The following is a 57,671-nucleotide window of genomic DNA, read 5'->3' as shown; positions in this document are numbered from 1 at the left end:
TGGGCACAGGTACGTTAAACGAAAAATCGTCGCCGTTTATCATGCCGTCGGTAATAATCACCTCGCCGGCCGGGGTTAACGCGGTACCGGTAAGTTTGCCACTATCCACTTTAAAATTGTAACCAAGCTGAAAGGGCTTGTTCCCCGGCAATGTAACCGGCCCTGCCCATTTGCCTGTAAGGCTGTTTATTGCAGCAAAACAAACGCTAAATATCAGCACAAATGCTATGGTTACGGGGGCTATTTTTTTCATCGCGAGAAATTTTGTTAACTGGTATACAAATTGGGCGGCAATTAGTTTTATTTTTTGATTTGGGGAGGGGTCTGAACTCGAATTAAACGAATTTTCAGAATTTCTCGAATTGGCTTTTTTAAATTCTGTTAATTCTTTAATTCCGTAAATTCCAGTTCAGACAATTGCGTTAGGGACAAAAGTGGATACCGGCCTGCGCGATGGCCATGAGCGCAGGCAGCGCCTAACGCCCTGTGCGCGTATGAACGGATGGCCCGGCCGCAGGCAACACCCAAAACAACTCAAAAGCGTTTCGTAAATAAAAACAAAGTCCCGGTTTCTTTCAAAAACCGGGACTTTAAATATTTTAATCAAAAGTTCCCCCTTCAGGGGGTTAGGGGGCCGGGCTTACGCTTCAAACTTATACCCTACGCCTTTAACAGTTGCAACTACTTCATCACCAAGTTTTTCGCGCAGTTTGCGGATATGAACGTCGATGGTACGGTTGGTTACTACTACCGAGTCTTCCCAAATGTTTTTCAGGATCACCTCGCGGGTGTATACCTTACCGGGTTTCGAGGCCAGCAGGTATAGCAGTTCAAACTCTTTTTTGGCCAACACCACTTTAACACCTTTTTGGTAAACCAGGTAAGCTTCGCGGTCGATAACCAGGTCGCCAATTTCAAGTTTGTTGTCTGGTGTTTCTTCGGTTGGCGAGTTGCGGCGCAAAATGGCGTTTATACGGCTTACCAGGGCACGGGGCTTAATGGGTTTGGCTATATAATCGTCGGCGCCTACGTTAAAGCCTGCAATTTCTGAATATTCTTCGCTGCGGGCTGTTAAAAACACCATAAAGGTATTTTTAAACTCGGGCATGGTACGCATAATGCGGCAAGCCTCGATGCCATCCATTTTAGGCATCATAATGTCGAGTACAATAAGATCAGGTAGTGATTTCTTGGCTTCGGCTACGGCTTCCTGGCCATTGCGGGCCAAAAACACCTGATAGCCTTCTTTTTTCAGGTTGTATTCAATCAACTCTAAAATATCCGGTTCATCATCAACAATAAGAATTTTCTGTTTTGGAGAGCTGCTCATGATGCGTTAATTTTTTTGTATAAAAGTATACACTTTACAACATCACAAAGTTACCCAAATATTAACAAATTGTTAATGGTTACCTTTTGTTAACGATAAATTGAACCTATTTGAACGTTTTGGTTAAAAAAGCTTCCAAATCGGCGCCGGTAATATTTTTGGCAACGATGTTTCCGGCCGGGTCGATGATGAAATTTGATGGGATAGCCTCGATATTGTACAGCCTTTCTGTTGGCCCTTCAAAGCTGTTTAAATCCGATCCGTGAGCCCATTCCAGCTTATCATCGTTAATAGCTTTTTGCCACGCAGCTTTATCCTTATCTAACGATACGCCTAAAATATTAAAGCCTTTTGAATGGAATGCGGTATATTGTTTTACCACGTTAGGGTTTTCCTGGCGGCAAGGCGCGCACCATGATGCCCAAAAATCAATCATTACATATTTGCCTTTATAATCGGCCAGGCTTACCTGTTTGCCATCTATACCGGTGGTTGTAAAATCGGGTGCTTTATGACCAATGGATACAGGCTTAATTTTGTTCATCTGTTTGACGAACGACTGCACCGCAGGGTTATCTTTAAAATTATCTTTAATATCATCGGCATAGGCCACCAGCTGCGGTTCAAACTTATACACATCTAATGATGTTGCACCATAAAATGCCGCCAGCGACGATTTGTTATCATTAACAAACTTTAAAACAGCAGCGCCATAATCGGCCACGTTTTTTTGGAAGGTAGGCATATAAACTTTCAGCAATGAATCTGATTGTTTGCCCAGGGCCTGTGATTTTTCCTGGTACTCGGCTACAAGCTTTGAATTCTTCTCGCCGTAAAAATTACTGATCTTGTTAAACTCTTTTATCTTGTCCGAATCATCAGAGCCTTTGATGATATACGTGTGCGAGGCATCTTTGCTGTCGGTTTCAAAATCAATATCATCGCCGTTTTTTGCAATCAGGTCGTAAACGTTGTTTGCCGCTGCCGATTGATCGCCTCCGCCCGCGCCGCCTATCCGCAGCTTGTATAAATTGGCATAAGGGGCCACGTGTTTAAATTTGAATTTACCATCTTCGCTCAGCGTGGTTGAGTCTACCACTTTAAGCTGGCTGCTATCGGCCTCAATTAAATAAACCAGCTTTATACTGCCTGGATTTTTAATGGTACCGCTAATGGTAAACTGCGAATTATCTTTACATGAATAAACAAATGCAGTTAAAAACAGCAAACTGTAAACTGCCAGATTTTTTAATTTCATTACTACTTTACTTCTAATTCCTTAATCAATAACTGGTTTGTTTTCTGCGGATCTATTTTGCCTTTCGACAGCTTCATAATCTCGCCCATAAACAAGCCCAACACGCCTTTTTTCCCCTTTTGGTATTCTTTTACCTTATCCGGAAACTTGGCAATGGCGGCCTTAATAAACTGGTTTACATCGTCATTATCCGCGCTGATTAACAGGTTAAGCTCCTGGGCCAGTTCATCGGCTTTTTTGCCTGGTTCTTTAACCATAGCTGGGAATAACTTGTGCGAAGCTACAGAATTATTTATCACGCCCGCGTCAATTAGTTTAATGAGGCCTGCAAGGTTGGCCGGGGTAACAGCAAAGTTACTGATGGCTACGTCATGATCATTCAGGTATGATTTTACAGCGCCCATAATCCAGTTGGCTGCTGCTTTATAATGGTCGGTAGCTTTTATCAGCTCTTCAAAATAATGGGCCACATCCTTATCGGCAGTAATAACCGATGCATCATAGGCCGACAAGCCCAGGTCAAGGTATTTATGATAAAGCTGGCTGGGCAGTGCCGGCAAACTTTTACGGATGTTATCAACGTATTGCTCGGTAAGTGCCAAAGGCATTAAATCCGGCTCGGGGAAATAGCGGTAATCGTTGGCCATTTCCTTGCTACGCAACACCGATGTTTCGCCGGTATCGGCATTAAAATTAAGCGTGTTTTGATCGATATAGCCACCGGCTTCAATAACAGCTACCTGGCGGGCAAACTCGTGCTCAATGGCGCGCTGTACGTTACGGATAGAGTTGAGGTTTTTTACCTCGCAACGGTTACCATATTCGGTAGCACCACGCAAGCGGACGGAGATATTGGCATCGCAGCGCATGCTGCCCTCTTCCATATTGCCATCGCAAATATCAAGGTAACGCAGTATTTTACGGGTTTCGGTCAAAAACTGGCCGGCCTCTTCGGCGCTGCGCATATCGGGCTGGGTAACAATTTCCAGCAGGGGCACACCGGCACGGTTAAGGTCGATAAGCGAATCGGCATGGTGCTGGTCGTGCATACTTTTGCCCGCATCCTCTTCCATGTGGATATGGTGTATGGCAAGTTTTTTTTCGGTACCATCGGCCAGTTTTACAGGTACATAACCACCCAGACATATGGGTGCATGATCCTGCGTTATCTGGTAACCTTTGGGCAAATCGGCGTAGAAATAATTTTTACGGGCGAAACTGTTATTCAGGTTGATACTACAATTACAGGCCAGGCCCATTTTAACGGCATACTCCACCGCGCGTTTATTTAAAAAAGGCAAAGTACCCGGGTGCCCCAACGATATAGCACTGACATGCTGATTAGGCCCGGCACCAAAAGCGGCAGAATCGGCCGAGAAAACCTTACTTAAAGTGGATAGCTGGGCATGTACCTCGAGGCCTACAACCAATTCGTACTTTTCACCTATCCCGTTTGCGAGAACTGTCATAAAAATAAATTCAGCTGTGATTTGCTGATTGTAAGGTCAAATATATAAAAGTTAATACAGTATAGGTAGGTTTTGGGGTTTAATAGGGGCTAAAAAATATTAAGCAGGTGTGATTGGTAGGGTAATTAGTAGTAAGTATCGAGTAGTAAGTATTAAGATTTTGGGGATATGGGTTGGTCTGAATCAGAATTTTCAGAATTTAAGAATTGGCAGAATGTTTTCTGAACCGGGATTTATCAGATTAAAGGATTACATGATTTTAACTACAATTTTTCAAATCCCTCTCGTTTTCCCAAAAATGCCAGCAGAACAGCTTCGGGCGAAACCTGGCAGGGGTGATTAACTCTTTGCTCACTCACTCTTCGACTTCACAAACTTTTTTTTAGATTGCAACTAAACAAATAAAAGCGATGGTAAAAACGAGAGAAATCGTTTATGGGATATTTTATGGAGTATTCATTTTACTCTGTATTTTTTCAGGGCAATTGTTTGGGTACAAAAGCTCTCATACACCACCGTTACCATTTATAGCAGAACTTTTGGTATTGCCTATTGGCTTTTTGCTTTTGCTAATTGATGTAATGAGACACCGATCGTTACAGATCCACGCCTGGGGGTTAGGGGCTAATGCTCTGATATTTACCATGTAATTTTACAAGCCTTGTGATGTCGACATTGTAAATCGTTATCCAAGTAAAAAAGTCCAAATATAGTAGAGGGTACTTGCTTCCCAAAAGTGTCAGCAGGACAGCTTCGGGCGAAAACTGGCAAAACGATGCGAGGTTGTGTGGTGGCAGGGCATAGGGAGTTTTTGCGGCAGGGGCCTTGAGGGTGAGGGCAAAATAATCCCAGCCCAGGTTTTGGCAGTTTTGCAGGGCAAAGGCCAGTGCGGCAGAGAAGCATTTCTGCTGACTTGATTTTTTGGTTACTTTTTTATCAAGAAAAAAGTGACAAGCCCCTTCCCGCGGCGATTGAGCGGGCTAATGTTATTCGCTTATACTAAGTAAAGTTGGGTTGACTTGAGGAAAAAGCAGCATGTTTGGCAAGCCTCGTATTGAAAGACTTACGAAGTTTTGAAAACTTCGTAAGTCTGATTAGGGCATCAGCTACTCTACAAAACTCTTCGCTTTTACCAATACATTATCCAAACCGCTTACATCACTACCACCGGCGGTTGCAAAAAATGGCTGGCCACCGCCGCCGCCTTTTACTTCTTTGGCGAGTTCTTTGACGATGTTGCCGGCGTGCAGGCCTTTTTCTTTTACCAGGTTTTCGGCTATCATAACTGTAAGGCTGGGTTTGCCGTCAAAATCGGCGGCGAGTACCAGGAACAGGTTGGGCACGATATCTTTTAACTGGTAGGCCAGGTTTTTAATGGCCTCAGCATTGGGCAGGGCTACTTTTTGGGCAATAAAGTTGATGCCATTAATAGCCTCGGCTTTTTGCGCCAGTTCGTTTTTTAAGCCCGACGATTTTTCGAGGATGGCTTTTTCAATTTCTTTTTTTAGCTTGCTGTTTTCGTCCAACAGGCTTTCAATGCTTTTTGGCAGGTCTTTAGGGTTTTTAAGCAAATCTTTAAGCTGATCAACCATGCGGCTTTGGTTGGTGATAAACACCTCTGCGGCAACACCGGTTATGGCCTCAATGCGGCGCACGCCTGCGGCTACAGCGCTTTCCGCAATGATCTTAAAGAAGCCTATTTGTCCGGTAGCCTGTACGTGGGTACCACCGCAAAGTTCCTTGCTAAACTCGTCTTCGAAAGTGATGACGCGTACATACTCGCCATATTTTTCGCCAAACAGGGCGGTTACGCCGCTGGTGATGGCTTCGGCGTACAGTACGCTGCGTTCTTCTTTCAGCGGGATATTCTGGCGTACCTTTTGGTTTACGATAGCTTCAATCTGCGCCAGTTCCTCGTCGGTAACTTTGGCGAAGTGCGAAAAATCGAACCTCAAATATTGGTCGTTTACTAACGAACCTTTTTGGTTTACGTGGCTGCCCAATACCTGTTTCATGGCGGCATGCAGCAGGTGCGTAGCCGAATGATTGGCATTGGTTTGTCCGCGCAAAGCAGGATCGACAATGGCGGTTAAAGCATCGTCAATATCTTCGGGCAGGTTATCTACATAATGAACAGTAAGGCCGTTTTCTTTTTTGGTATCGGTAACCAAAACAATGGTGCCATCCGGGAAAACCAACTCACCTTTATCCCCTACCTGGCCACCGCTTTCAGCATAGAAAGGGGTTTTGTCCAATACAATCTGGTATTGCTCTTTCCCTTTTGCCGTTACCTTGCGGTATTTTACCACATGGGCAATGGTTTCGGTTTCATCGTAGCCGGTGAAGATGGAGGTTTCATCGTCTTTTAGGGTGATCCAATCGCCGGTGTCAATTGCACCAGCGGAGCGGGAACGAGTTTTTTGTTCTTGCAGAGCAAGCTCATATCCTTCTATATCAATAGAAAAGCCTAACTCACGCGCCATCAATTCGGTTAAATCAATTGGAAAACCATATGTATCAGACAATTCAAATGCAAAAGCCCCATTTATTTTATTCGGTTCAAAGCTCTCATAAAACCCAGTTGCCTTTTGTCCCGCCTCTAAATGAGTAAGCAATTTTATACGTTCATTAAATCTCGCAATCCCGTTACCAAGGGTTCTTAAAAAAGCTGTCTCTTCCTCCAAAATCACCTTCTGCACAAAATCTTTCTGACTGTAAAGATTATCAAACACACCTTTAAACTGTTCGGCCAACAAAGGCACCAACTGGTTAAAAAATGGTTCTTTAAAACCTAATGTTTGATAACTGTAACGCACAGCACGGCGCAAGATCCTGCGGATCACATAACCGGCTTTATTGCTTGCAGGCAACTGCCCATCGGCAATGGCAAAGCTGATGGCGCGGATATGATCGGCCAATACGCGCATGGCAACGGCTTCGTTCCAGTCGGCATCACCGGGTTTGGCCGCGCTGTTGTAGGCTTTACCGCTTTTCTCCGCAATAAACTGGATCATCGGCTGAAAAACATCGGTATCATAGTTGGATGTTTTGCCTTGCAACACGCGCACCAAACGCTCAAAGCCCATACCGGTATCTACGTGTTTGGCAGGCAATGGCTGCAATGCGCCACCTTTTAAGCGGTTAAACTGCATGAACACATTGTTCCAGATCTCTATCACCTGGTCATGATCTGCATTAACCAGCTTAGCACCGCTTACTTCGGCACGCTCATTATCGGGGCGGCTATCGTAATGAATTTCGGAACATGGACCACACGGACCAGTTTCGCCCATTTCCCAAAAGTTATCTTTTTTGTTGCCGGGCAGTATATGGGCTTCATCAACAAACTGCTTCCATAGGTCGTAAGTTTCGGTATCTTTTTCAAGGCCTTCCTTTTCGTCGCCTTCAAAATAGGTAACATACAGGCGGTCTTTAGGTAGTTTATAAACTTCGGTAAGTAACTCCCAGCTCCAGGCTATGGCTTCTTTTTTAAAATAGTCGCCAAAGCTCCAGTTGCCCAGCATCTCAAACATGGTGTGGTGGTAAGTATCAATACCTACTTCTTCCAGGTCGTTATGCTTGCCGCTTACGCGCAGGCAGCGTTGGGTATCGGCTACACGGGTTGCTTTGGCCGCTGCTTCACCCAAAAATATATCTTTAAACTGGTTCATCCCCGCGTTGGTGAACATCAGGGTTGGATCGTTTTTAATTACAATTGGCGCCGAAGGAACGATAACGTGTCCCTTTGAAACAAAAAAATCAAGAAAAGCCTGGCGTATTTCGGTAGCTGTCATAGTGTGCAAATGTAGTTATTAGTCGGAAAGTCGGAAAGTTTGCAAGTCTGAAAATGAGAAAAAATGAGAAGTGTCACAATTTTAAAACGCCTCGTGTTGCTGAGAAGAGTACCTTTTCAAACAAATGATTTATATGATTTGTTCAAAATGAGGGGGCTTTTACCGGGGCATGCTATAAATGTTATGGGGCCGCCAGAGTTTGCCAATGTTGTAACTAAACACGACGTGTTGGGTTACACAAACATTCAGTTGAACGCTGGCTAAGACTCACCCGGCGAGGCTACGCCCGCCACCCTCTCTTCGGCTTCGCCGGAAAGAGGGGCTCGAAAATTTATTATTTATTCCCTTTCTAATATATTGATATTTAGCGCCAAAGACCCTTTTTCCACGACAGGTGAAGAGAAAATGGTCGGACGTTATTCAACGGGGCGACCGGGAGAGTCTTAGCTCACGTTCAACTAAATGTCTATGTAAATTCCAATACGGCATGGGTGGGCATAAAGCAGCGAGGTTGTGTTTTTTTATTTTTAGACAGCCTCTGATCTATGGATTTCATAGATACGCGCGATCTTTTTTGATATTTGGTAATTTTGGAGAATGGCCAAATAAAGATTAAATTTGATTATGGAGACGCTAACAATTGACATTCAAAATGAACAGGAAAAAAAAGTACTCCTGGCTTTTTTAGATAGCTTAAACTATCAATATCATACCGACGATGATTACCAGTTAACTGATGAGCAGGAAAAAGAGATGGTTAAACGAAAAGAAGATTTTTTAGCTGGTAAAACCACCTCCCGTCCGTGGAGCGAAATCAGGAAAAAGTACGAAGGTGTTTGAAATTGAGTTGCTTTTACAGGCCGAAGACGAACTTTCTGAAACTTACGATTGGTATGAAGAACAACTCCCTGCTTTAGGAAAGAAGTTTTTCAAAGAAATTGATTATTATTTATCCCGGATAGCTAAAGACCCATTCCATTTCCCTATTAAATATAAATCGGAACTGCGAGCTGCTTCCTTAAACAAGTTTCCATCTCTGATAATTTATTGGGTTGACGAAATCGACCATAAAATTTTCATAACTTCTATTTTCCATACAAGCAGGAGGCCTAAATATTTTTGATCATCTGGGTTTTAACTTTTGTGAAAGAAAATCCCAAACTAACGAAGTTTTAAAACTTCGTTAGTCTTTCGCAAACGTACCATTCCCCTTCAGAGTTTTCTCAAATTTTCCTATAATAATACCGTTACATAGCACTGATTATCAGCGCTCTTTTATTGATACAATCTACCGTCATTGCGAGGTACGAAGCAATCCCCTACATGCTAAGTCCCACATAGTTCGGGATTGCTTCGTACCTCGCAATGACGAATATTTAGCATTGACAGTCAACAACTTACAAACACGTCATTATAAGACACGAAGCGATCGCTCGTGACGATTCTTTTTTAAAGTTGGTTCAAGATATTTTATGACTTCATCTAACTAAAACGCTACTTCTTCTCCAGCAAAATCTTCTTAGCGTTATAAGCCGCGGCTGCATCAATCATTTCAACCAGTGCGGGCCAGTCGGCGGCTTTTTCGAAGTTGTGGGCGTAGGCACGGGTTACTACAATATTTAATGTGTTGCCGCTTATATTTGCGGTTGATGAGAATGAGCCTGTTTTGTTCTCTTTTTTAACGTTCAGTTCTTCTACTCCTTTGGCTGAATAGCCCTGCGGGATTGCCAGCGATATGGTATATTTAAAACTGCGGGCGCAGGGCATGTAAACGTCGATAGTGCGCTTGCGTTCGGTATCGTCCAGTTTGTAAAAACCGCCGGTGAGTTTGCCAACATCAACCAGGTAGTTGTTACCTGCCTTTTTCACCAGGTTGTTGAGCACAAATGACGCACTGTATTTAAACGCAGGGTTGGTGTTTTCAATCGCCGGGTCGATTATTTTGCAATCCTTTACTTCGGTTGGCTCCTGATCGTATTTACCCTTAATTTCGGTGGTAAAGGCTTTTAACTGGTCTTTGCGTTGTTGCTCAAAGGCACTCGAGTATTCATCGGCTTTGTGTTTGCCTTTTATCCTTTTTGATAGTTCTTCGCCTTTTATCAGGGCTTGTAAACCTTTGTCAATATCGCCGGCCGGCAACAGGGATTTTTGATCTTCAAGACGCATTGAACCGGTTTCGCTTACCTGCCGGGCAATTTTTAGTTTTTGCATATCCGCTGGCAGCAGGTTTACCTGTAGCTGTTCGTCAATAAAATTTTTATCGCTGGTTGAAACTGACAACGAGTCGTCCTTTTCGGTAAAAGTGTAGTACTTGTTGGTGATTCGGTCGGGGTACAGGGCAATTACTTTTTCGCCTTCAAAACGCTCCGGCACCTCGCCAAAATGGGTAACCGCATTATCAAAACTCATAAAATAGGTTTTGTCTCTTTTTATGCGGATGATGGCATCAAAATCGTTAAAAGTAAACATATTATCGAGGGTATTGCTCATGCGCGACGCTACCATTAATACAGCATGACTAATACCCAATTGGGTAAGCATCATACTCATACTTATGGCAGCCGGCACACTGCGGGCGGTACGGTAATTCATCCCATCGATATTGTCAAGCTCATCGCCCTCGTAATTACAAAACACCTGGAATTTCCATATGTCATACAACACCTTCAGCACACTATCCGCAGCATTATTTTTAAATGGCTTACCGGTGTTAAAATAATCTTTGGTGCGTTTTTCGGCCTCATTAAAGCCGGAGTACTCCTCGAACGAATATTTGAACGCCTTTTTAATGGCCAACGCCCGTGTATCATATGATGCATCGGCACCATTATTAAACGTACTGCCAATTTCGATATAAGGATACTGGCGCAGGGCTGACACCCAGATGTTTGTTTTATACTTAGGCATATTGTGCAGCTTAAGGCTCAGCACGAGGTCGCCATCTGCATTGCGGCCGCCATCAAAATGCGGGGCGCCATTGGCATAAATATATTTTACATCGGTTTTTTTATTGTACTGAAAATCGAGGCTGTAATACAACACAGGGTACTCATCGGCCAGTATAAAAACATCATCGTTGTTTTTATAGGATGCGTTTTTGCTATTTTCGTCAACATCAACGGTGCTCACGTAATAATCTAAAATATCGCCCACCTGCAAACCGGGGATGGCCAGTTTGCCCTTTTGGTCTTTGGTTTCGTTTTTGGTTAATACCTCTTCGCCGGTATTAACAATTACCTCGCTGCCGTTTGGCTTAACAATTTTGGCACCGATAAAAGTGTTATTGGTACTCACAAATTTGGTAAGGAAGAAGGACACCGTTTTATCCAGCTTTTTTTGATACTCCAGGGTTGAGTAATCTTCCAGCGATACTTTGTCGTTAATTTTTACACGCTCGTGAAAGGTTTTTAGTTTAACGGTACGCAGGCTTGCGGCGGCGGTAATAATCAAAAATTTTATTTTGGTGTTTGATGTACGGTTAAGGCTAAACGAGCGAGCCAGCACAACAGCACTCTCTTTGCTCAGGCTATCGGGAACTTTGGTAACTTTAAACTCGGGCGCAGTTGTGCCCCAGATTTCCTTTTGTAACTGGGCGGCCTTTTCGGCATAAGGCACATTGTCCTGCGCGAAGGTTAAAGTAGTGGTGAATAAAAAAAATAGTGACAGGTAAAGTGGTTTCATTTAATATATCAGTTTGTAGGTTTTAGGATCAGGGTTTCGTTGTAAGCTTTGCTCAACTGCTCCACATCATGGTTCCATTGCTCAAACCGTTTTTTGGGCAGGCTGGTATTTTTAATAAGCAGTTTTTTTTTGTACACCAGTTTGTTGGGCAATTGGGTGTAGCTTATATGAAACTCGTAATCGGGGTTCACAATGTTTAAATCTGCAGGTACAGTTGCGGCTTTATAGTTAGCCGGAATATCCAGCTCGGTTTGGCTGTTGATGTTCATTTTATAGGCAAACCAATAATCAAGCTTGCGCACGGCGGGTTTAAAAGTAAAGTCGGCCAGTTCTTTCTGGCTGTCGATATTGATGTAATAATCCTTGCTAAACACGTTTACCGCATTCTTATGCTCCAGGTCAAACGCGGCTGTCAAATCCTTATCGGGGTTGGCGGTGCTGCTTAGTTTCAGGTTGTTAATGGTGTAATCGTTATTATCATCGGCCAGGTATTTCACCATAGCCTTATCCGTATTTTCGTGTTTAATACTGTTTAAGCCGCTTAAAATACTTTCCTTATCCTCGCCCTTCCACGTATAATTTACTTTACCTACCAGGCTGGTGCCACTTACACTTAGCTTGCTTAACTGGTTGGTTGAGTTTTGTAAAGGCGGGGCGTAAGGTATTTTATTCAGGATGTATTTATCGCCGTCTTCCATTAAAACCTGGCGGCCTTGTATGCGCTCGGCATATTCGTTAAGGCTAAGGTAGCTTTCGGTTGCATCAAGGTAATATATTTTCCCTTTGTAGTTTAAGGCGCATATCATGTGGTTATCAACCGCCATTGACGGGGTTTGGTAATCATAGGCAATGTGCTTGGTACCCAGCCAGCATAGCCGGGCATCATAACCCTGCGATACCAGCAGCGCCTTGGTTAAATTGGCCATCCCCTTACAATCGCCATATTTTTTGCGCAGCACTTCGTCGGCCTTTTCGGGCCTAAAGCCTGCCATACCATCTTCAAAGGCAATATACCTGATGTTATCCTGTACATAATAAAATATGGCTTTTATCTTGTCCATATCAGCGGTAAGGCCGGCGGTTAACTCTTTTGCCTTCGCGCTGATTACGGCTTGATCGCCCGCCACATTTTTCACCAGTTCGCGGTACCAGGCGTACTGATCGGCAAGAGAACCGAAATAGGTGATCTGCTTGCCGCCCGGCGCCGCAGATTTACACAACACCAACAGGTGCGGATAAATATAGGTTGGGCCGGGGCTATTGGCCTCGCGTTTCATGGCCGGTATATTCGCAAACGAATAGGTGATAACATCGGCATCTTCGCCAGATACATATTCGGTAGTTTTTTTAATGCCGAAGGAATTAAAGTTCATTTCCTTGATATCCACCTTCATCCAGCGGGGAATTTTAAGGCTTACCTCGCCTTGTTGCACTATTGCCGCATCCGAAAAATAAATAGAGGTAAAATATCGCGGGTCATTCAGGGTTTCTTCAAAAGTGACCGTGCCGATGCTTCCTTTTTTGGGCATATCCATGGGGAAGTAGCAAATTTTTGCATCCGAATAAAAGACATCGTCCTGGCTGTAATAGGTGTAGGTTGGCTTAAACGACCGTAAGTTATGGCCATCAACCTTGCAGGTTACGGCATCAATGCTGGTGTTATCGTTATAAAATTCAGATACCGGGTAGCTTACGCCGTAGCTATTGCTCACGTAGGTATTACTCAGTTTCTCTTTTATTTCGACCCTGCTGGTCTGGCCGTTCCATTTAAACTGGTATTCATTTTTTAAGGCGGTTATGGTTACCAGCGAATCGCCTTCTAAAGCAAACGCCCCCAGGGTAAACAACGTACAGCAAGCGCACGCAATCAATCGTTTAAAAATCATATTATAATCAGAGGATGAAATATAATACTATTATTTGGATTTGGGAATTTGGATGCGTGTAAAAGTAATGGGGGGAATAATTTAATAAAAGGTTAGCTACTTTCTGCCCGGTTTGCGTATATCTTTTGCCTTATCAAAAGTTGCCAGGCAACTATCCAGCGGTTGGCCTTTCTTATAAATGCAGTCGCAAAAAACCTGGCAAGCCTGGGGATTTTTGCTGGAGGCGCATTGATTCCTGCACTCATCTTCGGCATTGCCCGGTACAATATCATATAAATAAAAAGTACCGATGATGATAAAGGCCACCAATACAAAGGAACCTCCAAAAAACATCACCCGAAGGCGCATTCCCAGGGGCTTCTTTACCACATGAGGATCTGTTTTGGGCTGCTGCTTAACTGGCAAAATGTGTTTTAAGCGGTCATAATCCCAAATCAATAAAAACAGGCTTGCCAATAGCATCATCGTGGTGCCCCGCGTACCATCAAAACGGGTGGCATAAGTAAGCACACAAATATTAACGATGATAGGAAAATACATCAATGCACCAAGCAGGGAAGTTCTGGGGATAAGTAACAAGATAGCTGTTATAACCTGGACAATCCCGATAAAAGTATAGTAGTATCCGGTAAGTTGCAAGGCATCGAAATAATGCCCTAAAGGATTATTGTGGGGCAGACCGGCGGCAAATCGTTCGCCCATGATCTTTACGATGCCCGCTATCAAAAATCCGGCTGCCAAAGCAATGCGGCAAAAAACAGCAAAGCGTTTAAACCATTTGTCGGTCTTCGCCTCGTAGTATAGTTCTTCAAGTCTGTTCATATCAGTTATATTATCTGATTTTCGTTGAACTCTTATTACAAATAAAAGTACTTTGAAATATAAAGTTAAATAAGTCAAGCTGTATTTCAAAATATTTTGAGAAATAAAACTGAGACACGTTTTAGAGTGGTTTTTAAAAACGCAGGTTAAGCGCAAGACTTACTGGAGGGTATAGTGTCTGTGTAAGTTCGCAGCCAAAAAGAAAAATTCAATTTTAGACTTACGACTTAGTACTGCTGACTTAACAAGATGTTTTGTTGAAGCGTATCACATGCATCTACATTTTGCTGACAAAAATCCGAAATCGAAATTGCCAATTCCGATTTCAAAAAGATACCTTTGCATATATGGCTTACAAAGAACGTGAAATAAGCAAAATGTATTACACCATGGGCGAGGTATCGGCCATGTTTGATGTAAACCAATCGCTTATCCGTTTTTATGAAAAGGAATTTGATGTATTGCAGCCTAAAAAGAACAAAAAAGGCAACCGCTATTTTACTCCCGAGGACATCGAGAATTTTAAGATAATCTTCCACCTCATTCGCGACAAAGGCTATACACTGAACGGCGCCAAAGAACACCTGAAAAGCAACCTCGGCGACCACAAAGAAAACCAGCGGGTAATCGATTCGCTCGAAAATATCAAAAAATTCCTGCTGGAAGTAAGGGATCAGTTGTAGTCGTATTATGTCGGTTGATATAATAATTGTCATTTCGAACGAACCGGGGTGGATTTGGGCGTTGGAGTGAGGAGAAACCTTATACGCCCTGTATTCCGATAAACTGGTGAAATGTAGGGCGTCTAAGATCTCTCTGTCGCACCTCGCTCTTCCCGCCCAGGCTCCATCGAGATGACATTTTCTTTTTATCAAGATTTGTATACTTTTTGCAGTATCGTTTTAGGGGATTAAAAATTCCCCGGACACCTATATAAATATCCCCCTAAAACATATCTTTATTGCTTTCACCATATCATAAATGATCGCGAACCATAAAGGCGAGATCCCTTTTGTTGTATTGCTCCTGCCCTTTTTACTGGGGATAGCCTCAGGTATCGGCTTTATTACGGCCGCATACCTGCCTTTACTTTGGAGCATTTTCGGCGGTCTGGGTATTGCCTTTATCCTGCTGAATTTAAGCTACCAGCGGCTGGCCATTTATAAAACCAGGTGGCTTGGCGGGTTACTAATCACAATCATCCTGTTTTCGGCAGGCTGTATCTGCGCCGTGAATAATAACGAACTGAACGATGCAAGGCATTTTTCCAGGTCACCGGCGCAATATCTTTCCATAAAAATCAATACCGAACCGCAGCTCAAAAACGGGTTGATAAGGTTTACGGCAACGGTTGGGCAAAGCGTCAACAATAAACAATCAATGCCTGTTACCGGCACAATCTTGGTGACCATTAAAGACAGTGCAACCATATCCCTGCAATATGGCGATGAGTTGGTTATCCCGGCGAAGTACACTCCTATCGATCCCCCCTTTACCCCCGGCGAATTCAACTATAAACAATACCTGGCGCATCAAAATATTTACTACCAGGCCTTTTTATACCCGGGTATGTATCGGGTTATAAAACATGGCACAGGCAACCCGCTCATCGCCTTTTCGCTGCGGCTACGACAGCAAATGATTAATCGCTTTAAACAGCAAATGCACGATCCCGGCGCCATAGCAGTAGCATCAACCTTGATACTGGGTTACAAAGCCGATTTGAGCAGCGATATTTTGCAGGCCTATTCCAAAACGGGCACCATTCATGTATTATCCGTTTCGGGCGCGCATGTGGCCATCATTTATATTTTGCTGCAATTTACCCTTGGTTTTTTGAATGGCTACCGGCATGGCCGGGTAATAAAAGCGGTTATCATTATCGCACTCATCTGGTATTATTCGCTACTCAGCGGCTTCTCGCCTGCCGTGTGCCGGGCGGCGGCGATGATCAGCATGGTTATCATCGGCAAAACCTATGCCCGGTATATCAATTTGCTTAATATCCTGGCCGTATCGGCATTCGCGCTGTTATTGTATAATCCGCTTTTAATTACCGATGTTGGTTTCCAGCTATCGTACCTGGCTGTGGCCGGACTGGTGGTTTTACAGCCGGTTGTTTACAAATGGCTGACGTTTAAAAATAAATGGGCAGATAAAGTTTGGATGGCCTGTTCGGTATCTATAGCCGCGCAGGTTATTACGTTTCCGCTAAGCGCATTGTATTTTCACCAGTTCCCGGTTTATTTTTCACTGAGCAACCTGCTCATTATTATACCTACATCGGTTATTATGTACAGCGGGGTTGCTTACCTGGCGCTTTCATCGGTGCCCCTGCTATCAACTTTACTGGCGCGGTTATTGGAATATGCCATATTGTTCATGAACAAAGCGCTGGCAATTATTGAATATGCGCCTTTCGCCAGCATTGGTAAAATATGGCTTACAGTGCCAGAGTATTTATTGCTTTACATAATTATTATAAGTGGGTTTTATTATTTGTACAACAAAAAAACATGGCTTTTAAAACTTAGCCTGACCAGCCTGTTGCTTTTTGCCACAAGCATCAGCCTGAAAAGATACCTGGCCGAAAATGCTCATTCTATCGCGTTTTTAAACCTGCGCAAAAACACAGGCATTGTATTTAAAAATGGCAACAGTGCGGTTGTACTTACCAACCTTGCAGATACCAATAAAAATTACAAATATTCGGTGCAGCCGTATTTAGATAGTTCGCAGGTGGCGCATACTACCATTATAGGTTTAAACCAAAACATCAGTTTAACATGGTTTAAAAAACAGGGAGCATTAATGCAGTTTTATAATAAAAGGATAATTATATTTGATAAGCAATTACAAAACCAACGGCAACCGGGTAAACTGATAGCCAGTTATTTATATATTACCGGCAATCCGCACGTCAGTTTACAAGCGGTAAATAGTAACTTTGACTACCAAACATTGATTATTGATGGCAGCAACAGCAACCAAACTGTCGAAAGGTTTTCTGCCGGTGCAAAGGCACTGAATGTAAACTTTAAAATTTTAAAACGTAACAATTCGCTTATTATAGTATCTAATTAACAACATTAAACTAACTACCAATAAATTTGTCTTTATGTTGAAAACAGGTAAATTGGTATAATCAAATTAAAACAATGAGGATAAAATTTTTAAGTGTTGCCTTAGGCCTTGCCCTTACCGCAACTGTAATGAGTGCAAGCGCACAAAAAAAATACACCGAAGGTGTAGTAAACTTTACTACAGCCATGATGGGGCAGCAAATAAATGCTAAAAGTTATTTCCGGGCAGATTCAAACGCCTTCGCTTTTTCAAACGGCCCCGCCAACATCAAAATTTTGACTGATGCCGGTGCTAAGTCTATGGTAATTTTGGTTGATGTTCCTGTTGCCAATATCAAAAAGGCAGCCGTTGCAACACCAGATGATATTGACCAGGCAATGGCTGGTTTACCTCAGTTTACTTTTGCACCAGGTACCGAAACTAAGGTTATCAATGGCTTTAACTGCAAAAAAGTTGTTGCTACTGATAAAAAAACAAGCAAAACTTACGATATCTGGATCACCAATGATATTGAAATACCATTGGCTGGTGTAGCTAAATACTACCAGGGCATTGGCGGTTTCCCGGTTCAATATACATCATTCAGCCAGGGCCAATCAACCGAGGTAACTGTTACCGGTGTAACCGAGCAAAAAGTTCCTGCAGGTACATTTGGCATCCCTGCCGATTTTGAAAAGATAACCCTTGACGATTTGAAAGCCATGCGCGGCGGCAGGTAAGCCATTGCTTTAACAATTAACTAAAGGTTTCTTAACATTGCAGTAAAGTACTACTTTTGTACCCCTGTATGTTAAGAAACCTTTTCAGTTTAGTGCGCTTCTTTTTATTCTGGTTATTGTTCTTCGCAATAACCCGGCTGGCGTTCGAACTATATTTTCTGCCTAAACTTAAAGATGCCGACCTAAGCGACATCATACAAACCTATTTTTATGGCCTTCGGCTTGATGCGTCGGCAGCAGCCTACATCAGCGCCATACCCCTGTTGGTTTTCCTGGTTAACTGGTGCATACCAAATACACACATCAAACCTATCTGGCTAAAAATATATGTTTGGGTTTGCCTGTTTTTTATCTCGTTAAATACGGGGCTTAATTTCAACATTTTTCGCGAATGGGGCACCAAGGTGGTGTTCAGGGTGTTTAAATCGTTGTACGATGCGCCATCCGAAGCATTTGCCTCAACAGGTTCATCGCCGGTGGGCAGGAGTGTTTTTATATGTATTATATTATTGGCATCGGGGGTTTTCCTGTCATTAAAAATCATCGATTTTAAGTTTAAAAAGCCCGCCGTTGAACCACGGTTGAAAGCGGTGCTGATCGCCTTACTCCTTTTCGTCAATTTTTTGCTGATGAGGGGCGGTTTGCAACCGGTACCTGTCGATCAAAATTCGGCTTATTTTTCTGACCATGAATTTTTGAACCAGGCAGCGCTTAATACCGAATGGAACCTGTTTAACAATGTGGTTGAAAACCTTGGTCGCCCTTATAACCCCTTCGTGTTTATGCAGCCAGGCAGTGCTACCCGGATTGTGCAGGAGGCCTACAGCTATAATACCGACAGCACACGAAACGTACTTACCACCAACAGGCCCAACATTGTCATTATCCAGATAGAAAGCTATACTGCCGATGTGATTGAGTCATTAGGCGGCGATAAAGGCGTGGCCCCCAATTTTGAAAAATTTATTAAAAACGGCATCCTGTTCAACAATATTTATTCATCTGCCGACAGGACCGATAAAGGCATTGTATCTATCATGAGCGGCTTCCCTTCGCAGGCCATTCGTACTATTGTTGCCGATACTTTAAAAAACAAAAAGCTGCCGGCCATAGCGTCATCGCTTAAAACCGCGGGGTACCCAACATCCTATTTTTATGGCGGCAAAAGCAATTACATGCATTTTGACCTGTTTATGAAAAACCACCAGGTTGATCATATTACCGACGAACTGGCCTTCGACAAAAGCCAGGTTAAAACCCAATGGGGGGTTTATGACGATGTGCTTTTTGCTAAACACCTGGATTTTGCCCAACAACAAAAGCAGCCTTTTTTTACTTACCTGCAAACATCTACTAATCATGAGCCTTTTGTGTTGCCCGTAAAAGGTCATTTTCCGGAAGACGACGATGCGGGTGATGCCAGCAACAAGTTCAGGAGTACAGCCTACTTTACCGACTCGTGCCTCAACGCATATTTTGAACAAGCCAAAAAGCAGGCCTGGTATAAAAATACGCTGTTTATTTTAGTAGCCGACCACGGCCACCGCCTGCCGCGCAATGTATCTGAAGCTTATAATCCTGTAAAATACCATATCCCGCTGCTGTTTTTGGGCGAAGTGATAAAACCCGAATACCGGGGCAAAAAGATTAACAAACTGGGCGGGCAAACAGATATTGCCGCTACCCTGCTTACCCAGCTTGGACTACCCCATCAGCAGTTCAAATGGTCGAAAGATTTGCTTAACCCCACCACCAAAGATTTCGCTTTTTTTGATTGGGACAACGGCTTTTGTTTTATGACACCCCGGCAGGTGGTATCATACGATAACTCGGGCCGCAGGGTAGTTTACACCCGCAATAAAAACGCGGATGCGAAGACTACCGATAACGTGCTTTTATACGGCAAGGCCTTTTTGCAGGAGGTGTATACGGAGTATATGGGTTTTTAATTGTCTGAATCAGAATTTACAAAATTTTAGAATAAGGAGAATGAAAAAAAATTCTAGAAATTTTCTAATTCTGTAAGTTCTGATTCTGACAGTTTTAACTGATCGCCGCTCCCAACTGTTCCACCCACATTTCAAACAACCTGGTTTCAAAAGCGACAGCTTTATTGGCGTATTTTTCCCAATCGGGCGAGAATTTGTGCAACTGGTTAAGCATTTCTTCCAGGTGGCCTTCTTCTTCCAGTATAATTGATTTTACGTTTACCTTGCTGCCCGCTTCGTCAAGGGCTGCCTGGTAAATGGGGTAAAGTTCATCGGCACGTACTTCAATGGCATAGGTTACCAGCAGGTAGGCGGCAAAGCGAAGTTCGGCACCTGTAAGGCTTAATTCGCTTTTAAGGTAGCGGCAAACATCAATATCCAGTTGGTTTAAATAGTATTTACTTGAGCCGGGGGCCAGCAGGTATTCGGCGGCATAGGTTGGCAGCTCCACTCCTGTTTTTTCCAGTTGTTTTTTGAGATAAAAGGCATGACGGTGCTCTTCGGCAGCATGCTTCAATATAATATAGGTCACCGTAAGCGGATCTTCACTGGCCGAAATTTTGCGGGCTCCGGTGTTTTCCATCAGCGACAGCGTATTCAGCCAGCGCGAGTGTAACTGATTATCGGCTATTATTTGCGGTAGAAGTTTGTTTAATAACATGTTATATTTCTTGTAATGCCTGCTCTATTTTGCTGTAAACATACTGTAGTTCATCATCAGTAATGCAATACGGCGGTAAAATGTAAATTACGTTACCCAGGGGGCGTAATATAACACCGGCAGCTAAAAAGTAATGGTATAATTTATCGCGAAGGGAGCTGAAATAAGAGGTGTTGTCCCCCGTTTCCCACTCCATGGCCAGTATGGTACCGGTTTGCCTCACGGTTTTTATTTTAGGGTGATGTTTAATTTTCCCCGCAAATGCCGCATGCGCGTTGACGATCCGCTGGATATTTGCCGCTGTTTGGGGCTGTTCAAACAAATCCAGGCTTGCCAGTGCCGACGCGCAGGCTATAGGGTTGGCCGTGAAAGAATGGCCGTGAAAAAGCGTTTTCAGGCGGTCATCAGATAAAAAAGCATCGTAGATGTGTTGGGTACAGGTTGTTAAACCTAATGCCATAGTACCGCCCGTCAGGCCTTTTGAAAAGCACATAATATCGGGCTGTACATTAAGATAATCGCACGCAAATGATTTTCCTGTGCGGCCAAACCCGGTGAAAATCTCGTCGTCAATCATCAGCACACCTTCCTGCTTGCAGTGGGCCATTAGTTCGTTCAAATAGTCGGCCCCGTACATCAGCATGCCCGCAGATCCCTGCACCAAGGGCTCGAAGATGAAACAAGCCAGGTCGGATTTGAGATTTGAGATTTGAGATCTGAGACTTTGGATGTTTTCTTTGTTGGGGGTATCAATAAACTCTACTTCGAACAATAAACTATCAAATGCCCTGGTAAATGCGCTGCGGCCGCTTACAGCCATGGCACCAAAGGTATCGCCGTGGTAGGCATTGTTAAAAGCCAATATTTTGGTACGCTGCTGCCCCTGGTTATTCCAGTATTGCAGGCACATTTTTATAGCTACCTCGATGGCTGTTGAGCCATTGTCGGAGTAAAATGCTTTTTGCTGGTTATCGGGCAAATGGATCAATAACCGCTCGGCTAATTCAACAGCACCTTCATGGGTAAACCCCGCGAAGATCACATGCTCCAGTTTTTGCAGTTGCTCTGCTACTTTTTGCGCGATATACGGATGCGCGTGCCCATGGATATTTACCCACCAGGATGATACCGCATCAATATATTGCTTACCCTCTTCATCAAACAATAAAGCGCCCGCTCCCCTTACTATGGGCACGGGGGGCGCCGCGGTTTTCATTTGAGTATAGGGGTGCCATATTACTTTTAGGTCGCGTTCGGTAAGGCTCATAACTCATCCTGTAAAAGTTCAACTACCCGTTTATCTGTAGGGAATGCAAAATCCGCAATACTCAACGCAGTTAAGTTTATCCACCTAAACGACTGTAGCACTTCACCTTCCCCGTCAAAATCAAATGCTACGGTTTTGGCAACTAAATTTACCGGGCTTACGCTACGTACCAGGTAATAAACGCTGATGACCTGCGAATTGTTAAAGGCCGATTTTACAAAAAAATCAGTTGTATAAAAATGTCCTACAATTTCAATTTCCAGGTTGCACTCCTCCATAAATTCGCGCTTCAGCCCATCAACCAGGCCTTCGCCCAATTCAAGGCCGCCGCCAGGAAATTTGGTAAATTGCATGCCGTATTCCTGCTCATCGCTTACCAGCAATTCGTCGTTATCATTAAGCAACAGGCCGTAAACTCTTACATTAAAATACGCTGCCATTATTCAAAGTGTTTTTTATTTCGCACTACAATATCCATCGTCCATTCAATTGTTTCTGTTTTAGCCTCGCTCCTGATGGGGCAATTGGGCATGCTGCAATAGTGGCAGCAATTGGGCAAACATGGGTCGGTATGGATAAATAATTCGGTTTTTATACCTACCTCCTGGTTAATCATTTTATCAACCAGCGATACCTCGTTATGCACCGTAGTCAAATCAAAATAACTGGGTAGCGTAAGGTGACAGTCGATATGCAACTCATGACCATATTTTTGGGCGCGCAGGTTATGCACATCTATCCAGGCATCGCGGCGCTTATCGCTTAATACCTTTATTACTTCGTTAACTACATCAATATCGGCTTCGTCCATAAGGCCGCCTACAGAACGCCTTACCAATTTGTAGGCGCTATAAATTAAATACAAGGCTACCAATATAGATAAAGCACTGTCGAGCCATACCAGGCCCACAAAGTGGATCAATAATAAACCCGCCACCAGGCCAATGCTGGTTACCATATCGGCAATCAGGTGATGCCCGTCTGCATCAAGCGTTATCGATCGTAACACTTTTCCCTTATGGATCATATAATACCCCAAAGCACCGTTAATAGCACCCGTGGCGCCAATAATAACCGCACCGGTAAGCAAATCATGAATATTTTCGGGATGAATTAAACTATAAATAGATTTTCCGATAATGATGAGCCCGGCAATGCCAATAAGTGATCCTTCAATAAATACCGAAAAGTACTCTACCTTGCCATGCCCATAAGGGTGATTTTCATCGCGTGGCTGTGCTGCAAGGTATATACTGAAGAAAGCGAAGGAACTGGCTATTACATTAACAATACTTTCGGCCGCATCACTTAATACAAAATTGGAACCTGTTAAGAAGTAAGCCCCGAATTTCGCCATCATCAACACTATACCCGTAATCAGCGAAATTAATATGATCCTTTTTTGTTCCTTCAAAACAATCTTTATTAGGCCGCAAATTTATAAATAACAAGCGTAAGTAGCAGTAAAGTTATTTTCTATATTTGCCGCGATAACATAATTTATATGAGCGCATTAAGTAACCGGATAAATAATCTGTCCGAATCAGCAACAATTAAAATGGCCAAATTAGGCCGTGAACTTGCCGCAAAAGGCGTGGATGTGATCAGTTTGAGCTTTGGCGAGCCTGATTTTCATACACCAGAACACATCAAAGAAGCTGCCAAGCAGGCCATGGATAAAAACTTTACCTACTACACTCCTGTAGCGGGCTATCCTGAACTGCGCAAGGCTGTTGTTGCCAAGCTAAAGAATGAGAACAACCTTGATTATGATTTTAGCCAGATTGTAGTTTCGACAGGAGCTAAACAAGCGATCGCCAACGCGGTGCTGTGTTTGGTTAACCCGGGCGAAGAAGTAATTATCCCTACCCCTTACTGGGTATCATACAGCGAGGTGGTTAAACTTGCCGAAGGTGTAAGCGTTTTTATAAACACTACCGTTGAGCAAAACTTTAAAATTACCCCTGAGCAATTAGAAGCTGCCATCACCCCTAAAACCAAATTGTTTATGTTTTCGTCGCCTTGTAACCCTACAGGCAGCGTTTACAGTAAAGATGAACTGGAAGGCTTGGCAAAGGTGTTTGAAAAACACCCGCATGTATACATTTTAAGCGATGAGATTTATGAGCACATCAACTATGTTGATAAACATGAATCAATAGCCCAGTTTGATTACATTAAAGATCGTGTGATTATTATTAATGGCTGGTCGAAAGCGTTTGCTATGACGGGTTGGAGAATTGGTTACACTGCATCAAATAAAGAGATAGCCATTGCCTGCGATAAAATGCAGGGACAAATAACCTCTGGTACCTGTTCAATCACACAGCGTGCCGGTGTTGCCGCTTACGAAGGTGGTTTAGAAACAGTACTGGAAATGCGCGCCGCATTTAAAAAACGCCGCGATATAGTTTATAAGTTATTGAGCGAAATTGATGGGTTAAAAGTTAACCTGCCCGATGGTGCTTTCTATTTCTTCCCCGAAGTAACTTCATTCTTTGGTAAAAGCTATAATGGCAAAACCATTAAAGATGCTGATGAACTAAGCATTTATCTTTTAGAAGAAGCCCACGTTGCCACCGTTGGCGGCGATTCATTCGGCGATCCTACCGCTATCCGGTTATCATATGCCGCAGCTGAAGATAAGCTGATTGAAGCGGTAAGAAGGATTAAAGAAGCGTTGGGAAAACTGGCGTAAATTCTGAATCAGAATTCACAGAATTAAAGAATTTTCAGAATCTGAAATAATATAATAATGCAAAAGGGATCGTCACGACGATCCCTTTTGCATTCTCCCTTTTTTACTGAACAGGGTAAACAGCTTATTAAAAGCGAATTGTGGATTCTGTTCATTCTCAAATTCTGAAAATTCTGATTCAGACAATGTTACAATCCAAACCCGTAAGCTAAACGTAAACCTACCAGACCGTAGTTATTACCCTGGCCAGAGAAGTTTTCATAACGAGCGCCTATATCCCATGATTTGGTTGCATAACCTAAACCTGGTGAAAGAATAAGTTTGGTATTTTTATCACCACCTGCAACTGTTGGGTGAACCTCAAAGCCTGCGCCAGCCTCGCCCGAAAGATAGAAACCATCAGATACGAATGCTTTAACACCGGCTTTAACAGGGATCATCCCCAGCGACCGGGCTTTAAATGTAGATGTGGCTGTACCCGTTGGTGTAGTTACCGACGAAGTGTAAGTTTTACCAAAGAAATTATAGTAACCCGAAGTCAGCGTTAAGGCTACGTTGTTATTTACTCCATATTGTAAACGTCCTGTACCACCTAATTCAAATTTTGAATAATCATGAATGTCGCCGGTTGGTATACCAGCTTCTAAACCAATACCAAAACGTAATTTATTGGCTGGAGTAGTTTGAGCATTAACATTTGATCCGATAAAAATAGCTGCTGCTGTAAAAGCACCGGCTATAATTTTTGTCATTGTTTTCATAGTTGTATTTTTTAGTAAATAGTCTGCGGTTAAAATTTTGGCCGCGTTGATAGCCCTTTTACAAATACTTTGCCATTGTAGCCATTTTTGGCGCTTGTGAGATTGGCATGACGAATGAAAACCGGGAGATTCATAACAAGTATGTTACAAAAAATAGATGCTTAAACATTGATTATCAATGCCCTATTTTATCTTTAAACAACAATTTTACACCAATTTTAACAATTAAATTAACATCAAATTAATGTACAGAAAAAAGGAACACTACTGTTCACGATAGTGTATTCAAATGAAGAAATTCTGTTTGGTTTAAACTAAAATGGTGTAAAATGCGCCGGACAATAATTAATTGGGCAGCTTGCCAAAAACCAAAAAGAGAGGTTTTTCGGCCTCTCTTTTTGGTTTTATTACAATTTAATTAAAAATTAAGCTTGTGGTTAGTGCCCTTTTTCGGGTTTGTAATTTTTTTCCATTTCTGCAAGCTTCTCTTTTCCGTAAGCAAATTTGGTAATCAGGTAGTATAAAACCGGCACAATAAATATAGCCAGCGATGTAGCGGTTAGCATGCCGCCAAATACCGTCCAACCGATGGTTTTCCTGGCTTCGGCACCGGCACCGGAAGCTATCATCAGTGGCACAACGCCCAATATAAAGGCCATTGATGTCATGATGATTGGCCTTAACCTTAGCCTTACAGCCTCAAGAGTTGCTTTTTCAAGGTTCATCCCCTTATCTACCCGCTCTTTGGCAAACTCCACAATCAAAATGGCGTTTTTGGCGGCCAGCCCTATCAAGGTTATCAAACCAATCTGGGCGTAAACGTTGTTGGTAAGATCGGGCCAGAAACTTAGGAAAAGGATAGCCCCAAACGCGCCTAATGGTACCGATAGCAATACCGAGAATGGAACCGACCAACTTTCATACAAAGCAGCAAGGAACAGGAATACAAACCCGATTGACAGCGCAAATATGTAAACCGTTTTTGATCCGGATAGTAATTCCTCGCGGCTTAAGCCCGAAAACTCGTACCCAAAACCCTGGGGTAATGATTTGGCCGCAACTTCTTTTAAGGCAGTTATAGCATCACCACTACTGTAACCCGGTTTGGTACTACCATTTATCTCGGCCGAACGGAATAGGTTATAATGCGCAATTAACGGCGAATTTTCAATAACCTTATAAGATGTAAGGGTACTTAAGGGTACCATAGTACCAAACTGGTTACGCACAAAGTACTGGCCAATATTACTTACATTGCTCCTAAATGCGGTATCGGCCTGCGCAAGCACCCTGAAGTTTCGCCCGTAAATGGTAAAATCGTTTATGTAGGTACTGCCCAGGTACGTTTGCAGGGCACTGTTAACATCGGCTATTGATACTCCAAGTTTCTTGGCCTTTTCTCTATCGATAGTTAGTTGATAAGCAGGTGTACTTGCCGTAAAAAAGGTAAAGGCCCTGGCAATTTCCGGCCGTTTGTTAACTTCACCAACAAAGGTTTTCAGTGTTTTTTCAAACACTTTGATATCTCCCCCGGCTTGTTTTTCTTCCAGGATAAATGAAAAACCACCGGTGCTGCCCAAACCTGGTATAGCAGGCGGTTGAATAACAATTACGTTGGCTTCTTTAAACCGGGCCAGTTTTTTGGTTAGCTTACCAACAAGGGCCGTAATTTGCTGCGATTTATCTTTACGCTCGTCCCAGGGTTTAAGCTGCACAAACATGGTTGCACTGTTGGCCTTACTGGCAAAACTAATGGCGTTTAAGCCTCCCAAAGCAGCGTAATGTGCAATTTCAGGCACGCTGTCAAGTGTTTTCATCATCTGGTGCAGTACATCAACGGTACGTACGGTTGATGAAGCTTCGGGCAGGTCATAAGTAATGTAAACACGACCGTCATCCTCCAGCGGAATAAAGCCCGATGGTTTATTATGAAAGAGCAAAACCGCGCCAACAATGATACATGCCAGTATAATAATAACAAATTTGGAGTTTTTTATACCCTTATCAACCGTATTGCGGTACCTGCCTGTTACGCGGGTAAACCATTCATTAAATACAAAGAAGAACTTATTAAGCCCTTTTGATTTATTATCTATTTTATGCGGACGAAGCAGCAGAGTACATAAAGCCGGTGTTAACGAAAGCGCCACAAAAGCCGAGATCAGTACCGATATAGCTATCGTGATGGCAAATTGCTGGTAAAGCCGCCCTACAATGCCGGGTACAAAGCCCACCGGCACAAATACCGCCGCAAGGATTAACGCTATGGCAATTACCGGTGCCGATATATCGGCCATGGCGTGTTTGGTAGCTTCAACCGGCGTCATCCCCTCCTCGTCCATATAATGCTGCACAGCCTCAACCACCACAATGGCATCATCAACCACAATACCAATAGCCAGTACAAAACCAAACAAGGTTAAGGTGTTGATAGTAAAATGCAGGGGTATAAAGAAAATGAACGTACCTATAATAGATACCGGTATAGCCAAAACAGGAATTAATGTTGAGCGCCAGTTTTGAAGGAATAAAAATACGACCACAATAACCAACCCTAAAGCAATAAGCAAGGTATCAACCACTTCGCTTACCGATACCTTTACTACGGTAACCGCCTCAAACGGCACCACATAGTCAATATCGGCAGGAAAGCTTTTCTTAAGCTCGTTCATGGTGGCATAAACGTTCTCGGCAGTTTCCAGCGAGTTGCTGTTTGGCGCCTGGTAAACCAGCAGGTACGATGCCCTTTTACCATCAACAAACGAATTACCCGAGTAGTTAAACTTGCCCAGTTCAATACGTGCTACATCTTTTAAATGTACAATGGCGCCGGTACTGGGTACAGTTTTAATGATTACATTCCCAAATTCTTCGGGTTTGCTTAAACGGCCTTTAACCAGCACCGAGTATTCAAAGGTTTGTGCTTTTTGTTGCGGCGTAGCACCAACGGTACCGGGGGCAACCTGGGCATTTTGTTCGGCCAGGGCAGTGGTAACATCAGCGGCTGTCATCCCAAGGGCTGCAAGCTTATCGGGGTTGAGCCAGATACGCATACTAAAATCATCTGCGCGGCTTACCACGTCGCCGACACCTTTGGTACGCAATATGGCATCCTTTATAAAAACGTTGGTATAGTTATCTGTAAAAGTAACATCATGGCTTCCCTTTGGCGAAAACATAGCCACCAGCATTAATATACTGGGATTACGTTTACGCACCACAAGGCCAAGGCGCTGTACCTCCTGCGGCAAAGTAGGCGTGGCAATGCCTACACGATTTTGCACGTCAAGCGCGGCAATATTAATATCGGTACCTACATCAAAGTTTACAGTCATGCTCATCTGGCCGTTGCTACTGCTATTACTTTGCAGGTAGGTCATGCCGGGCACACCATTTACCTGCACCTCTACAGGGGTTGCCACGGTTTGCTCAACCGTAAGCGCGTCGGCACCGGTATAAGTACCGGTAACAGAAACCGTGGGCGGGGTTATATCAGGATATTGCCCGATAGGCAGGCTGCTCATTGACAGTAAACCTACAATAACAATCACCAATGAGATCACTATCGCGGTAACCGGTCGTTTTATAAAAGTATCTGCAATCATTCTTTTTATTATTAAGTTTTGCAGGGATTTATCCTGCCAATCGCTTAAATGTTTCCTTATCTATTCATACTATTTTTTGGGAGCCGCGCCAGCTGGAGGGCCACCTGCGCCAAGGGTAATCCGGCCACCATCGCGCAAACGCTGGAAACCATCTGTTACCACTTTATCCCCGGCTTTAATACCATCCATTACAACAATACTGGTATTTACACGTGGGCCAAGCTTTACTTTTATTTGTTTGGCAATAGTATCGCGCCTGTCTTTTACTGTTTTATCAGGGCCGGTGTCTTTTACCGTAGTATCCCTGGTTACAAAAACAAAAAACTCGCCCATTTGCTCGGTAACCGCTTTATTAGGTATTTGCACCCGCTTGCCCGACTGGCTGTTGAGCACCTGCAAAACACAGCTCATACCATCCTTCAGCACATCATCTTCGTTCGGGAACTGGATTCTTACTTTTATACTTCCGGTACCACTGCTTACTCCCCTGTCAATAGCTAAAACTTTACCTGTTTTATTATAAGTTGTGCCATCGGGCAGCTGCAATTTAAATGTGGTATCGCTGCTTGATTTTTGCAGGCCATAAAAGCGGTTAATATCCTGCTCGTTAATTACCACATCAACACCAATTGGGTGCTCGGCAGATATGGTGTTCATCAGCGTGGTACCAACGGCAACCTGTGCTCCTAACCTTACCTGCGATATGCCTATACGGCCTGTAAATGGTGCACGTATGGTAGCGTACGAAAGGTCGGTAGCTGCCGATGCAAGGCCTGCTTTGGCCACCGCAACCGAACTTTTATTGGTTTCATAAGCGGCGACGGCCTGGTCTACAGTCTGGCGTGCAATAGCATCGTTTTTCAACAACATGTTATAACGGTCAACATCTTTTTGTGCTTTGGTAAGGTTGGCCTGCGCGCTCAAAACATTGGCAGCAGCCTGCTGGTAAGCTGCTTCGTATTTGCGCTTATCAATTTCATAAAGCACTTTACCTTTTTCAACAATATCGCCTTCTTTAAAAAATATACCGGTTACAAATCCTGGTACCTGGCTTCGTAGCTCAACCGTATTAATGGATATTACCGTTCCCTGGTAACTATCATAATAGGTAGCGTTACCAACGGTGGCATCGGCAATTAAAACCGGGGTTGGCGGTGGGGCGGCCGCGCCTTTTTTATCCTGTTTGCCACATGATGCCCATACCAATAATGCTGCAGGGGCCAACCAATATATATATCTGTTCTTCATTATAGTGATTTGTTCGTTTGAGTGTCTTTCTAAAAAAAATATCCTGAGTGTTAATCTTATTTATTGCAGGGGCAATGTACCCAATGCTTTTTGCAGGTCAATTTTACTGGCCAGCAGTTGGAACAGCGCGTTATAATAATTCAGTTCGGCCGTCCGCAGGTCCGATTGTGCCACAATAACATCAAGGTAAGTTTTAACACCTTCGCGGTATTGCAGGCTTACTATTTTATATACATCCTTGGCAAGGTCAACATTTTCGCGCACCAGTTTATAGCTGGTAAAATTACTTTTGTAACCCGCAAGCGCTTGTACATACTCGGTATTAAGGCTGTTTTTGGTATTTACAATGTCAAGGTCGGTACGTTCAACCTGTAAACGCGCCTTGCTTAAATTTTGAAGTCGCTTACCACCCTGAAAAATGGGCAGGTTTAATGTCAGGCCTACATAACCTGTAGGGTAGGCATTACTATACAGCGGGCTAAAATTGTGGTTAAAGTAGGCATAATTATAACTACCCACTGCCGATAACGAAGGCAGGAAGCCATAATGGTAATAATCAACATTTAAAATCTTTAGCGCTTTGCTGGCTTGCAGCAGCCGGTACTCAATACGGTTATTTACATCAAGCACCTGGTTGGTATCAATAGCAACCTCCTGCTCATAGCGCGATGAATCATAAGCCAGCGTGAGTGTATTAGGCCCCGCAACACCCATAATTTGTTTTAAATAAGCAGTTTTACTCTTGATAGATTCCTCGGTTGATTTACGGGTGGCTATCGAATTATTGAGGGCGATGGTTGCCTGCTTAAAATCGGTTTTATCAGATACGCCTGCCTGGTACCGGTTGGTGGCATCCTTTAAACTCCGTTGCAGCCTGGTAATATCCTCATTAGTAATATCCAGCTGCTTTTGCGATAACAACACATCAAAAAAAGCTTTGCTTACATCCGTTACCACGTTTATCTGGCTGCTTATCGTATTATCCTTATAGTATTCCCGCGAATATTTTGAAGCCTTTGAAGCCAGTAACACATCATTATTGTAAATTACCTGCGATGCTGTAACACCCAGGGTTGACAGGTTACGGATACTACCCGCGTTTGACGGAATGTTGGCTCCTGACGAACCAGCCTGCGGCTGTCCTTTAAAATAGTAGTTATAAAGGCCCGATGAATTTACCTGGGGCAGCCATCCCGATAAGCCGATCCTGATATCACGCTCGTTTATCTGCTCATCAATAGAAGCCTGCCTTACAGCGGGCTGATTGCGCAACGCGTAATCAACAGCCTGCTTTAGCGTAACTGGCCCGGTAATTGTATCGGCACCTGTTTGCGCGAAAGATTGCGAATGTAAAATTAATGTTAAATGAACTATCGTTAAGAGGGATAAGTACTTTAGTTTTTTCATACAGAGGAAATAGATGTCAATGGTCGCCGACCTAAACTACAAATGCAGCAGCACTTAGTTTTAGCTAAATTATAAAGGGAATGTGCGAATATGTGGTTAATATTAGCAAATTAGCATCAACCACAAAAATTTTACGTAAACTTTATAAAAATGCTACAAAAAACGTGTTTTGGCCGTTTTTACAAAAAAATGAAAATAAGGGATAGCAAATAAATAAAAATTTTAATTAATTTGCCATGTGGTTTAATACGGCTTTGTCAGAACTTACACGTTTGGGAAGGCTTATTTAAAAAAAATTACATTTACCGTATAAGTTATACACTTATTCATGGTATTTTTACGCAAAATTAAAGCAGAGTTAATACATGGTTAAAAAACTACATGGGAAGATCGCCGAGTTCCAGGTTGCAAATATGCTCCGGGAGAAGGGATTGTATCCTTATTTCAGGCCTATTGAGTCTGCTCAGGACACTGAAGTATTAATTGACAACAAAAGGGTATTAATGTTTGGATCTAACTCATACTTAGGCCTTACCAACCACCCTAAAATTAAAGAAGCTTCAAAAAAAGCGATTGATAAATATGGCACAGGCTGTGCCGGATCGCGTTTCTTAAATGGTACACTGGATATTCATATTGAGTTAGAAAACAGGCTTGCCAATTTAGTTGGCAAAGAAGCCGCCGTTTTATTTAGCACAGGCTACCAGGTAAACCTTGGCGTACTATCCTGCATTACCGGACGCAATGATTACATTATTTTAGACGAATACGATCATGCCTGCATCATTGACGGTAGCCGCCTTTCGTTTTCAAAAGTGTTAAAATACGCTCACAATGACATGAACGACCTGCAGCGCAAACTGGCATTATTGCCCGAAGAAGCTGTAAAGGTTATTGCCGTTGATGGTATTTTCAGCATGGAAGGTGATATTGTTAAGTTACCTGAAATAGTTCAGCTTGCCGACCAATATGGTGCAAACATCATGGTTGATGATGCACATAGCCTTGGGGTTATCGGTCATAATGGAGCAGGTACTGCATCGCACTTTGGCCTTACCAAAGATGTTGATCTTATTATGGGTACCTTTAGTAAGTCATTAGCTTCGTTAGGTGGTTTCATAGCTGCCGATAAGGACACTGTTGACTTTATTAAACACCGCGGCCGTTCATTAATGTTCAGCGCGAGTATGACACCAGGATCTGTTGGCAGCGTAATTGCAGCATTGGATATCATGGAATCAGAACCTGAAAGGATTCAGAAACTTTGGGATAACACCAATTATGCCATGAAACTGTTGCTTGACGAAGGCTTTGACCTCGGCCCAACCGAAAGTCCGATATTGCCTATCTACGTACGCGATAACGAGAAAACTTTCCTGGTAACAAAACAGCTGCAAGCGGCCGGTATATTTGTTAACCCTGTTGTTTCGCCGGCTGTACCTTCAGATTCATCGTTATTACGTTTCTCATTAATGGCTACCCATACATTTGAGCAAATTGAAGAAGCCGTTGAAAAGCTGGCTAAAGTATTTAAGGATGTAGGCGTTACTTCTGTTAAAGAAAAAATATAATCATATATAAAGTGTCCGTGTGTATAACTGGCTGCTGTTTTATTAAAAGCAAGCCTGTACACACGGACTTTTACGTTCATATAGCCTCAGGGCAACCAATTAGTGCAAACCACTCATGATAAAAATTGTAACAGTTAGTTCTAAAAAGGAACTGGCTTCATTTATTGATTTTCCGCATGATTTGTATGAGGGCGACCCAAACTATGTTCCCGAACTGTTTATAGCCCAGCGCGACCTGCTAACTATTCACCCTTTTCATAAGCATAACAAAGTACAGCCATTTTTAGCTTATGATGGCGATAAAATTGTAGGCCGTATTGCCGCCATATTGAATAACGCCCACAACCAATACAATCATAAAAACGATGGTTTTTTTGGCTTTTTTGATTGCATAGATAGCACCGAGGTTTCAAACCTGCTGTTTGATGTAGTTACCGGCTGGCTTAAAAACAAAGGTATAACCGGCCAGCTTTTAGGCCCGGTAAACTTTAGCACCAATGAGCCTTGCGGGTTACTAATTAAAGGCTTTGATAGCCCGGCGTTTTTAATGAACACCTACAATAAGCCTTATTACGCCAGCCTTATTGAAAGTTATGGCTTTGGTAAAGATGTTGACCTGATAGCATGGCATTGGGACGGGCAGGAATATGATGATAAATCGGTAAGGTTATTAAACTCTTTAGAGGAGCGTTTAAAACGGAGCAATATCATTATCCGTAAAGTAAATTTAAAAAAATTCAAAGAAGAAGCAGCCAAGCTTCGCGAAGTGTATAACTCGGCCTGGGATAGCAATACCGGCTTTGTGCCCTTAACCGATGAGGAATTTGATTACCTGGCCAAAGATCTTAAACTTATCCTCGATCCTGATTTTGCCTTGGTTGCCGAACAAAATGGCAAAATAGTAGCCTTTGGCCTGGCCCTGCCAAACTATAACGAAATTTTTCAGAAAATAAAACGTGGCCGTTTGTTGCCAACCGGCATTTTTAAACTGCTGTTTGGTAAAAAAAACATACAAAGCATCCGCATTTATGCGTTAGGGGTAATAGATGGTTACCGCAAAATGGGTATTGAAGCCTGTTTATACGGCACTATTATAAGGGAATACAAAGCCAAGGGCTTTAAACATGCCGAGGCCGGCTGGACTTTAGAGCATAACGACATGGTAAACCGGGCTATAGAAGCCATCAAAGGCGATCCGTATAAAACATACAGGTTGTACCAAAAAGCAATATGAGGGAAAAGGTTTTAATAACCGGGGCAAGCGGTTTTGCGGGGTTTCATATTATTGAAGAGGCATTACACAACAACTTTGAAGTGTATGCTGCTGTTCGCAAAAGCAGTAAAACAGAGCACCTTAAAAATCTCGATATCAAATTTGTTAACCTCAATTACCGCGACCTTACAGCGCTGAAACAACAGCTTGCCGATATTAAGCCCGATTATATCATCCACGCGGCCGGTGTTACGGCAGCCAAATCACAGGCCACCTATAACTATGTTAATGCAACCCATACATTCAACCTGGCTTCTGCCGCGATAGAGGCGGGCATTAACCTAAAAAAGTTTGTGCTCATCAGCAGCCTTGCAGCGCTTGGGCCGCTTAAAACATTATCGGGCACAATCAACGAAACTATCAACCCCAACCCGGTTACAGCCTATGGCCGCAGCAAGCTATTGGCCGAAGAACAGTTAAGGACGGTTGAAAATTTAAACTATACTATATTGCGGCCAACGGCCATTTATGGCCCAAGGGATACAGGGATATTTATATTTTTTAAGCAGCTTACCCGCGGCCTTGAGCCGTATATGGGCAAGGCCAATCAAAAACTAACCTTTATATATGTAAAGGATGTAGCCAAAGCTTCTATAAAATCGTTGTACGACGGAAACAATACAGATTATAATTTAAGCGACGGAAATTTTTACAGCAAATATGAGTTGGCTAACTTAGCCAAGGAAGCATTAAGTTTAAAAACCTTTAAATTTCATTTACCTGTAATATTTGTAAAAATAATAGCTTTTGTATCAGAAAAAGTGAGTTCTTTGAGCAATAAAGCCGCCATTATAAATATGGAGAAGCTTGACGAACTCATGGCCGTTAACTGGTCGGTTGATATCGAGAAAGCAAAATCGCAGCTGGGGTTTTATCCGGCCTACAATTTACAAACCGGCTTAATTGAAACCCTAAAGTGGTATAGGGCCAACGACTGGTTGTAACGCCCGGCAAAAAGCATGATTACATATAACATTAAAATTGACTAAAACATAAATCACAGCAATTTACTTAAACGTTTAAGTAAATTGATAATCAATAAGTTAACAATAAAACAACAAAAAGGTAAAACGGCTAAAAATCATCTAAGCAGCCCTTTTCCTCCAACAATTAAACAATAAATAAGTATAATGAAAATCAAAATTTCTCCAGCCGAAGGTAAACTGGGTATCCTTATCCCTGGTTTGGGCGCAGTAGCCACCACGCTGATTGCCGGCGTTGAAGCTGTAAAAAAAGGCATTTCGCAACCAATCGGCTCTCTTACACAAATGGGGCACATCCGTTTAGGCAAACGTACCGAAAACCGTAACCCTAAAATCAATGAATTTGTGCCGCTTGCCCAGCTAAACGATATTGTGTTTGGCGGATGGGATGTTTATGAAGATAATGTTTACCAGGCTGCATCAAACGCCAAGGTATTGGAATCGTCGTTATTGGATGCTGTAAAACCGGCCCTGGAAGCGATAGTGCCGATGAAAGCTGCCTTTGATCAAAACTACGCTAAAAACCTAAGAGGAACCCACGTTAAAACCGGAACACGGTATGAACTGGCACAGCAGGTAATGGAGGATATCCAAAACTTTAAAGAGCAAAACGGTTTAGACCGTGTTGTATTGGTATGGTGCGGATCAACAGAGATATATTACGAAGCATCGGCCATTCACCAGTCGCTTGCAGCTTTTGAACAGGCTTTAAAAGATGACGACAAGCTGATAGCACCAAGCATGATATATGCTTACGCGGCCTTGAAGTTAGGTGTGCCTTTCTCAAACGGTGCCCCTAACCTAACCGTTGATATCCCTGCTTTAATTGAGTTATCAAAATTAACCAAAACACCTATTGCAGGTAAAGATTTTAAAACCGGCCAAACTTTAATGAAAACAGTTCTGGCACCGGGCCTTGCTGCACGTTCATTAGGCGTACACGGATGGTTCTCTACCAATATATTAGGTAACCGCGACGGCTTGGTATTGGATGATCCGGATAATTTTAAAACCAAAGAAGTATCAAAATTAGGCGTTCTGGAAGATATCTTTAAACCAGAAGATAACCAGGAGCTTTATGGTAACATTTACCACAAAATCCGCATCAACTACTACCCTCCCCATGGCGATAACAAAGAAAGCTGGGATAACATTGATATTTTTGGCTGGTTGGGTTACAAAATGCAAATCAAAATTAACTTCCTTTGCCGCGACTCTATCCTTGCCGCCCCTATCGCGCTTGACCTGGCTTTATTTAGCGATATGGCCAAACGCGCAGGCATGAGCGGAATACAGGAATGGTTGTCATTTTATCTTAAATCCCCTCAAACTGCAGAGGGCTTACATCCCGAGAATGATATATTTAAACAATTGATCAAGTTAGAGAACACACTTCGTTATTTAATGGGCGAAGATTTGATAACCCACCTTGGTTTAGATTATTATGACGATATGTTTGCACAGGAAGCATAATAAATTGTAATAAAATAAAAATCAGCCGTATAAAGTCCCATCTTTATGCGGCTGATTTGTTTATAAAGTATCTCTTAAACCTAAGGTTTATTAATTGCTAAGCTGCCAAATATCAATTAAGCTGTTAATAAATGTTAAATACTTATAGCGGCTGTACAGCGGGCTGGCATTTTTTAGTACTCTTGTAACAGAATTTTTTGTTTAAGCCTGTAATTCTACAGGTTATGTGTATGCAAATACTGATTAGTATGCCCTGCTATGTATTATTATCATTATTTAGCTATTAGTATAATTTCAAGGTAATTTATTTCAACGATTTCCGTTGTTGTAAATGCCACAGGCAATATTTGACTTTTTGACCACATTAGTCTGTAGGGATTTTTTTTACCTTTGGAACGCAGTTACAAGCGTGATATAGAAGTTATAAAAGGTGCATTAAACCCGTTTAAAACAGGTTTACCGCCTAAAACAAGCCGAAAAGTGGGATCAGGGAGTATGATTGATCGGCGTGATAATTTAAACCGATAATTAATAATATCGGTAACCAAAAGGTTAGCTAAATAGCGGGGCGGGATTATATTATCAATCAAAAAAAGGTTTGTATTTGCATAATTGCATAAAGTACATGAAGTTTAAAAAAATTTACAAAAGTCTATTCTTTTCAATATTCTTTTTTTCCGTTACATCAATATTTGCCCAAACCACTATTATTACTGGCAAAGTTACTGATGCGGGCAATAAACAAACCCTTCCTTATGTAGTAGTTGGCTTTACCGGAACCACAACCGGAGTTACTACCGATAACAATGGAAATTATCGCCTGTCAACTACCAACCAAACTTACAAGCAAATAAAAATTTCCTTTTTAGGGTATAAAGACGCTTTTTTGGCAGTGGTACCGGGTAAAGAGCAGGTTATTAATGTGAAGCTTTTTCCATCGGCGCAGCAACTGGCCCAGGTTACTATTAAAGCCGGTAAAAAACCCAAATACCGTAATAAAGATAACCCCGCTGTTGAGCTGATACGTAAGGTTATTGAAAACAAAGAAAAAAACCGCCCTGAAGCCTATGATTACGTTGAGTACCGCGAGTATGATAAAATGATGTTTGGGGCAGCCAATGTTTCGGCAAAGTTTTCGGATCGTAAATTTTTCAGGAAATACAAGTTCATCCTTGATAACAGGGATTCAACCACAGTCCCCGGAAAATCCATATTACCTATTTTCCTGAACGAGAAAATATCGCAAAACTACTATCGTAAAAACCCCGAAAAAAACAGGGAAATTGTATTGGGCGAAAAAAATGTAAACTTTGGCCCTGCTGTTGATAATGCAGGCCTGAACCAATATTTTAAACACCTGTATACCAAGGTTAATATTTACGATAACAATGTACTTTTAATAACCAGCCAGTTTTTAAGCCCGATATCAGACAACTCGCCCAACTACTATAAATTTTTCATTACGGATACCATTACCGACGATCATAATAACAAGTTGGTTGAGTTGAGCTTTACCCCAAGAAACACCACAGATGTGTTGTTTGAGGGACGGATTTATATTACCCTTGATGGTAATTATGCCGTTCAAAAGGCCAACCTTATTGTAAATAAGAATATCAATATCAACTTCATCCGGTCGATACAGGTAGATTTAACATTTGAACAAAATCCGGACGGGCGTTACCACATGAGTAAGAGTACCACTACGGCCGACTTTGGTGCATCTAAAAAAGATGCAAAAAGCAGTTTGTTTGGTACACGTACCATTACCCTGGGCAACTATGTAGTAAACAAACCCCGGCCCGATACGGCTTACAATAAACAATCGGAAGAGGCATCTGATGAAGCAAAAAACAGATCGGACGCTTTCTGGCAAAAAAACAGGCTTGATACGCTTACCACTGCCGAATCAAAGGTTTATAAAAACATCGATAGCTTAAAAGATATGCCATCTTATAAGCGTACGGTTGATATTGCTACGCTGTTACTGGCGGGTTACAAAGGCTTTGGCAAATTTGAAATTGGCCCGGCAAACACTTTTTATAGTTTTAACCCTGTAGAAGGTTTCAAACTTAGGTTTGGTGGCCGTACCACACCGGCATTAAGCAAGCGTTACTATTTTGAAACTTACGCGGCTTACGGGTTTAAAGACGAACGCTGGAAATACTTCCTGAGCGCAACTTATTCGCTTAATAATAAATCGATCTATAAATTTCCGCAAAACTATTTGAGGGCCAGCTTTCAGCGTGATACTAAAATCCCGGGCGCTAACCTTCAGTTTGTGCAGGAGGATAACTTCCTGTTATCATTTAAGCGTGGGGTAAATGACAAATACCTGTACAACGATAATTACAGAATTGATTATGTACACGAGTTTGAAAGCCATTTTTCATACAGCGCCGGTTTTAACAACTGGAAACAGGAGCCAGCCGGATCGTTATATTTCAGGCCGATGGATGATCTTACACACCCTGTTCATGATTTAACGTCGACCGAAATAACTGCGGGTTTAAGATACGCGCCAAACGAAGAGTTTTACCAGGGTAAAATTTATCGTACTCCGCTCCCTAATAAGTATCCTATTTACCAGGTACAATTTACCGCTGGTTTGAAAAACGTTTTTGGCGGCGAATACAATTACCAAAAAATTGATGCCCGTATTGATAAACGTGTATACGAATCGCAGTTGGGTTATGCCGATGTAGCTGTATACGGCGGCAAGGTGTTCGGCACAGTACCATATCCGCTGCTATCAATTCCGCGTGCCAACCAAACTTATGCTTATGATATCGATTCCTATAACCTGATGAACTTTTTAGAGTTTGTTTATGATCATTATGAAGGTGTAAGGATTGATCAGCACTTTATGGGTTTCTTCTTTAATAAAGTGCCGTTGTTCAAAAAATTAAAATGGCGCGAAACAGCATCTCTTAAAGTATTATGGGGCGGCTTAAGCGACGGTAATAATCCATCTATACACCCATCATTATACCAGTTACCGGTTGATGATAATGGGGTACCGCTAACTTATTCATTAGGCCGCACTCCTTATGTTGAGGGAAGCGTTGGTATCGAAAACATATTTAAACTAATTCGTGTTGATTTTGTGGAAAGGTTTAACTACCTTAATCATCCGAACGTAGCAAATTGGGGTATACGCACCAGAATTAAATTTGATTTTTAATTTTGTACATCAAACTATTACAAAAATGGAACAAAAAATATCGCTTAGAACAAACCTGCAATTAGGTATTTACCGGGTGATTGATCCCGTTGTAAAAATTCTGATCAAGGTTGGATTAACGCCAAACGCAGTTACATCAATTGGTTTTGTACTGAACGTTGGTGTTGCGGCCATTTTTATTTTAGGTGCCGAAGAAGGTAACCGCGGCGATTTGCGATATGTAGGCTGGGCAGGTGGTTTGATACTGTTTGCCGGCTTGTTTGATATGCTTGACGGCCAGGTAGCCCGCTTAGGCAACATGAAATCAACCTTCGGCGCTTTGTATGATTCTGTTCTTGACCGTTACAGCGAGTTAATTATGTTCCTGGGTATTTGTTATTACCTGGTTGGGCATCACTATTTTATAAGTTCGATAGCAGCGTTTATAGCCCTTATAGGCTCTATGATGGTAAGTTATGTAAGGGCACGTGCCGAAGGCTTGGGTGTTGAGGTAAAAGGCGGTTTAATGCAACGGCCCGAGCGTGTGGTTACTATTGGCGTATGCGCGTTAATAAGCGGTATAGTTGCGCAATATATCGGCGGTAATTATAAATTATTTGTACCGGGTATTAAATTTCACATATTTGAACCGATATCAATATTTACCTTTCCTTTGGTGTTGCTGGCGGTGCTAACCAATATTACCGCGTTTAACCGGTTAAGAGAAGCAAAAAAGGCCTTGATAAAACAAGAGGAAGAAGGTTTATAAGTTCTAAGTCAGTAGTCTTTAGCCACAAGTTCAATTTCAGCACTGGTGATGAAAAATTAAGATTTCTCCAATTTAAGGCTTTGAACTTACAACTTGAGACCCCGGTTAAAATATCGTACCTTCGCTCAGCGGTTGAATTATGCTCCGGGTGTTGTGCCAATGGTAAAATGACAGTTGGTTTTAAGCCGAACAAAGGCAAATTCCGACTTATGGCTTCCAACTAAAGACTGTAGACTTAACACTGTAATAAATTATATCAAAACAAAACATTAAATAACAGGCGAAGAAATCCTTAAAAATTTTAAACCTGATATATTATGGCAAAAAAGAATTATGTATCTAACTCGCAGGAGTCTGTGAGGATGTTTAAAAGCAACTTTTTAGAGAGTTTATCAAAGGTGCATTATACCGTGCCCCTGTATATTTTTGTACCGGTTATCATTTACTCAACCTACCTGGCCTTTAACGCTGGTATCGGTTTTATAAAATACACGGAATTGTTTATCCTGGGCTTATTTATCTGGACAATTACCGAGTATATTATGCACCGCTTTGTTTTTCACCTTAAACCCAACGAAAATTGGGAGTGGGCGAAAAGGCTACATTTTATTATGCACGGCGTACACCACGATTATCCGAGTGATGCCAAACGTTTGGTATTGCCACCATCATTGAGCATTCCGCTGGCTACCGGCTTCTTCTTTTTGTTTAAATGGATACTGCCTGCTGATAATGTTTTTGGCTTTTTTCCGGGCTTTATATTAGGCTACCTGTTTTATGATATATCGCACTATGCTATGCATCATTTTAACTTTAAAAGCGGCCTGTTTAAAAAAATAAAGCAACACCATATGCTGCACCACTACCAGGATCCCGACAGGGGCTACGGAGTGAGTTCACCATTGTGGGACAAAATATTCCGTTCCGGCTTCTTAAAAAAATAAGGTGAATACTACCGCGCATAACAGTGTAACAATTAATACCAAAACGGTACTTATTGTTTCGCTCATCTCGATAGGGTATTTAGTGCTCTCCTACTTTTTAATCGGTTACAAAAGCGATGAGTTAACGCTTGTACTGATATTTAATTCTCTTTTTTACGCTTCGGCGGTTACCCGCAAATTTATCCTCGGCTTCAGCATCTTCATTGTATACTGGATCATATTTGATTACATGAAGGCCTTCCCCAACTACAATTTCAATACCGTACACATAGCCGATATCTATAATTTCGAAAAACGCTTGTTCGGCATCCATTACAAAGGCAGCCTGCTTACCCCAAATGAATACTGGCGGGCAAACGGCAACACTGTTATTGATGTTATGGCAGGTATATTTTACCTGTGCTGGATTCCGGTACCGCTTGCTTTTGCAACTTTTTTGTTTTTTAAAAACAAAAAGCAGTTCCTTAAATTTTCACTCACCTTCGTACTGGTTAATTTATTGGGTTTTGTAGTTTATTACGCTTTCCCGGCGGCCCCGCCCTGGTATGTACAGTACCATGGCCTGCAATTTCATCCGTTAACCCAGGGTAATACCGCAGGACTGGCCAAGTTTGACGAATTTTTTCACGCGGGCGTTTTCAAATCTATTTACGCCAAGGGCTCAAACGTGTTTGCGGCCATGCCGTCATTACATTCATCATACCCGGTTATTGTTTTATATTACGGTATTAAAAACCGGCTTGGTAAGGCAAACTTGTTTTTTGCCGTGGTAATGCTGGGCATCTGGTTTACTGCGGTATATGCCAGCCACCACTATGTGCTTGATGTATTGGCAGGCATCAGTTGCGCGTCTATCGGCATCTTGCTTTTCAATTTTTTGCTAAAGCGATCAAAGGCACTGCAACATTTTATCGCCAGGTACGAACAGACTATTGTTTAGTACATAATAGCTGTAACCGGTAAAAATCCTGTCCAGTTTTGTGTACCAAATAAAATGTGCAAAAAAAAACCGGGCCCTGTTAAAAAAAAACAACACTTAGGTTTAGCCTCAAAAAGGCCATCGCAGCGCAAAAAACAACATTTCACATCTATGTTATTCCTTCAGGCGCATGGCCCGCCTAATCAGGCACATTATTTGATTACGTTTATTAAAATATATTGCTATATTCGGTAACCCCTATATGAAGAAACTGCTTACTTGCCTCATCTTTACGTTATTAGCCGGATCAAAATTATCAGCTTACACTGGTGACCTGGATAGTCTTAAGCAAAAATTACAGCTCACAAGCGATTCTTTAAAAGGCCCCATTTACAACGCTATAGCCGAAGAATACATGCACTATGATACGGTTAGCAACAGGAACTTAAGACACTATTACAAAAACGAAGCGTTAAATTACTCGATGCTGGCGCTACATGTTTACTCAAGCATGAATGATTCTTTAGGTTTACGTACCTGTTACAACAACCTGTCAAAAATTTACCGCTCGCAGCATAATTACAGCCAGGCCAAATGGTTCATATTGCAATCAAACAATATATCCCGTTTAAAACATGATGTTCCTAATATCATTGCATCGTTAATTGAGCTATCGGCTATAAAAAGCGACATTAAGGATTACACACTTGCCATGGGCGATTTAAACGAAGCTTTAAAAATTGCTGTAAAAAACAAGGATTCAAGGAATGAATCGGCAGTGCAGGTAGGTTATGCTGATTTGTACCGGCACATGAAGAATTACGACAAAGCCGCCGTTGCCATAAAACGACATGAATTTTTAGACGATAGCATTCGAAAAGCAGAGGAAACCAAATTGGCAATGATTGCTAAAAAAGACTCCGTTCAGCTTAAAAAGCAAGACTCAATCATCGTCAAAAAAAAAGTATATACCTCCAGCTTCAAACGCGGCTCCAAACTCGCCTCGGCACGGCATACAGTCTCGTTGTAACGCTTATCATTGCGCTTGCAGTTATGGCAATAGCAGTAATGATTTATTACCTGCGACGTAGAAAGCGAAGCCGTTGGCGTATAAGGCTCCGGAAACCCCGGCAATAGTTTATGTTCAGTAATCTAATAAGGACTATTCCAATAATCAATAACACCGCCTCAACTATTTAAAAAATTTCTTAGATACACCATACTAAACCCCATTCCGTTTTGTTTGTCTGATAAGTATATGAGTAAATCATTTTTAAGCACTATATATTTAGTTGCCATATTATTAATATGCGGCAAAGCCTTTGGGCAAACACAGGAATTTAAAAGCGAGTTTTTATCCCGGATAAACCAAACCCGGGCCAGGGGCTGCAATTGTGGAGATAAGTATTTCCCGCCCGCTCCTCCCTTAACCTGGAACGATAAACTGTTTGATGCAGCAACCGGCCATGCAAAGGATATGGCCAAACGCAATTATTTTAGCCATACCAGTAAAGATGGCCGCAGTATGGAAGACAGGATAGTTTTTGCCGGTTATAAGTTTAAAGGTTATAAAAGCTTTGCCATAGGCGAAAACATTGCACAGGGCCAGCAAAGCATAGCCGAAGTAATGGATGGCTGGTTCAAAAGCGAAGGCCATTGCCAAAACCTGATGAATCCCGACTTTAAAGAAGTTGGCGTAGCAGAATATAAAAGCTACTGGGTACAGGATTTTGGCGGCCGTACCTCCTTTTCGGCCGATCAGCAAAAGCTAATTAAATCAGGAAAGTATAAGCTGATACAGAATTAAAACTAATTTGAAAATTTGATGATTTGAAAATTTGAAAATGGAATTAAAACAAATAATTCAATAATTCAATAATTCAATAATTCAATAATTCAATAATTCAATAATTCAATAATTCAATAATTCAATAATTCAATAATTAATCTATCCCCGCCTTCACCCTTCTTTCCATTACCTCGCGCCAGGTGGTTAGTATAAATCCTTTCTCTTTTAAGAATGCTTTTAACCGTGGATCGAGCATGGCCAGCAAATCGCCTTTACGTTTTTTTCCGGTATCCGATATCTGATCGAAATTTGGCGAGGGATTAGTACAATGCATAATTACCATGGTTAATCCCGGCGAAAGGCGACCAATGCTTTCGATATAGTGATCGGTGTACCATTTTTGAATTTGGGCGTCGGTCATTTTATCGATATCGGGCATCTGCCAATCGTAACTTGAGTTATGCAGATCGTCGAGAACGGGCAGCCCGGCCTTCCAGATCATAGCTCCGGTTTCTTTCACATTGGCCAAAACTGCGGGATCAGGTATCGTCATGCCTTCGGTATATTTACCCTGTTTTTTTAATTCGGCTATGGTAGCGGCACGGGCTTCGGCACGGTAAAACAGGTCATCGCCGCCGGGGAACATCACCGGAATTTGCTTTTCAATTCCAAGCTTAATATACTTTTCGGTATATGCCGGCTTGGCAAATAGGGTGCCCATGTGCGAATCAAGATGCGTAGGCTTAAAACCCATTTTTAAAGCCCTGTCCAGTTGCGCCCTTATTTCCTTGTCAACTTCATCTGCCGATGCATTAAAATAAACAGCCACAACACTGGGGTACAAACATCCCTGTTTATCTGTAAGGCCGGGTACCACACTTTTACCCGCCAACGGCCCCCAGCGGTAATTATCCCATTCGGATGTTAAGGTTAAATGCAGCCCGGCATCGGTATTGGGGTGCTTATCCAGGTATTTTACAAATTCGGGTACCCAGGGGCAGGGCATCATGACACTGGTTGAGGTGGCCACGCCCTTTTCTATGGCTGTTTGCACGCCATCGTTTGATTCATGCGACATCCCGGCGTCGTCAACATGCAAAATAATTACACGTGCGCCTTTGGGCCAGCCCAGCTTTTCGGCATAGGTTTTTGTTTGCTGTGCAAAAGCAACAGCACCGCAAATTAGGCAAACAACAAAAAATACAATTTTTTTCATGATGGTGCAGGATTATAAATGGCTTATAAATATAATCATACAAGCTATTTAAACCAAAGGCATGCATATCCAAAAATGAACCTGTAATTACACTTAATTTACTAATTTTGAAATAATGCTTCCCGCTACCAACCATACACTCGAAAAATTAGAAATGCTGCTCAAAACAGCAGGCTACAAGGTGCGGTACGAGAAAGGCAACTTTAAAACCGGGGCATGCCTGCTATTAAACAGCCGTATGGTGATTGTAAACCGGTTTTCGAACCTGGAAAGTAAAATTCTGGCCCTGGTTGAACTCCTCCGCGAACTGGAAGTAGATTTTAGATTGCTTGACGAGAAACAGGTTGCATTTTTACAGGAAATAAAACAAACAAAATTGCAGCTGTGACCATAACATTTTTAGGTACCGGAACATCGCAGGGCGTACCTGTTATTGCCTGCGGGTGCGAAGTGTGCACGTCTGCCGATGCATACGATAAGCGTTTGCGCACGTCTATTTTAATTGAAGCCGAAGATAAAACCATCGTAATTGATTCGGGCCCCGATTTCAGATACCAGATGCTGCGTGCAGGCGTAAAACGTTTGGATGCCATTGTATACACCCACGAGCATAAAGATCATATAGCCGGGATGGATGACATCCGGGCATTCAACTATTTTCAACAAGGTCCTGTAGATGTTTACGCCGATTTTAGGGTACAACGCGCGCTTGCCCGCGAATTCCCTTATGTGTTTGATGGTACAGGCTATCCGGGTATTCCGCAGGTTACCGTACATCCCATCGGTTTAGATCCATTTAATATTGGCAGTGTAAAATTTATCCCAATCGAGGTTTTGCACTACCGGCTACCGGTACTGGGCTTCAGGATAAATGATTTCACCTATATCACCGATGCCAAAACCGTATCGGAGGCCGAAAAAGAAAAAATAAAAGGCTCAAAAATATTGGTGATCAATGCCCTGCAAAAGCAAACCCATATCTCGCACTTTACACTCGATGAGGCTATTGATTTCGCCATCGAAATTGGTGCCGAAACTACTTATCTTACCCATATAAGTCACCGCCTGGGCAAACACCAGGATATATCTGCCGAGTTGCCACCTAATATCCGGCTGGCTTACGATGGTTTAAAACTGGAGATTTAAAAAAGAGCCTATTTATAACTTGATATAACTAATTCTTTCAATAGCCCCTTTATATTGGTTTAAGTGCCCGGTATCGTGGGCATCAACCCGCCCCTTTATAGTTACATGTTTATCATTTATTTGTGTAAACTGGCCATTATTATATTGAAAAAGACCTGTTCGCGTTCCCTCCAGGTAAAGCGGGCAATCGGGGTTAAAATTTATCCAGATAGCGTGCTCTGCCGAGCGATCGGCAAAAAGGCTATCATTAAACAAAGCGGATTGCTCCGGCGCTTCTATATATTTACCGGTAACCTTTACATATTGCCCGTCGTATTTTTTAAGATTTTTTACCAGCTCGGTAAAAGGAACACGTTTATAAACGGGCGAGTAATCGTCATTGCAATCACTTTTAAATACCTGTTTACCATGGCTACAGCCCAGCAAACCTGCCATTAAAATGACCGGAGATACTATTTTGATCAGGCATTTTAACATCATCCGGAAACAATTATGTTTTTTAACATGAAGTTACCTAAAATTAACGATGCCTGCATTGTGTAATGGGATTTATACAGATATAGTGCCGCTGCCCTTTTGCTGCTACTATCGTTTAGGTGAAGTACCGTTTTGCTGTATTGGCAAACCTGTTTCGATATTGGTAATAACGTTAAACCGCATCCAAATTAAAATATATTTTTTATAACCTGTCGAAAGCTTATATTAGATTCAGGGTTACATTAATAACCCGGAAAAGATCATCAATATATACCATGAAAAAAATCATAATTTACCTATTCGCCATTGCTATTTTGCCATTAAACGTATTAGCCCAGGATACAACTGCGGTAAAACAACAAGCTAATATTTTGGCACAGGCCATGATAGCCGGCGATTACGCAACTATTATAAACCATACTTATCCTAAAGCAGTACAAATGGCGGGCGGTAAGCAAAAAATGATATCGATAGTTAACCAGGGTATGGTACAAATGAAAACCCAGGGAGTGATTTTTGAAAGAGCCACAATAGGCTCTCCCGGAAAATTTTACAAAGCAGGTGCCGAAACCCATTGCATTGTGCCCGAGAACTTAACCATCAAACTCCCAAATGCTCATATAATCAGCCACAGTTATCTATTGGCAATAAGTAAGGATGGTGGCAAAACATGGTCCTTTTTAGATTTAAATAACTCTACGAGCGATAAGGTAAAACAGCTAATCCCTAATTTTAACCCGGCTTTGCAAATCCCCAAATCTACTACCGAGCAAATACTTTAACAGGGCTTAACTGCTATACCCACAGATTTAACCTGTGAAGGAACGAATAATGACCAACATTTACATACCCCAGGCTACCGAAAACCAACGGCGCATAACCGCAGGTGACATTTCATTTGTACATTATGCCGAAAAGGATAGCCTGCAACACAGCAGGGTTGTATTTAATTGTTATGCTATCAGCTTTGTAATTAATGGCGAGAAAGCAATTTTTCGCCCGGCCAATAATACCATTGTGGGCACAGGCGAAGGGATTGTGATTCCCGAAGGAAACTCCATTATGGCCGAGCATACTTTAAACAATCGTCAATACAGCAGTATACTGATATTCTTTTCATCAGCTTTCGCCCAGGATTTTTTAAACCGGCATAAACTGACCTCGCGGCCAAACACGGTAACACCAGACTATATTAAGTTCAGGCAAACTAATTACATTGCCGGCTATGTTAAAAGCATACAAACGCTGATACAGGAAGGGCAAAATTTGCCGTATTTATTGGCCGCCAACAAAGTAGAAGAACTACTTTTAGTTTTACTGCATAGTTATGGCAGCCAATTGACCAGCCTGTTGCGAAGTAATACCCCATTGCCCGAATTGCTGTTAAAAAACGTAGTGGAGAACAACCTGTTCAATAACCTTACGCTTGATGAGCTGGCCTTTTTGGCCAACAAGAGCCTGGCATCATTTAAACGCGACTTTGAAAAGGTTTATCACATGCCCCCCGGCAAATACATCCGCGAGAGAAAGCTTGAGGTAGCCCGGCAGCAGCTTGAACAAGGTAAAAACGCCACATCGCTTTACATCGATTTCGGGTACGATAACCTTTCGAACTTTTCATCTGCATTTAAAAGAAAATTTGGCGTAAGCCCAAAACAGTACCAAATGAGCGCACAAGAAATATGAGCTTTTTTCAATAGTTTTTGAGCCGCCGGCATTAACGCCTGGCCGCGAAAACAAACCACATTTGGGTATTATTTATATCCAATATCATGAAAAAGTTCATCTTATTTTTATTTGCAGTTATAAGCTGCTTAAGCGCCAAAGCGCAAACCTTTACATTAAAAAGCGCCGATCTGGGCGGGCAATTCACCAATGAATTTGCATCAAATACATTTGGCTGCACGGGGCTCAACAAATCGCCCCAACTGGAATGGCAAAATGCACCACAAGGCACCAAAAGTTTCGCCATTACCATGTACGATCCCAACGCCCCTACCGGCAGCGGCTGGTGGCATTGGGTGGTTTTAGATATCCCTGCCAGCGTTCACCAACTTAAACAAGGCGCGGGCAGCCAACGGGCAAATGAGTTGCCCGCCGGTGCCACACAAGGCAACACCGATTTTGGTGTTCCGGGTTATGGCGGCCCCTGCCCGCCGGTAAATGATGCTGCCCATGGTTATGTCATTACCATTTTTGCCTTAAAAACAGACAAGCTTGGTGTTGGCGATAAGGCATCGCCTGCATTAGTTGGCTTTATGCTAAACCAAAATGTTATCGCGAAAGCATCGTTAATTATATATGCCAAACGTTAACTGCTAAACGTCTGTGCATAAACCGGCTGTACATAAATACATGTTGTAACATTTTAGGTTGATAATTTTTTATCCGGCAAATATTTTGTTATTTGTAGATGCTTTTCAACAACCGGTTATGCACAGACGAAATTTTCTTAAAACAGGGTCATTAGCTGGCCTTACGTTATCAACATTGGTTGCTGCATCATGCAGCCAGCCAGCAACAGATGATAAAAAACCAGATACCACCGCCACGGATAGTAAGGATGATCTGTTTGAACTTTCGGAAGCCACTATAACCGATTTGCAGGAAAAAATGAAGGCTAAGCAATATACATCGCACCTGCTTACCGAGCTTTACCTGAAACGTATTGATGAGATTGACAAGAATGGCCCAAAGTTAAACTCCGTTATTGAATTAAATAAGGATGCTTTAAACATGGCCGATGCTATGGATAAAGAGCGGGAGAAAGGCAAAGTACGCGGCCCCTTACATGGCATACCAGTGCTGATAAAGGATAATATAAACACCGGCGATAATATGCATACCACGGCCGGTTCGCTGGCCCTGAGTGACAATTTTGCCAAACAAGACGCCTTTATTATCCACAAGCTACGCGAGGCCGGGGCCGTTTTATTGGGCAAGACCAATTTAAGTGAGTGGGCCAACTTCCGTTCAACACACTCTACCAGCGCGTGGAGCAGCCGGGGCGGCCAAACCAAATGCCCCTATATTCTCGATCGTAACCCCAGCGGCTCAAGCGCAGGATCGGGCAGTGCTGTAGCGGCCAATTTATGCACCATAGCCATTGGTACCGAAACGGATGGCTCAATCGTATCACCATCATCAGTAAACGGGTTGGTGGGTATTAAACCTACTGTAGGGTTGTGGAGCAGATCGGGCATTATTCCTATCTCCAAAACACAGGACACTGCCGGGCCTATGGCCCGCACCGTTAAAGATGCGGCCATTTTTTTAGGAGCCCTGGCCGGCGTTGATCCACAAGACAGTTTTACCCTGGCGGGCAAGGGCAAGGCAGAGGCTGATTACACCAGGTTTTTAGATGTAGATGGTTTAAAAGGCAAACGCCTCGGGGTCGAAAAATCAGCAATGGATGGCAACCCAGGTATGGTAGCTTTACTGAAAGACGCCATTAAAACCATGCAAAGTAAAGGCGCTACCGTGATTGAAGTTGAGTTGAATAAAGAGCTTAAAGATATCGGCAAAAGTGAATTCCCGGTTTTATTATATGAATTTAAAGATGGGCTGAACCTGTATTTAAGCAATGCTAACAGCAAAGTAAAAACCCTGGCCGATGTAATTGCCTATAACAAGCAAAACGAAGCCAAAGCTATGCCCTTTTTTAAACAGGAAACCCTTGAACTGGCCCAGGCCAAAGGCGACTTAAACACCGAAGAGTATCTAAAAGCTGTAAAGCAAACCAATACGGGCACCCGCAAGGCTATAGATAAAATTTTAACCGATAACAAACTGGATGCCATCATAGGCCCCACTAACGGCCCGGCAGTGTGCATCGACCTTGTAAATGGCGATTACGACAACGGTTTCGGCTTCTCGAGCCCGGCAGCTATGGCGGGCTACCCGCACATTACTGTACCCATGGGATTGCTACATGGTTTGCCTATCGGCCTGTCGTTTTTCAGCACAGCCTGGAAAGAAGGCGATATTATTAAGCTGGGGTATGCATATGAGCAGGCGAGCAAAAAACGAGTGAAGCCGTTGTTTAAAGTGGATTTGTTGGGGTAATTTTGTCAGAATCAGAATTTACAGAATTATTTAATTAGCAGAATAGAAAACTTTCTATCAATATTGCTATTTTTAAAATTCTTAAATTCTGAAAATTCTGATTCAGATACTTAATCAACTAACCATGGAATTTGGCAAAGTAGCACCCGAAGAATTACCCTTAATAGATTTTACACTTCCGCCTGATACAGAACTCACTACTTCGGTATTAGCAACGGCTAAAAACAACGAGCCAATACAGGTTCACGTTGGTTGTGCAAAGTGGGGACGCAAGGAGTGGATTGGGCAAATCTATCCGCCTAAAACCAAGGAAGCTAATTTTTTGGATGAATATGTAAGACACTTTGATTGCATTGAACTGAATGCCACATTTTATAACGTTTATGGCCCCGATACCATTGCCAAATGGAAAGCCAAAGCCGAAAGCAACCCCGGTTTTAAATTTTGCCCCAAATTTTCGCAAAGCATCAGCCACATACGCAGGCTAAAAAATGCCGACGATATTACTACAACTTACTATGAAGGCATCATGGCATTCGGCGAAAAGCTGGGACCGTTATTTTTGCAATTGAGCGATAACTACACCCCCAAAAGCTTCCCCGAACTGAAAGCATACCTGGAGGCTTTGCCCAAAGATGTACCCGTTTTTGTAGAACTAAGGCATAAAGAATGGTTTGCCCAACAGGAAAACGCCGACAAAGTATTCAGTCTTTTTCGCGATCTTAATATTGGCGCCGTAATAACCGACGCCTCCGGACGCCGCGACGTAATACACATGAGTTTGCCCACGCCTCACGCCTTTATCCGGTTTGTGGGCTGTACTGATAAAATGGGCGAATACAGCATTGATGAGGCCCGTTTGGATATGTGGGTAGAAAGGATAAAAAAATGGCAGCAGGAAGGTTTAAAATCGGTTTGGTTCTTTATGCACCAGCATGATGAAAGGTTTTCGCCCATACTGTCAGATTATGTAACCAAAAAATTAAATGCGGCCCTTGGCACAAATTTACTTCGCCCCAAATTCATTGATCAGCAGGGCGGTTTGTTTTAATGCCTTGCCAACTTAAATTAAAGGATAGTCTTGAGTAGGAAGCCGCAAGTTCTAAGTCAAAAAGAAAATATGACTCGAGACTGCCAACTAAAGACTGCCGACTTTGTATCAGTTTGATACCAGTCCCGAAATTACATTAATGCTTAATGCCACAATAGCAGTATTAAAAGCAAAAGATATCATACCGTGGATCCATGCCAGCCGGCGGATTTGCCGGGACGAGATCTCGATATCCGATACCTGGAAAGTCATCCCCAACACAAAGGAGAAGTATACAAAATCAAGATAATCGGGCTCAAAACCCTTTTCATCGCCGGGAAATTCCAGCCCGCCCAAAGGTTTGGTCTTGTTATCGCCATCGGTATCTGTAGCGTAATACATATGTGCGTAACGCAGGGTAAATATGGTATGCACCAATATCCAGGAGATAATTACCGATGTCATCCCCAATAATACATGGCCGGTAACTACGGCAGGAGACAGCTGTTTAGATGATTTGAGCAGGAAAAAAATTGCCAGGAGACTTATGATTGATGCTACAATTACAAAAGCAAATATCAATACCCGGCTGGAATCCTCAATTTTGGCTATGTGCCTAACCTCCATTGGATGCGATGACAGGATGATAATCCAATCCATCACTATAACACTTAACCCAAATGCCGACCACGTAACCAACGTTGTTGCCGGTATGCTAAATCGGCCCCATATGAAAATAAGTGTAGCTGTAGCAACAAGTAAGGATACTAACAATCGGTGATGCGTATCTAACCGTAACCATAATTTCGATTTTCGTTGAGGGCTTGCAGGCATATTGGATTGCACTATGGTAAGTACAAGGTAAATATGGTAAACAATTGTGTAGAAATCATGAATTAATCTTCTTCATCAACAATCCAGGCCACCCGGCCAACCTGGCCGTCGTCCAGCTGCACTTTTATACCACGGGAATGGTATGATGCGCTGGTTAACAGCCTTTTCACAATCCCGCGGGTAAGCGTGCCCGTGCGCTGGTCTTTTTTAAGGATAATATCCACTTCCAGGCCTGGGTAAATATCGCTTCTGTTTTGTCCGTTCATTTTTAAGGATTACACTGGTTTATAGATAATTTCACCGATTAGTTAAAAGAATATCCAGGGCCTTTTGTTTGGCCTCAATATCAATTCCAATATGGGGTTTGATGGTAACCCACTTTTGTTTTATAGCCTCAGGCAGGTTATTTATTGACAAGTCATCGTCTATAATAACGTAGTTCACTTCGCCGTTTTTATGTATCCACTCCTGAATTTCGTTACCACGATCCTGCATATCCGTTAGGGATTTCTTATCATTAAGTTTAGATAATTTATTAATAGTTACCCCCCTGATTTTGAAGATGTCCAGCCAACGTTCAATAGCAAAGTTAATTCTATGTGTACTGGCTAAAACCACCTCGGCGCCTGTTAGCAACAAAATATCAGCCAGGTTTTGTGCCGATAGTTTGTTAAACAGCATGAAGCCATCGGCACCAATTTCTACCTTTTTCCAGGACGGTTCGGTTACTAATACTCCATCTATATCCAGCAGGATTACCATTTTGCTAAGCCACCAGCCCCTTTATTGCCGTTTCAACTTTCCCGAAATCAAAGTTGATGAGCAGCTTATCAAAGGCGGCAGTTATATGCTGGTTACCCAGGTTGCCTATACTGCCTTCGTGGGTGTGGTTTACCGTTTTATCAGGGTTAAACTCGCCTTGTTCTATAGCTAAGCCTACTTGTTTGTAGGCATCCCTGAAAGGGGTTCCGCTTAAAACCATGCGATTAACTTCCTCAACGCTAAACAGGTATGCATATTTGGGATCTTTCAGTATATCAGCATTCACTGTTATATTCTGGAGCATGAAAGTGGCCATATGCAGGCATTTCTTCAGGTCGGCAAAGGCCGGGAACAGGAGTTCTTTGAGCAGCTGCAGTTCGCGGTGATAGCCTGATGGCAGGTTGGTGGTCATCATAGCTACATCCGTTGGGAGGGCTTGCAGGCGATTACATTTGCCGCGCATAATCTCCCAAACATCCGGATTTTTTTTGTGAGGCATAATGCTGCTACCGGTAGTTAATGTATCGGGGTAGCTTACAAAGGCAAAGTTCTGGCTCAGGTAAAGCGCCTGGTCCATAGCCATTTTGGCAAGGGTGGCAGCTATACTCGATAGCGCCTGGGCAATGATTCGCTCGGTTTTACCGCGACCCATCTGGGCGTATACTACGTTATAATTCAGGCTTTCAAACCCCAATAATTGGGTAGTTAGCGTACGGTTAAGCGGGAACGACGAGCCATAACCAGCTGCCGAACCCAGAGGATTTTTATTGGTGATTTTATAAGCAGCCAACACCAGTTCCAGATCATCGGCAAGGCTTTCGGCATAGGCGCCAAACCAAAGGCCGAACGAGGATGGCATGGCAACCTGCAAGTGGGTATAGCCAGGCAGCAGCACATCTTTATGCTGCTCGCTTAGTGTAATCAACTGGCGAAAAAGGGTTTCGGTTTCCTCAACTACCTGTTGCAACTGGTGACGGAAGAATAATTTGAGGTCGACCAACACCTGGTCGTTACGGGAGCGGCCGGAATGGATCTTTTTGCCGGCATCGCCAATGCGTTGGGTTAGCAGCATTTCTACCTGCGAGTGTACATCCTCTACCCCATCTTCGATGTTGAAATTACCGGCCTCAATATCAGCATAAATAGCTTTTAGCTCACGCTGAACAAGTTCAAGATCAGCACCATCCATCAGTCCAATACTTTCAAGCATACGGGTGTGGGCCAACGAGCCCAGCACATCAAACGCGGCCATTTCCTGGTCAAACTCCCTGTCTTTACCTACGGTAAAATCTTCAACCAGCTGATTTACATTAGTGGTTTTTTGCCATAACTTACTCATGCTGCAAATGTAAAACTTAACAGCAAGATTTTAGTATCAAGTAGCAAGTATCAGGTAGCAAGATTTTTGGCAGGGTGGTTATAACTCAGGTCTTGATATTACCGCCTGGCGTTCGGTTTTTTACGGAGATAAGCAGGTGTTCGGGAGTCGAACACTTAAAGTATTAGATATCAGACAATTAAATGTTCGGACAATTTTAGAGCGAGGTAAATTGGCCCAGTTTTGCCAGAGGTAGATGGCCTGTGGATTTTTGTACCCGTGAACACCCTGCCAGACTCGGTAAAGCACTCGTTGGGCACCGTAAAATTCTGCTCATTCTCAAATTCTGAAAATTCCGATTTACGAAATTACTTTGTAGAAGCTACAACATCGGCCCGCTCATTCGCCGCGGGAGGGCTGTTACTTTGTCTTGATACAAAGTAACCAAAAATCAAGTCAGCAGAAATGCTTCTTTGCCGCACGGGCCTTTGCCCTGCAAAACCGCCAAAACCTGGGCTGGATTTATTTTGCCCCGGCTCGGCAGGCCCCACCCACCTGCAAAAACATCCTATGCCCTGCCATCGCACCGCCCGCCATCGTTTTGGCCGCTTTCGTCCGAAGCTCCCTCTGCTGACAATTTTGGGGATGACAAGATGTTTTTTCTGTAACGAAATTTGCAGCTAAAATTCTGTTAACTGGCACATAACATTTCCGGATATCAAAAACATCATCAAACAAAAATCACAAAAACAAACAGGGGCAGGCTAAATTAATTTAGCGGTACCAGTAAATACCATTCACCATCGCTACGCCAGGCGTGGTTTCAAATGCGTTCAGGATGGTGCCGTCGGGGGTGCGGGTGGCCCATTTGCCCCACATTTGTCCGCTGTTGTTGCGTATAGACCAAGCCTGCGTGGCGTTGGCATCCAGCCAGTTGCCATAAGTGCTTTGTAAACCTGCCGAGTGCACGTAAATACAGGCCCAGCGGGCAAATATGCCCTTAAAGCCCTGTGTATCGGCGGTGTCGTACTCATCCAGCAATATGCCGCCAGGGGTTTGGCACATGTTGTTTTTGCTGTAGTTCATTACGTTGTTGGCCATTGCGGCGTAGTTTACGGCAGGGTATTGCAGGCGCAGGGCATCGCAGGCGCCAATGAACGTGCCTTGCGTGTATGAGCGGCTGCCTTCGGTAATGGTGCCGGCCGCGTTTATAGCGCCTTTAACCTCGCCGCTGCTGGTATACAGGGTGGCCACCATCCAATCCATCAGCAGCTTGGCCTTGGTTTGGTAACTGGCATCGCCGGTGGCAGCGTACAATTTCATGGCACAAATAATGGCCGGCGCGTTTACGCAGGCGTTTTTGGTTTGCTTGGCGGTAGTCCACCACAAACCTCCGCCCAGGGAGGTATCATAGGCGCGGTTCCATACAATGGCGAAGTTGTTTTTGGCCATATCCAACATGCCGCCATCATTGGTAATGGCATAGGCGCGCACGCACATCAGGCTGCCCCAAATAATATCATCGTTATAAATATTGCTTTCCCAGGTAAGGCCGTAACCATCGCGCATACCGTTGTACAGGTAGCTGATTTTGTTCTTCAAATCCACATTGGGGTTTATATTGTAAGCGTCAATGAGGGTTTCAATAGCCTCGGCCTGTGTCCAGAAATCCATGCGGGTGGTGTGGTTCTGGTCTTTCCAGTAATAGGCCTTAAAGCTGGGGCCGTAGGTGCCGTACTGGTTGTAAAAAGTATTATTGTAAACCTGCATGGCCACCAGCGCCTCGGCACGGGTAGGCAGGGTTGCATTGGTTACCAGCTTACGGCCGGCCACCGCTGCCGAAGCCGTCGGCGCCCCGGCCGCCAACCGCCCCTCCTTTTTACAGCCCGATGCCACCGCCATACAGCCCAGTACCGCCAGCAGCAGGCCATACCCCGCCCGGCCCATCAATTTAAAAGCACGCAGCACGCCCAATGTGCCGCAGGTTTGTTTAACATTGTTTTTCATAATTTTCATAGAAATTGATTTTGTTTAATTGGTTTATATAAAGCCTGCCCCTGTTTGTTGCAATATTAAAAACCCCTTGAAATTGCGAAGACTCACCCGACGAGGCTGCGCCCGCCACCCTCTCTTCGGCTTCGCCGGAAAGAGGGGCTTGAAGTGCTGAATCAATTTAGTATGCCGGGTTTGGCCCCCGTTCAAGCCCCTCTTTCCACCGCAGGTGAAGAGAGAGGGTGGCGGGCGCAGCCTGGCCGGGTGAG

Annotated in this window: 47 protein-coding genes (1 of these 47 running past the window's edge); 24 read left to right on the top strand and 23 right to left on the bottom strand. The window is 42.9% G+C overall.

What is annotated here, in order from left to right; genetic code table 11:
* From FSB76_RS21570 to alaS, 5 genes are all read right to left on the bottom strand, one after another.
* On the bottom strand, nucleotides 1-253 hold the 5' portion of the coding sequence (locus FSB76_RS21570) for a glycoside hydrolase (RefSeq protein ID WP_147057006.1). Its footprint begins 104 nt before the window's first position; the window shows 253 of its 357 coding nt (coding positions 1-253); the start codon lies at nucleotides 251-253; the stop codon falls past the left edge of the window.
* Between the two features lie 387 nt (nucleotides 254-640).
* Nucleotides 641-1,330 carry a response regulator transcription factor gene (locus FSB76_RS21565; protein ID WP_147057003.1) on the bottom strand — a complete coding sequence of 230 codons (690 nt, stop codon included), beginning with the start codon at nucleotides 1,328-1,330 and terminating at the stop codon, nucleotides 641-643.
* A 106-nt stretch (nucleotides 1,331-1,436) separates the two neighbouring features.
* Nucleotides 1,437-2,588 carry a redoxin domain-containing protein gene (locus FSB76_RS21560; protein ID WP_147057001.1) on the bottom strand — a complete coding sequence of 384 codons (1,152 nt, stop codon included), beginning with the start codon at nucleotides 2,586-2,588 and terminating at the stop codon, nucleotides 1,437-1,439.
* 2 nt (nucleotides 2,589-2,590) lie between these two features.
* Nucleotides 2,591-4,057, bottom strand: a complete 1,467-nt coding sequence (gene gatB / locus FSB76_RS21555) for an Asp-tRNA(Asn)/Glu-tRNA(Gln) amidotransferase subunit GatB (protein ID WP_147056999.1) — start codon at nucleotides 4,055-4,057, stop codon at nucleotides 2,591-2,593.
* Nucleotides 4,058-5,163: 1,106 nt separating this feature from the next.
* The gene (gene alaS, locus FSB76_RS21550) at nucleotides 5,164-7,851 is read right to left on the bottom strand and encodes an alanine--tRNA ligase (protein WP_147056997.1); all 2,688 of its coding nucleotides are present in this window, start codon (nucleotides 7,849-7,851) and stop codon (nucleotides 5,164-5,166) included.
* A gap of 624 nt (nucleotides 7,852-8,475) precedes the next feature.
* On the opposite strand from alaS, the gene FSB76_RS21545 reads away from it, so the two are divergent.
* Nucleotides 8,476-8,691, top strand: coding sequence for an addiction module protein (locus FSB76_RS21545; protein ID WP_147056996.1), 216 nt, complete (start codon nucleotides 8,476-8,478; stop codon nucleotides 8,689-8,691).
* 654 nt (nucleotides 8,692-9,345) lie between these two features.
* Here the strand turns inward: FSB76_RS21545 and FSB76_RS21540 are convergent.
* The 3 genes from FSB76_RS21540 to FSB76_RS21530 all read right to left on the bottom strand — a co-directional run bounded on the left by FSB76_RS21540 (nucleotide 9,346) and on the right by FSB76_RS21530 (nucleotide 14,240).
* Complete coding sequence (locus tag FSB76_RS21540) at nucleotides 9,346-11,532, bottom strand: DUF3857 domain-containing protein (protein WP_147056994.1); 2,187 nt, start codon at nucleotides 11,530-11,532, stop codon at nucleotides 9,346-9,348.
* An 8-nt stretch (nucleotides 11,533-11,540) separates the two neighbouring features.
* Nucleotides 11,541-13,403 carry a transglutaminase-like domain-containing protein gene (locus tag FSB76_RS21535; protein WP_225976267.1) on the bottom strand — a complete coding sequence of 621 codons (1,863 nt, stop codon included), beginning with the start codon at nucleotides 13,401-13,403 and terminating at the stop codon, nucleotides 11,541-11,543.
* A gap of 111 nt (nucleotides 13,404-13,514) precedes the next feature.
* Nucleotides 13,515-14,240, bottom strand: a complete 726-nt coding sequence (locus FSB76_RS21530; protein WP_225976266.1) for a hypothetical protein — start codon at nucleotides 14,238-14,240, stop codon at nucleotides 13,515-13,517.
* A gap of 347 nt (nucleotides 14,241-14,587) precedes the next feature.
* Here FSB76_RS21530 and FSB76_RS21525 point away from each other — a divergent pair, with 347 nt between their 5' ends.
* The 4 genes from FSB76_RS21525 to FSB76_RS21510 all read left to right on the top strand — a co-directional run bounded on the left by FSB76_RS21525 (nucleotide 14,588) and on the right by FSB76_RS21510 (nucleotide 19,992).
* A complete protein-coding gene (locus tag FSB76_RS21525) occupies nucleotides 14,588-14,923 on the top strand; it encodes a MerR family transcriptional regulator (protein ID WP_090653238.1) in 336 nt (111 codons plus the stop codon).
* 298 nt (nucleotides 14,924-15,221) lie between these two features.
* Nucleotides 15,222-17,324 carry a ComEC/Rec2 family competence protein gene (locus FSB76_RS21520; protein ID WP_147056990.1) on the top strand — a complete coding sequence of 701 codons (2,103 nt, stop codon included), beginning with the start codon at nucleotides 15,222-15,224 and terminating at the stop codon, nucleotides 17,322-17,324.
* A 74-nt stretch (nucleotides 17,325-17,398) separates the two neighbouring features.
* Nucleotides 17,399-18,043 (top strand): hypothetical protein, encoded by a 645-nt coding sequence (locus tag FSB76_RS21515; RefSeq protein ID WP_147056988.1) that lies wholly within the window; start codon nucleotides 17,399-17,401, stop codon nucleotides 18,041-18,043.
* Between the two features lie 68 nt (nucleotides 18,044-18,111).
* A complete protein-coding gene (locus tag FSB76_RS21510; protein WP_147056986.1) occupies nucleotides 18,112-19,992 on the top strand; it encodes an LTA synthase family protein in 1,881 nt (626 codons plus the stop codon).
* Nucleotides 19,993-20,086: 94 nt separating this feature from the next.
* Here FSB76_RS21510 and FSB76_RS21505 read toward each other — a convergent pair whose 3' ends face one another.
* Genes FSB76_RS21505 through FSB76_RS21490 form a run of 4 tightly spaced genes read right to left on the bottom strand, consistent with a single transcriptional unit; the run spans nucleotide 20,087 to nucleotide 23,373 of the window.
* On the bottom strand, nucleotides 20,087-20,692 hold the full coding sequence (locus tag FSB76_RS21505; RefSeq protein ID WP_147056984.1) for a hypothetical protein: 606 nt from the start codon (nucleotides 20,690-20,692) through the stop codon (nucleotides 20,087-20,089).
* Nucleotide 20,693: 1 nt separating this feature from the next.
* Nucleotides 20,694-21,959, bottom strand: a complete 1,266-nt coding sequence (gene bioA, locus FSB76_RS21500; protein ID WP_147056982.1) for an adenosylmethionine--8-amino-7-oxononanoate transaminase — start codon at nucleotides 21,957-21,959, stop codon at nucleotides 20,694-20,696.
* Nucleotides 21,956-22,399 carry an NUDIX domain-containing protein gene (locus FSB76_RS21495; RefSeq protein ID WP_147056980.1) on the bottom strand — a complete coding sequence of 148 codons (444 nt, stop codon included), beginning with the start codon at nucleotides 22,397-22,399 and terminating at the stop codon, nucleotides 21,956-21,958. The genes bioA and FSB76_RS21495 overlap by 4 nt, the downstream gene beginning before the upstream one ends.
* Nucleotides 22,399-23,373 carry a cation diffusion facilitator family transporter gene (locus FSB76_RS21490; protein WP_147056978.1) on the bottom strand — a complete coding sequence of 325 codons (975 nt, stop codon included), beginning with the start codon at nucleotides 23,371-23,373 and terminating at the stop codon, nucleotides 22,399-22,401. The genes FSB76_RS21495 and FSB76_RS21490 overlap by 1 nt, the downstream gene beginning before the upstream one ends.
* Before the next feature lie 90 nt (nucleotides 23,374-23,463).
* Here FSB76_RS21490 and FSB76_RS21485 point away from each other — a divergent pair, with 90 nt between their 5' ends.
* Nucleotides 23,464-24,657, top strand: coding sequence for a pyridoxal phosphate-dependent aminotransferase (locus tag FSB76_RS21485; RefSeq protein WP_192910092.1), 1,194 nt, complete (start codon nucleotides 23,464-23,466; stop codon nucleotides 24,655-24,657).
* Between the two features lie 188 nt (nucleotides 24,658-24,845).
* Here the strand turns inward: FSB76_RS21485 and FSB76_RS21480 are convergent, their stop codons facing one another.
* From FSB76_RS21480 to FSB76_RS21465, 4 genes are all read right to left on the bottom strand, one after another.
* A complete protein-coding gene (locus FSB76_RS21480) occupies nucleotides 24,846-25,418 on the bottom strand; it encodes a hypothetical protein (RefSeq protein ID WP_147056976.1) in 573 nt (190 codons plus the stop codon).
* Nucleotides 25,419-25,855: 437 nt separating this feature from the next.
* Nucleotides 25,856-29,023, bottom strand: a complete 3,168-nt coding sequence (locus FSB76_RS21475; protein ID WP_147056974.1) for an efflux RND transporter permease subunit — start codon at nucleotides 29,021-29,023, stop codon at nucleotides 25,856-25,858.
* A 69-nt stretch (nucleotides 29,024-29,092) separates the two neighbouring features.
* Nucleotides 29,093-30,271, bottom strand: a complete 1,179-nt coding sequence (locus tag FSB76_RS21470) for an efflux RND transporter periplasmic adaptor subunit (RefSeq protein ID WP_147056972.1) — start codon at nucleotides 30,269-30,271, stop codon at nucleotides 29,093-29,095.
* 60 nt (nucleotides 30,272-30,331) lie between these two features.
* Nucleotides 30,332-31,678 (bottom strand): TolC family protein, encoded by a 1,347-nt coding sequence (locus tag FSB76_RS21465; protein WP_147056970.1) that lies wholly within the window; start codon nucleotides 31,676-31,678, stop codon nucleotides 30,332-30,334.
* 365 nt (nucleotides 31,679-32,043) lie between these two features.
* Between FSB76_RS21465 and spt the strand changes: the two genes are divergently transcribed.
* From spt to FSB76_RS21415, 10 genes are all read left to right on the top strand, one after another.
* On the top strand, nucleotides 32,044-33,249 hold the full coding sequence (gene spt / locus FSB76_RS21460) for a serine palmitoyltransferase (RefSeq protein WP_147056968.1): 1,206 nt from the start codon (nucleotides 32,044-32,046) through the stop codon (nucleotides 33,247-33,249).
* A gap of 115 nt (nucleotides 33,250-33,364) precedes the next feature.
* Nucleotides 33,365-34,483, top strand: a complete 1,119-nt coding sequence (locus FSB76_RS21455) for a GNAT family N-acetyltransferase (RefSeq protein WP_147056966.1) — start codon at nucleotides 33,365-33,367, stop codon at nucleotides 34,481-34,483.
* The gene (locus FSB76_RS21450; protein ID WP_147056964.1) at nucleotides 34,480-35,466 is read left to right on the top strand and encodes an NAD-dependent epimerase/dehydratase family protein; all 987 of its coding nucleotides are present in this window, start codon (nucleotides 34,480-34,482) and stop codon (nucleotides 35,464-35,466) included. Before FSB76_RS21455 ends, FSB76_RS21450 begins: the two co-directional genes overlap by 4 nt.
* A gap of 186 nt (nucleotides 35,467-35,652) precedes the next feature.
* Nucleotides 35,653-36,978 (top strand): inositol-3-phosphate synthase, encoded by a 1,326-nt coding sequence (locus FSB76_RS21445; RefSeq protein WP_147056962.1) that lies wholly within the window; start codon nucleotides 35,653-35,655, stop codon nucleotides 36,976-36,978.
* Nucleotides 36,979-37,603: 625 nt separating this feature from the next.
* The gene (locus tag FSB76_RS21440) at nucleotides 37,604-40,162 is read left to right on the top strand and encodes a DUF5686 family protein (RefSeq protein WP_147056960.1); all 2,559 of its coding nucleotides are present in this window, start codon (nucleotides 37,604-37,606) and stop codon (nucleotides 40,160-40,162) included.
* A 25-nt stretch (nucleotides 40,163-40,187) separates the two neighbouring features.
* Nucleotides 40,188-40,910: a CDP-alcohol phosphatidyltransferase family protein gene (locus FSB76_RS21435; RefSeq protein WP_147056958.1), complete on the top strand. Its 723-nt coding sequence runs from the start codon at nucleotides 40,188-40,190 to the stop codon at nucleotides 40,908-40,910.
* A gap of 317 nt (nucleotides 40,911-41,227) precedes the next feature.
* Nucleotides 41,228-41,854 carry a sterol desaturase family protein gene (locus FSB76_RS21430; RefSeq protein WP_147056956.1) on the top strand — a complete coding sequence of 209 codons (627 nt, stop codon included), beginning with the start codon at nucleotides 41,228-41,230 and terminating at the stop codon, nucleotides 41,852-41,854.
* 1 nt (nucleotide 41,855) lies between these two features.
* A complete protein-coding gene (locus FSB76_RS21425; protein ID WP_147056954.1) occupies nucleotides 41,856-42,794 on the top strand; it encodes a phosphatase PAP2 family protein in 939 nt (312 codons plus the stop codon).
* A 241-nt stretch (nucleotides 42,795-43,035) separates the two neighbouring features.
* Nucleotides 43,036-43,803, top strand: a complete 768-nt coding sequence (locus tag FSB76_RS21420) for a hypothetical protein (protein ID WP_147056952.1) — start codon at nucleotides 43,036-43,038, stop codon at nucleotides 43,801-43,803.
* Nucleotides 43,804-44,031: 228 nt separating this feature from the next.
* A complete protein-coding gene (locus FSB76_RS21415) occupies nucleotides 44,032-44,580 on the top strand; it encodes a CAP domain-containing protein (protein WP_147056950.1) in 549 nt (182 codons plus the stop codon).
* A 136-nt stretch (nucleotides 44,581-44,716) separates the two neighbouring features.
* Here the strand turns inward: FSB76_RS21415 and FSB76_RS21410 are convergent, their stop codons facing one another.
* The gene (locus FSB76_RS21410) at nucleotides 44,717-45,778 is read right to left on the bottom strand and encodes a polysaccharide deacetylase family protein (protein WP_147056948.1); all 1,062 of its coding nucleotides are present in this window, start codon (nucleotides 45,776-45,778) and stop codon (nucleotides 44,717-44,719) included.
* 115 nt (nucleotides 45,779-45,893) lie between these two features.
* On the opposite strand from FSB76_RS21410, the gene FSB76_RS21405 reads away from it, so the two are divergent.
* Both FSB76_RS21405 and FSB76_RS21400 read left to right on the top strand, forming a co-directional pair.
* Nucleotides 45,894-46,166 carry a hypothetical protein gene (locus FSB76_RS21405; protein ID WP_090653283.1) on the top strand — a complete coding sequence of 91 codons (273 nt, stop codon included), beginning with the start codon at nucleotides 45,894-45,896 and terminating at the stop codon, nucleotides 46,164-46,166.
* Nucleotides 46,163-46,924: an MBL fold metallo-hydrolase gene (locus FSB76_RS21400; RefSeq protein ID WP_147056946.1), complete on the top strand. Its 762-nt coding sequence runs from the start codon at nucleotides 46,163-46,165 to the stop codon at nucleotides 46,922-46,924. Before FSB76_RS21405 ends, FSB76_RS21400 begins: the two co-directional genes overlap by 4 nt.
* A 12-nt stretch (nucleotides 46,925-46,936) precedes the next feature.
* Here the strand turns inward: FSB76_RS21400 and FSB76_RS21395 are convergent, their stop codons facing one another.
* Nucleotides 46,937-47,404, bottom strand: a complete 468-nt coding sequence (locus tag FSB76_RS21395; protein WP_147056944.1) for a hypothetical protein — start codon at nucleotides 47,402-47,404, stop codon at nucleotides 46,937-46,939.
* 272 nt (nucleotides 47,405-47,676) lie between these two features.
* On the opposite strand from FSB76_RS21395, the gene FSB76_RS21390 reads away from it, so the two are divergent.
* The 5 genes from FSB76_RS21390 to FSB76_RS21370 all read left to right on the top strand — a co-directional run bounded on the left by FSB76_RS21390 (nucleotide 47,677) and on the right by FSB76_RS21370 (nucleotide 52,517).
* The gene (locus FSB76_RS21390) at nucleotides 47,677-48,183 is read left to right on the top strand and encodes a hypothetical protein (protein ID WP_147056942.1); all 507 of its coding nucleotides are present in this window, start codon (nucleotides 47,677-47,679) and stop codon (nucleotides 48,181-48,183) included.
* Nucleotides 48,184-48,232: 49 nt separating this feature from the next.
* Nucleotides 48,233-49,087, top strand: a complete 855-nt coding sequence (locus tag FSB76_RS21385; protein WP_147056940.1) for a helix-turn-helix domain-containing protein — start codon at nucleotides 48,233-48,235, stop codon at nucleotides 49,085-49,087.
* A gap of 86 nt (nucleotides 49,088-49,173) precedes the next feature.
* On the top strand, nucleotides 49,174-49,716 hold the full coding sequence (locus tag FSB76_RS21380) for a YbhB/YbcL family Raf kinase inhibitor-like protein (RefSeq protein WP_147056938.1): 543 nt from the start codon (nucleotides 49,174-49,176) through the stop codon (nucleotides 49,714-49,716).
* Nucleotides 49,717-49,834: 118 nt separating this feature from the next.
* Entirely contained in the window at nucleotides 49,835-51,466 is a 1,632-nt protein-coding gene (locus tag FSB76_RS21375) for an amidase (protein ID WP_147056936.1), read from the top strand.
* Between the two features lie 124 nt (nucleotides 51,467-51,590).
* Nucleotides 51,591-52,517, top strand: coding sequence for a DUF72 domain-containing protein (locus tag FSB76_RS21370; RefSeq protein ID WP_147056934.1), 927 nt, complete (start codon nucleotides 51,591-51,593; stop codon nucleotides 52,515-52,517).
* A gap of 108 nt (nucleotides 52,518-52,625) precedes the next feature.
* Here the strand turns inward: FSB76_RS21370 and FSB76_RS21365 are convergent, their stop codons facing one another.
* The 4 genes from FSB76_RS21365 to argH all read right to left on the bottom strand — a co-directional run bounded on the left by FSB76_RS21365 (nucleotide 52,626) and on the right by argH (nucleotide 55,431).
* Entirely contained in the window at nucleotides 52,626-53,330 is a 705-nt protein-coding gene (locus tag FSB76_RS21365; protein WP_147056932.1) for a DUF1345 domain-containing protein, read from the bottom strand.
* A gap of 62 nt (nucleotides 53,331-53,392) precedes the next feature.
* Nucleotides 53,393-53,596, bottom strand: coding sequence for a YwbE family protein (locus tag FSB76_RS21360; RefSeq protein WP_147056930.1), 204 nt, complete (start codon nucleotides 53,594-53,596; stop codon nucleotides 53,393-53,395).
* A gap of 31 nt (nucleotides 53,597-53,627) precedes the next feature.
* Nucleotides 53,628-54,092, bottom strand: coding sequence for an HAD domain-containing protein (locus FSB76_RS21355; RefSeq protein ID WP_147056928.1), 465 nt, complete (start codon nucleotides 54,090-54,092; stop codon nucleotides 53,628-53,630).
* A 4-nt stretch (nucleotides 54,093-54,096) separates the two neighbouring features.
* Nucleotides 54,097-55,431, bottom strand: a complete 1,335-nt coding sequence (argH, locus tag FSB76_RS21350; protein WP_147056926.1) for an argininosuccinate lyase — start codon at nucleotides 55,429-55,431, stop codon at nucleotides 54,097-54,099.
* A 222-nt stretch (nucleotides 55,432-55,653) separates the two neighbouring features.
* On the opposite strand from argH, the gene FSB76_RS21345 reads away from it, so the two are divergent.
* Nucleotides 55,654-55,854 (top strand): hypothetical protein, encoded by a 201-nt coding sequence (locus tag FSB76_RS21345; RefSeq protein ID WP_147056924.1) that lies wholly within the window; start codon nucleotides 55,654-55,656, stop codon nucleotides 55,852-55,854.
* 330 nt (nucleotides 55,855-56,184) lie between these two features.
* Here the strand turns inward: FSB76_RS21345 and FSB76_RS21340 are convergent, their stop codons facing one another.
* Nucleotides 56,185-57,426, bottom strand: coding sequence for a glycoside hydrolase family 76 protein (locus FSB76_RS21340; protein ID WP_225976265.1), 1,242 nt, complete (start codon nucleotides 57,424-57,426; stop codon nucleotides 56,185-56,187).
* Between the last annotated feature and the right edge of the window lie 245 nt (nucleotides 57,427-57,671).

This window comes from Mucilaginibacter ginsenosidivorax (genome assembly GCF_007971525.1).
Lineage (GTDB): Bacteria > Bacteroidota > Bacteroidia > Sphingobacteriales > Sphingobacteriaceae > Mucilaginibacter > Mucilaginibacter ginsenosidivorax.
This window is presented reverse-complemented; position numbering and strand designations above follow the sequence as displayed.

Coding starts and splice junctions, on each gene's coding strand:
- FSB76_RS21530 (WP_225976266.1), bottom strand. CDS start 14,240: ATGAACAGACTTGAAGAACTATACTACGAGGCGAAGACCGACAAATGG.
- FSB76_RS21465 (WP_147056970.1), bottom strand. CDS start 31,678: ATGAAAAAACTAAAGTACTTATCCCTCTTAACGATAGTTCATTTAACA.
- FSB76_RS21515 (WP_147056988.1), top strand. CDS start 17,399: ATGAGGATAAAATTTTTAAGTGTTGCCTTAGGCCTTGCCCTTACCGCA.
- spt (WP_147056968.1), top strand. CDS start 32,044: ATGGTTAAAAAACTACATGGGAAGATCGCCGAGTTCCAGGTTGCAAAT.
- FSB76_RS21475 (WP_147056974.1), bottom strand. CDS start 29,023: ATGATTGCAGATACTTTTATAAAACGACCGGTTACCGCGATAGTGATC.
- FSB76_RS21365 (WP_147056932.1), bottom strand. CDS start 53,330: ATGCCTGCAAGCCCTCAACGAAAATCGAAATTATGGTTACGGTTAGAT.
- FSB76_RS21340 (WP_225976265.1), bottom strand. CDS start 57,426: ATGAAAATTATGAAAAACAATGTTAAACAAACCTGCGGCACATTGGGC.
- argH (WP_147056926.1), bottom strand. CDS start 55,431: ATGAGTAAGTTATGGCAAAAAACCACTAATGTAAATCAGCTGGTTGAA.
- FSB76_RS21430 (WP_147056956.1), top strand. CDS start 41,228: ATGGCAAAAAAGAATTATGTATCTAACTCGCAGGAGTCTGTGAGGATG.
- FSB76_RS21510 (WP_147056986.1), top strand. CDS start 18,112: ATGTTAAGAAACCTTTTCAGTTTAGTGCGCTTCTTTTTATTCTGGTTA.
- FSB76_RS21380 (WP_147056938.1), top strand. CDS start 49,174: ATGAAAAAGTTCATCTTATTTTTATTTGCAGTTATAAGCTGCTTAAGC.
- FSB76_RS21485 (WP_192910092.1), top strand. CDS start 23,464: ATGAGCGCATTAAGTAACCGGATAAATAATCTGTCCGAATCAGCAACA.
- FSB76_RS21355 (WP_147056928.1), bottom strand. CDS start 54,092: ATGGTAATCCTGCTGGATATAGATGGAGTATTAGTAACCGAACCGTCC.
- FSB76_RS21445 (WP_147056962.1), top strand. CDS start 35,653: ATGAAAATCAAAATTTCTCCAGCCGAAGGTAAACTGGGTATCCTTATC.
- FSB76_RS21505 (WP_147056984.1), bottom strand. CDS start 20,692: ATGTTATTAAACAAACTTCTACCGCAAATAATAGCCGATAATCAGTTA.
- FSB76_RS21525 (WP_090653238.1), top strand. CDS start 14,588: ATGGCTTACAAAGAACGTGAAATAAGCAAAATGTATTACACCATGGGC.
- gatB (WP_147056999.1), bottom strand. CDS start 4,057: ATGACAGTTCTCGCAAACGGGATAGGTGAAAAGTACGAATTGGTTGTA.
- FSB76_RS21415 (WP_147056950.1), top strand. CDS start 44,032: ATGAGTAAATCATTTTTAAGCACTATATATTTAGTTGCCATATTATTA.
- alaS (WP_147056997.1), bottom strand. CDS start 7,851: ATGACAGCTACCGAAATACGCCAGGCTTTTCTTGATTTTTTTGTTTCA.
- FSB76_RS21545 (WP_147056996.1), top strand. CDS start 8,476: ATGGAGACGCTAACAATTGACATTCAAAATGAACAGGAAAAAAAAGTA.
- FSB76_RS21410 (WP_147056948.1), bottom strand. CDS start 45,778: ATGAAAAAAATTGTATTTTTTGTTGTTTGCCTAATTTGCGGTGCTGTT.
- FSB76_RS21435 (WP_147056958.1), top strand. CDS start 40,188: ATGGAACAAAAAATATCGCTTAGAACAAACCTGCAATTAGGTATTTAC.
- FSB76_RS21520 (WP_147056990.1), top strand. CDS start 15,222: ATGATCGCGAACCATAAAGGCGAGATCCCTTTTGTTGTATTGCTCCTG.
- FSB76_RS21480 (WP_147056976.1), bottom strand. CDS start 25,418: ATGAAAACAATGACAAAAATTATAGCCGGTGCTTTTACAGCAGCAGCT.
- FSB76_RS21455 (WP_147056966.1), top strand. CDS start 33,365: ATGATAAAAATTGTAACAGTTAGTTCTAAAAAGGAACTGGCTTCATTT.
- FSB76_RS21450 (WP_147056964.1), top strand. CDS start 34,480: ATGAGGGAAAAGGTTTTAATAACCGGGGCAAGCGGTTTTGCGGGGTTT.
- FSB76_RS21560 (WP_147057001.1), bottom strand. CDS start 2,588: ATGAAATTAAAAAATCTGGCAGTTTACAGTTTGCTGTTTTTAACTGCA.
- FSB76_RS21470 (WP_147056972.1), bottom strand. CDS start 30,271: ATGAAGAACAGATATATATATTGGTTGGCCCCTGCAGCATTATTGGTA.
- FSB76_RS21420 (WP_147056952.1), top strand. CDS start 43,036: ATGAAGAAACTGCTTACTTGCCTCATCTTTACGTTATTAGCCGGATCA.
- FSB76_RS21360 (WP_147056930.1), bottom strand. CDS start 53,596: ATGAACGGACAAAACAGAAGCGATATTTACCCAGGCCTGGAAGTGGAT.
- FSB76_RS21370 (WP_147056934.1), top strand. CDS start 51,591: ATGGAATTTGGCAAAGTAGCACCCGAAGAATTACCCTTAATAGATTTT.
- FSB76_RS21405 (WP_090653283.1), top strand. CDS start 45,894: ATGCTTCCCGCTACCAACCATACACTCGAAAAATTAGAAATGCTGCTC.
- FSB76_RS21385 (WP_147056940.1), top strand. CDS start 48,233: ATGACCAACATTTACATACCCCAGGCTACCGAAAACCAACGGCGCATA.
- FSB76_RS21395 (WP_147056944.1), bottom strand. CDS start 47,404: ATGATGTTAAAATGCCTGATCAAAATAGTATCTCCGGTCATTTTAATG.
- FSB76_RS21375 (WP_147056936.1), top strand. CDS start 49,835: ATGCACAGACGAAATTTTCTTAAAACAGGGTCATTAGCTGGCCTTACG.
- FSB76_RS21565 (WP_147057003.1), bottom strand. CDS start 1,330: ATGAGCAGCTCTCCAAAACAGAAAATTCTTATTGTTGATGATGAACCG.
- FSB76_RS21390 (WP_147056942.1), top strand. CDS start 47,677: ATGAAAAAAATCATAATTTACCTATTCGCCATTGCTATTTTGCCATTA.
- bioA (WP_147056982.1), bottom strand. CDS start 21,959: ATGAGCCTTACCGAACGCGACCTAAAAGTAATATGGCACCCCTATACT.
- FSB76_RS21540 (WP_147056994.1), bottom strand. CDS start 11,532: ATGAAACCACTTTACCTGTCACTATTTTTTTTATTCACCACTACTTTA.
- FSB76_RS21495 (WP_147056980.1), bottom strand. CDS start 22,399: ATGGCAGCGTATTTTAATGTAAGAGTTTACGGCCTGTTGCTTAATGAT.
- FSB76_RS21440 (WP_147056960.1), top strand. CDS start 37,604: ATGAAGTTTAAAAAAATTTACAAAAGTCTATTCTTTTCAATATTCTTT.